The organism is Pseudomonas sp. (assembly GCF_036404235.1).
Classification (GTDB): Bacteria; Pseudomonadota; Gammaproteobacteria; order Pseudomonadales; family Pseudomonadaceae; genus Aquipseudomonas.
The window spans coordinates 1-57,475 of the sequence record NZ_DASWOT010000119.1 but is presented as its reverse complement, the minus strand read 5'-3'; the positions used below and the strand labels follow the sequence as shown (position 1 = coordinate 57,475).

Below are 57,475 nucleotides of genomic sequence, written 5' to 3'. Positions count from 1 at the left end.
GAATCTCCACCGCAACCGGCAGATGATCGGAAATGGGCTGAGCCAGCACCTGCACTTTTTCAAGCGTGAGGGTCGGGCTGAGAAGAATGTGGTCCAGGCAACGCTGCGGGCGCCAGCTGGGAAATGTCGCTTCGATCTGCGGGGCCAGCAGGCCAAGGTCGCGCAGCGGCGAAAGCTCAAGCAGGTCGGACGCATGAGTATTCATGTCGCCCATCAGCACTTGATGGCGATAACCGCCGATCAACTCTCGGATGTAGGCCAGTTGCCGTGTGCGCGTACGAGCGCCCAGCGCCAAGTGCATGACTACCACGATCAACGCGTCAGGGCCTTCGCCGAACCGAACCAGAATCGCGCCACGTCCGGCGGGACCGGGCAGTGGATGGTCTTCGATTTCCCAGGGACGCAAACGACTGAGTACACCGTTGCTGTGCTGGCCAAAACGGCCAAGGTTACGATTGAGTTGTTGATGCCAGTACGGAAAGGCCCCGAGCTGGGCAAGGTGCTCGACTTGATTGATATAGCCAGACCGAAGACTTCCACCGTCGACTTCCTGCAGGGCAACCAGGTCATAGTCGCGCAGCAGGTTGCCAATCTTTTGCAGATTGCCCGCGCGGCCCGTGGCGGGTAGCAAATGCTGCCAGCCACGGGTCAGGTAATGGCGATAACGCTCGGTGTTGATACCAACCTGAATATTGAAACTGAGTAAACGGAGCCGACCGTCAGCCGGCAATCCAGTCTCTTGCAGATGGCACTCATTGACCTTTGCGGTATGCCGGCCAACGGTGCGTTCTATGCTGCCCCAGCGCGCCATGGCGGCCCCGCCTTACTTGGCGGCCATCGCGGCACGCTCTTTGGCGATAAGCTGATCGGCGACCTGCAAGGTTTGCTCTGGACCACCCGCGCTACCCAGGTCAAAACGGTATTTGCCATTGACGATCATGGTCGGTACACCGGTGATGTCGTATTTCTTGGCCAGCTCTTTGTATTGAGCGATCTTGCCCTTCACTGCGAACGAGTTGAAGGTTTCAAGGAATTTGGTTTTGTCGACACCTTGTGTGGCGACAAATTCGGCCATGTCGTTTGGATCGGTCAGACGTTTGCCGCCCTTCTGAATGGCCTCGAATACCGCAGCGTGAACCTTGTGCTCTACACCCATGGTGTCGAGGGTGATAAACAGTTGACCGTGTGCGTCCCAAGGGCCGCCGAACATCGCAGGAATACGCACGAAGTGAACGTCGGCCGGCAGCTTTTCAACCCACGGGTTGATGGTCGGCTCAAAGGCGTAGCAGTGTGGGCAGCCGTACCAGAACATTTCGACGACTTCGATCTTGCCTGGCTCGGATACAGGGACGGCGCTGCTCAGCTCGACATATTGTTTACCGGCCTCGATTGGCTCTGCGGCTTGAGCGGACAAACCGAACAGACTGGTAACAACCAGAGCGGCGCTGAGAATCAGATTACGCATGCTTAACTCCTGGGCATGAAAGGTCGCCTGGACGCGACCGGATTTGGACCGGACGTGGAGGCGTGAGTTCGCCAGTGTAACGCCTGCGGGCACAAAAAAGGGCAGCCGTTCGCTACCCTTTTTGGCCCGCCGAAGCAGGATTCATGTGCGCATATGTCTATGAGCGTGTATCAAAACCCTATGCTCATCAGGTCTTAGTGCAGACCTTGAATGTAGGCCGACAACGCATCGATGTCCTTGTTGCTCAATTTACTGGCGATGCTGCGCATGACCATGGTGTCACCATCGTTGGTCCGTTCGCCTTCACGGAACGCCGTCAGTTGCTTTTTCACATAATCGGCGTGCTGACCGCCAAGGTGCGGAAAGCCTGCGGCAGCGTTGCCCGTACCATTAGGTGAATGGCAACCGGTGCAGGCCGGCAGGCCCACATCAAGCTTGCCGCCACGAAACAGCTCTTCACCATGGGCAACGAGTTTGGGGTCAGCCGCACCGACGCTGCCTTTTTGAGTGGCAAAATAGGCGGCGATATCGGCCAGATCCTGGTCGTTGAAATTGTTCAACAGACCGGTCATCTCCAGCACGACGCGCTTGCCATCCTTGATTTCGTGAAGCTGCTTGAGTAGATAGCGTTGCCCCTGCCCCGCAAGTTTGGGGAAAGTGGGTGCCACGCTATTGCCGTCCGGACCGTGGCAGGCACCACAAACCGCGGTTTTCGCCTGACCAGCAGCAGGGTCGCCCGTCAATGCATCGGCGGCTTGGGCGGCGCCAGAGATACCCAACGTCAACAGCAGACTCACGAATAGTGTGTTCATCGGCTAATCCAATACGGCTAAAAGAGAAAAGTTAATAGCGGGCCTACTCGCGCATCCAGAGGATGGTGGTTCGGTAGTCCTCGCTGCTGCAGTCCATGCACAACCCACGCGGTGGCATCGCTTTGAAACATGGCCTGACCGTTTGCGGTTGCGCCTCGCTGGTGTGCGTAAGTCTAGGCGCCCGGAGCGGGTTGTCACCCCGCCTCGGAGTGTATACTCGCCCCACCGACGCGCAAATGAATCAACTTGCCGCACACCAGCAGGCAACCTCCCCACCGGAAATCCCATGCAACTGAAGAATCCCATCCTCGGCCTGTGCCAACAGTCCAAGTTCATGCTCAGCGCCGCCAAAGTCGATCAATGCCCTGACGACGAAGGTTTTGAGGTCGCGTTCGCAGGCCGCTCCAACGCTGGCAAATCCAGCGCACTCAATACGCTGACGCACGCAAGCCTTGCACGTACGTCAAAAACACCGGGGCGCACACAGCTGCTGAACTTCTTCAGTCTGGACGACGATCGGCGTCTGGTCGACCTGCCGGGCTATGGATATGCAAAAGTTCCGATTCCACTCAAGCTCCACTGGCAACGTCACCTTGAAGCGTATCTGGGCAGTCGGGAGAGTCTGAAGGGGCTGATCCTGATGATGGACATCCGCCACCCCATGACCGACTTCGACGTATTGATGCTCGATTGGGCGATTGCCAGTCAGATGCCAATGCACATTCTGCTGACCAAAGCCGACAAGCTGACCTTCGGCGCGGCCAAAAACACCCTGCTTAAAGTACAGGCAGAGATTCGCAAGGGTTGGGGCGACGCAGTCTCCATCCAGCTGTTCTCAGCGCCCAAGCGCATGGGGCTGGAAGAGGCTTACACCGTGCTGGCGAACTGGATGGAGCTGGAAGACAAGGCACCTGCGGAGTAAATCCAGGCAAAAAAAACCCCGGACTTCTATGGGGAGGGGAAGTTCGGGGTCCAAGTCCGGACCACTAGGGAGAGGTCCAGATATCTGCCAACACTTAACACAACTAGGAGCATTGAACGGCTACGTCAGCCATTCGTTAGCTCTGACCCGGACTTGGCCGGGGAAGTTCAAAAGTGTATGAAATTTATGCAGCACCGATGCCCCTTTACAGGGACGAACGGTCAGAAAACCATCAATGCGCCTCGTCCCAGTTATTCCCCACGCCGACTTCAACCAGCAGCGGGACGTCCAGCTCAGCGGCGCCGCTCATGTGTACGCGAATCTCCTGGCTGATCTGCTCGACCAAATCCTCACGCACTTCAAGCACCAACTCATCGTGGACCTGGAGGATCACTCGGGCGTCCAGGCCTGACTCGTCCAGCCAGCCATTCACCGCCACCATCGCGCGCTTGATGATGTCAGCCGCCGTGCCTTGCATCGGCGCATTGATCGCCATGCGCTCGGCACCTTTGCGCAAGGCCTGGTTTTTGGCGTTGATGTCGGGCAGATACAGCCTGCGACCGAAGATAGTTTCGACAAAACCCTGTTCGGCGGCCTGTGCGCGAGTGCGCTCCATATAGGCCAGCACGCCGGGATAGCGAGCGAAATAACGATCCACGTAAGCCTGAGACTGCTTGCGGTCGACACCGATCTGCTTGGCCAGGCCGAACGCGCTCATGCCGTAGATCAAACCGAAGTTGATGGCCTTTGCGCTGCGACGCATGTCAAGGGTAACGCCCTCAAGCTCGACGCCAAAGACTTCTGCCGCCGTTGCCCGGTGTACATCCAGGTTATTGCGAAAAGCGTGCAGCAAGCCTTCGTCCTTGGCCAGATGCGCCATGATCCGCAATTCAATCTGCGAATAGTCCGCCGCCAGCAGTTTGTAGCCTTTTGGCGCGATGAACGCCTGACGAATCCTGCGTCCTTCAGCGGTACGAATCGGGATGTTCTGCAGATTCGGATCACTGGATGACAAACGTCCCGTCACCGCCACGGCCTGGTGGTAGGACGTGTGAATACGCCCGGTGCGCGGGTTGATCTGCTCCGGCAGGCGATCGGTATAGGTACTTTTTAGCTTGCTCATCGAGCGGTACTGCATCAATACCTTGGGCAGCGGGAAATCCTGATCGGCCAGTTCTTGCAGCACCGCCTCTGCGGTGGATGGCTGTCCGGTTGCCGTCTTGCTGATGATTGGCATACCGAGCTTTTCGTAGAGAATCACGCCCAGTTGCTTGGGCGAGCCGAGATTGAACTCCTCCCCGGCAATGGCGAACGCCTGGCGCTCCAGTTCAGTCATCTTGCCGCCCAGCTCGACGCTCTGGATACCCAACAGCTTCGCGTCAACCAATGCGCCCTGTCGTTCGATACGCGCCAGCACCGGCATCAGCGGCATCTCGATCTCATTGAGCACCGGCAGCAAGGTCGGAATCGCCGCCAGTTTCGCTTGCAAGGTCTCATGCAGGCGCAGCGTCAGATCCACTTCTTCTGCGGCATAGAAACCTGCCTGCTCCAGTGCGATTTGATCGAAGCTCAGTTGCTTGGCGCCCTTTCCCGCGATGTCCTGGAAATTCATCGGCGTGTGGTTCAGGTACTTGGCGACGAGGCTGTCCCGGTCATGACGGGTCGCAGTGGAGTCGAGTACATACGATTCAAGCATGGTGTCGAACTTCACGCCCTGCACATTGATACCCTGCGCCTGATCGCCGCCGATAGCGCAGTTGGCGAGCAAGTTGATGGCGAACTTGGCGTGCTGGCCGACTTTGATCTTTGTCGGGTCTTCGAGCATCGGCTTGATCGCACTCAGAACAGCGTCACGGTCCAGTTGCTGCGGCACGCCCATGTAAGAGTGAGTCAGCGGAATGTACGCGGCTTGGTGAGTCTGGATGGCGAACGACAAACCGACGATCTGCGCGCGTTGCGCATCGATGCCGTTGCTCTGCACCACGAAGGCGAAGAGCTTCGCGCCCTCAAGCCGCTTCAACCATGCATCCAGTTGCGTCTGTTCGAGGATCAACTCGTACTTCGCATCGATGACCGGCGCTTGCTCTTCAACAACGATTTCTTGCCCGGCCAGCTTCGCATCGCGCTGCAGCTCTTCGATCCAGCTTTTGAATTCAAGCTCGGTGTAAAGCGCCATCAGCGCATCGCGATCAGGCTCGCCGCAATGCAGGGCATCCAGCTCAATGTCCAGTGCAACGTCGATCTTGATCGTCGCAAGCTTATAAGACAGGAACGCCATGTCCTTGTGCTCTTCGAGCTTGGCGGGCAGCGTTTTCGCACCACGAATGGCGAGCGTCGGCACCTTGTCCAGGTTCTCGTAAAGCTCTTTCAGGCCGCCATTGATACCCACCAACAGACCGGCGGCTGTCTTCTCGCCAACGCCTGGAACGCCGGGGATGTTGTCGACTTTATCGCCCATCAGCGCGAGGTAATCGATGATGTGCTCAGGACCGACGCCAAACTTCTCTTTCACGCCAGCCACATCCAGCACGCTACCGGTCATCGTGTTGACCAGAGTAATGTGGCCGTCGACCAGCTGCGCCATGTCCTTGTCGCCCGTGGATATGATGACTGGCCGATCAGCGGCGGCGCTGCTGCGCGCCAGAGTACCGATCACATCGTCAGCCTCGACGCCTTCCACACACAGCAGCGGATAGCCCAGCCCTTTGACGCACGCATGCAGCAAGTCGACTTGCACGCGCATGTCATCGGGCATACTTGGCCGGTTGGCTTTGTATTCGGCGAACATTTCGTCGCGGAACGTCCCGCCCTTGGCGTCGAACACCACAGCGAACGGGCTTTGCGGGTACTGCCGGCGCAAGCTTTTGAGCATGTTCAACACGCCCTTGACCGCACCGGTGGGCAAGCCCTTGGACGTGGCCAGAGGTGGCAGCGCGTGAAAAGCGCGATACAGGTAAGAAGAACCGTCCACCAGGACGAGGGGGGCTTGGCTCATGAGCAGGATCAACCTTTTCGGCGGGGTCGGCGCTAGAATGCGAGGACCGTTGACGACAAAGGAGCAAGATTATCATGCGCGCAGTAAATCGCCTGTTGCTGGCAAGCCTGTTATCCGTATTCCCACTGATAACCGTAGCGGAAGATGCACCGTCACCGGAACCCGACGTCACCATTCGCCAGGATGGCGACAAGTTCATTCAGGAATACCGTGTGAACGGTTTCCTGTATGCGGTCAAAATCACGCCAAAGCACGGTAAACCGTATTTTTTGGTGCGCGCCGATGGCACCAGCGCGCAATTTATCCGTTCTGACCAACCGGACATGCTGATCCCACAGTGGGAAATTTTCCGCTGGTAACGCCTTACATTCACTCTATTTGGCAGTCTCATATGTCGGTTTTTACTCCCCTGGCTCGGCCCGAGCTGGAAGCTTTTCTCGCCCCGTACGGGCTTGGCCATCTGCGTGACTTTCAGGGCATCGCTGCCGGAAGTGAAAACACCAACTTCTTCATCAGCCTGGAGCAGGGTGAGTTCGTCCTCACCCTGGTCGAACGCGGCCCCGTTCAGGAAATGCCCTATTTCATCGAGCTGCTGGACGTGCTGCACGAGGCCAACCTGCCCGTCCCGTATGCGTTGCGCACAACCGACGGCCAGGCCCTGCGCGAGCTCAAGGGTAAACCGGCGCTGTTGCAACCGCGTCTACCGGGCAAGCATCCCACGCAACCTAACACCCAGCATTGCGTACAGATCGGCGAGCTAATGGGACACATGCACCTGGCGACTCGCGATCATGTACTGGAACGCAAAACCGATCGCGGGCTGGACTGGATGTTGGAAGAGGGCAGTAATTTCATCTCTCACCTGAGCGACACTCAAGGCGCGCTGCTGAAAACAGCGGTAGAGGAAATAAAGCACCACAAAGCCCCTATCATGGCCCTGCCCCGCGCCAACTTGCACGCCGACTTGTTCCGCGACAACACGCTGTTCGAAGGCACCCACCTGACCGGCGTCATCGACTTCTACAACGCCTGTTCAGGCCCAATGCTGTATGACGTGGCCATTGCGGTGAATGACTGGTGTTCGCACCAAGAGGGCACAATTGACGCGCCTCGCGCCCGAGCACTGCTCGGAGCTTACGCAGCGTTGCGGCCATTCACAGCGGCCGAAGCCCACTTGTGGCCGACGATGCTGCGCGTGGCCTGCGTGCGGTTCTGGCTGTCGCGCTTGATTGCCGCCGAGAGCTTCGCCGGACAGGACGTGCTGATCCACGACCCGATGGAATTCCAGAAGCGCCTGGAACAACGGCAAGAGACCCATATTCCGTTGCCGTTTGCGTTGTAGCTGCTGACCAAAATCCCTGTAGATAGTCTGCTCTTGGTCAAGCTCGGTTGATCATCTGTAGGAGGGCCAGAACGCGCTCTGCCGCTTCGACCCCAAATGCCCGTCGCTGCGATGCAATCTGTCTGACAGAACGCAATCGCAGCCGTCGGCAGCTCCGAAAAACGGGCGCGCAGGGCATTGGAACTACAAACTCTCCAGGCACCCCGCCAAATCATCCCCCAGCTTCTGTAGCAACAGCTCATAGCCTTGCGCTGTTGCGGGGGTGTAGCCGCCCAGACCATCCAGCTCAGCCAGCTTCACTGGCAAGCCCGCGCTCAGGGTTTCGGCCAGGCGAGGACGCAACGGCGGTTCACTGAACACGCAGGTTTTACCGAATGCCGCCAGGCGCTTGCGCATTTGCGCGACGTGCTGCGCTCCCGGCTGGACTTCGCTGCTGACGGTAAAGACGCCTGCATGCTCAAGCCCATAAGCCTCTTCGAAATAATCGAACGCTTCATGGAAGACGAAATACTTCTTGTCGGTAATGCCCGCTACACGCGCCTTGATCTTCGCGTCGGTGGCATCCAGACGCTCATCAAACGCTTTGACGTTGCTCTGATAGCGCGCCGCATTGGCAGGATCCGCCGTGCTGAGATCGACCGCCATCTTCGCCGCGATCACCCGTGCATTGACCGACGAAAGCCACAAATGGGCATCCAGGCTGCCGGGGCGATGATCATGATCGTCTTCGTCGCCGTCATCATGCGCAGCTCCCGCCGTAAAGTAGCGCAAGTGCATACCTGGCAGGGACTGCACCGGGATCGACGGCAACGTTCTGCCCGCCAAAACCCGCGGCAGGAAGGTTTCCATGTCCGGACCGATCCAGTACAGCAGGTCGACGTCCTTCACCCGCCGTACGTCGGAAGGTCGCAGCGCATAGTTATGTGGCGATGCCCCCGGCGGCAGCAACACCTCTGGGACCGCGATCCCCTCCTGCACAGCAGCTGCAATCAACTGCAGGGGCTTGATGCTGGTGAGAACGCGGACCTCGGCCTGAGCGGTAGAAATAAACAGAAATCCTATGACGGATGCGACAAAAAGCAAAAAAAGTCGGGACACGATGACCACTCATGGGGGCAGGAACGGGTAACATAATAACGTCTCTCACAAAAGCCGTCGCCGCCCATGTCTAAAACACCACTGGCCAGTCGCCCTCACGATCATTCTCGCTGCGTGCATTCCGCACTCGCTGAAGCCGACACGCTGTGCGCCGGAAAGGGCCTGCGCCTGACCGCCCTGCGCCGACGCGTACTGGAGCTGGTCTGGCAAAGCCATAAACCGCTGGGTGCTTACGACATCCTCGCCGTCCTCAGCGAAGAGGACGGTCGTCGCGCCGCGCCACCAACGGTCTACCGGGCGCTGGATTTTCTGTTAGAAAACGGCCTGGTTCACCGCATTGCATCGCTCAACGCTTTTGCCGGCTGCAACCATCCGACCCATGCGCACCAGGGCCAATTCCTGATTTGCCGCGAATGCCACGCCGCCATTGAGCTTCAGCACCCGGCAATCAGCACGGCAATTATCGATGCCGCGAAGGAAGTCGGTTTCTCGGTAGAAACCCAAACCGTCGAAGTGGTTGGCGTGTGTACCGGCTGCAAGGCCGCCTGATGAGCGACGCGCTGATCCGCCTGAATGACGTTGTAGTTACACGTGAAGGGCAAAGCGTGCTGGAAAACATTCAGCTGAGTGTAAGCCCCGGCGAGATCGTCACGCTGATCGGTCCTAACGGCGCAGGCAAGACAACACTGGTGCGTGCAGTACTGGGTTTGCTCAAGCCAGACTCAGGCAGCGTCTGGCGCAAGCCCAAATTGCGCATCGGCTATATGCCGCAAAAGCTGCACATTGATGCCACGTTACCGTTATCGGTGTTGCGCTTCCTAAGGCTGGTGCCGGGAGTGGATCGCACGACGGCGCTGGCGGCCCTCACCGAAGTGGGCGCGCAAAAGGTCATCGACAGTCCATTGCAGGGTATTTCCGGCGGCGAGATGCAGCGCGTGCTCCTGGCCCGTGCGCTATTGCGCAAGCCCGAACTGCTGGTCCTCGATGAGCCGGTGCAAGGCGTCGACGTCGCTGGACAGGCCGAGCTGTACGCCTTGATTACTCAATTGCGCGACCGTCACCGATGCGGCGTGCTGATGGTGTCCCACGATTTGCACCTGGTGATGAGCACGACCGATCAAGTGGTCTGCCTCAATCGCCACGTCTGCTGCTCCGGTCATCCTGAACAAGTGAGCAACGACCCGGCATTCGTCGAGCTGTTCGGCCAGAACGCGCCGAGCCTGGCGATCTATCACCACAAGCACGATCACGCCCACGATCTGCACGGCGAAGTCTGCGCACCGGCGCTGGCCGCGCATGATCACCCCCGTAGTCACGGAGATAGCTGCAAGCATGGCTGATTTTCTTCTGTATGCCTTGCTCGCAGGCCTTGCGTTGGCGTTGGTAGCCGGTCCTCTGGGCTCGTTTGTGGTGTGGCGTCGCATGGCCTATTTCGGCGACACGCTTTCGCACGCGGCATTATTGGGCGTGGCAATGGGCTTTTTGCTGGACGTCAGCCCGACCATCGCCGTGACCGTGGGCTGCCTATTGTTGGCGATTCTGTTGGTCACACTGCAACAGCGCCAGCCGCTCGCGTCCGACACCTTGCTCGGGATTCTGGCGCCCAGCACCTTGTCCCTCGGCCTGGTGGTGCTGAGTTTCATGCGTGATGTGCGCATCGATCTGATGGGCTATCTGTTCGGTGACCTGCTGGCCATCAGCCCGACAGATCTGGCGTGGATTCTCGGTGGCAGCGCCGCAGTGCTGATCCTGGTCGTAGCGCTGTGGCGTCCATTGTTGGCGATTACCGTGCATGAAGAACTGGCAACCGTAGAAGGGCTGCCGGTCGCAGCGCTACGGATGACACTGATGCTGTTGATCGCCGTGGTCATCGCCGTGGCGATGAAAATCGTCGGCGTGTTGCTGATTACCTCGTTGCTGATCATCCCTGCCGCCGCGGCACAACGTCACGCACGTTCGCCCGAACAAATGGCCTTGGGCGCGAGTATCATCGGCATCATTGCAGTCTGTGGTGGGCTGGCACTGTCATGGTTCAAAGACACGCCAGCAGGCCCGTCGATCGTGGTCTCTGCCGCCGCGCTGTTCTTGCTGAGCTTCCTTTTACCCAAGCGGTAGAACCTTGTGCCGGAAGTAGGGTCATACTCGGCAATAATAAATGGCGGCAATATGCAATGACGGTTGTCCCGCCGCGCAGTGATCAGTTATTTTCGGTGCAAGGCACTTATGTGTAGACTTGCTCGTTTTTTGCGCAAATAGAGAATCGCAGGAATGAAGCCGTACGCATCCCGTTATCTGCTGCTTGCTGCATTTACCATTCTGTTGGCAGCCTGCCAAAGCAAGCCCGTCGAAGCGCCCGTTCCGGTGGCGCCACCCGATGAATATCAACAGCTGGAAAAAAATATCGCCAGCAGCGAGCTAGCCACCGCCGAAGACCAATTGGCCGCTTTGCAGGCCAAGGCGCCTGACGATCCGCGCCTTGAGCAATATCAGCGTGAATTGGCCGAAGCCTATCTGAGCCGCAGCCAGATCGTGCTGCAAAAAGGCGACGTCAACGCCGCCGCGACTGCATTGAGCCGCGCCCGCGCGCTGATGCCCAAGGCTCCGGCGCTGACCAGCGGTGTGAACGGTGCCATCGCCAACGCGCGCAAAGCCGAGCTCGAAAAGGCGGAAGCCGAACTCAAAGCCGCGGAAGCCAAGCGTATTGCCAAGCTGATTGATCCGACTGCCGAAAGCACAACTATTGCGCTAAAAATCGGTGATATGAAGCAATTACGCCGCCAACTCAACGACATCGCTGCAGACGTCACAGCGTTCAATTGTGAAGTCGTGCTACAGGTACCGCGCATCGACGATTACCCTTGGTTGGCGACATTGCTCACCAAGCGTGTCGTGAAGATCAATCCGGATTTCGAGCTTCAGCTTCGTCGCCAGATTGAGAAAGGTGAGCCTGCTCAGGTGATTTTGAAGCCCGCACAGCTTTGATCTGACCTCAGATTTAAAAAATAGGCGCTGCCCTCATGGGCAGCGCCTTTTTGTTACCTGCACGCAATTCCCCGTAGAAAAATCGGGGCCTTAAGCCGGAATCGCCTTGGCTTTAGGCTCGCGCGCCCAAACACGGTGCTGCTTCATGGCGCCGAAGAAGGCATCGAACGACTTACTGTCAGACACCGCCAACAAACCAGCATCTGGGTCCAGGTGCAGCAGGTCGATCAGCTCCTTGGCCTCACCGCTGAAGGAGATCGCCTTCAAGTGTTTGTACGCCTCTAGTACGTAGTGCAGCGCCACGCCATTGCCGCTCAGCGCCTTGACCGAAGCCGCACCCCCTGGAATGAACACGGCGTCGAATGCGACCGACGGCAAACCTTCCTGAGAAGCGTCCACGGCCAGAGCCTTTCCGCCGACAGTCTTCACTGGCGCTGAAGTCGGGCCCAGGACCTTGGCATGCGCGCCGTGGGCTTCAACGGCAGCTTTCATCGCGGCAACGGCCTTATCGTCTACGCCATCAGCGACAAGGATTGCCACTTTGCGCGAGGCAATGTCCGCTGGCAGCAGGTTCGCCTGGCTCAGCAGAGGTGATTTATCCACCGTCGCTTTGGTTGGCTTCCTGGCGGGCACCGTCCCAGCGGTGGGCGCAGGCAAACCCAGGTTCGCAGCAACGCGTTTGGCCAGGGTCAGGTCGATATTGGCCAGAATCTCGTTCACCTGACGCACACGGATGAACTCACGCTCAACCTTGCCCAACTCGAAGCTGTACGCCGCGATGATGTGTTCCTTCTCATGCTCGCTCATGCTGTTGAAAAACAGTGTCGCCTGGGAGAAGTGATCGGCGAACGACGCACTGCGTTCACGCACTTTGTGCGCTTCTACCCGCTCTGGATAGGTCTCGAATCCGCCATCAATCGGCGCCGACGGCGTTTCTTTGGGCCAGCCGCCATCAATTGAGTTGGGCTCATAGGACGCACGGCCTTTGTCGATGGTTATGCGGTGTTGCGCATCGCGCTGGCCGCTGTGGTTCGGCGAAACCGGGCGGTTAATCGGGATTTCATGGAAGTTCGGCCCACCCAGACGGCTGATCTGCGTATCGGTATACGAAAACAAACGGCCTTGCAGCAGCGGGTCATTGGAGAAATCGATACCCGGCACGACGTGGCCTGGGCAAAATGCGACCTGCTCGGTTTCAGCAAAATAGTTGTCCGGATTGCGGTTGAGCACCATCTTGCCCAACGGTGTCACGGGGACCAGCTCTTCGGGAATGATCTTGGTCGGGTCGAGCAGGTCGAAGTCGAAGTTGTGCTCATCTTCTTCAGCCACCAACTGAACACCCAACTCCCATTCCGGGTAGTCGCCCATTTCGATGGACTCCCACAGATCGCGGCGATGGAAGTCGGCGTCTTTACCGGCCAGCTTCTGCGCCTCGTCCCACACCAGCGAGCAAGTGCCATATTTGGGTTTCCAATGGAATTTGGCGAACGTGGATTTACCCTCGCCATTCACCAGCCGGAAGGTATGAATGCCAAAACCTTGCATGCTGCGCAGGCTTTTCGGGATCGCTCGGTCGGACATTGTCCACAGCACCATGTGCGCCGATTCCGGCACCAGCGAGACAAAATCCCAGAACGTATCGTGGGCCGAGCCGCCTGTCGGGATTTCGTTATGCGGCTCAGGTTTTACCGCGTGGACGAAGTCCGGAAACTTGATGGCGTCCTGGATGAAGAACACCGGCATGTTGTTGCCGACCAAGTCGTAATTGCCTTCTTCTGTGTAGAACTTGACCGCAAAACCGCGCACGTCACGCACCGTATCGCCAGAACCACGCGGCCCCTGAACGGTGGAGAAGCGCACGAACACCGGGGTCTTCTTGCCTGGATCGCGCAGAAACTCAGCCTTGCTCAATGCGCTGTGGTTTTCGTAGGTCTGGAAATAACCGTGCGCGCCAACACCCCGAGCATGGACGATGCGCTCTGGAATGCGCTCGTGATCAAAGTGGGTGATCTTTTCACGCATGATGAAGTCTTCGAGCAGCGACGGACCGCGTGCGCCGACTTTGAGCGTGTTCTGGTTATCGGAGACTTTTACGCCTTGATTGGTACGCAGCGCCTGACCGGTTGCGTCAGAACGAAACGGCTCAAGGCTGTCGAGCTTGGTATTGGTATTGCCGCGGTCCAGTGTGTCGGTGCCGGCCAGCTCACTGGATTTACCATCAGGGGTCTTCACAGGTTTCTTGGTAGCCATCAGACATAATCTCCTTGGTTCGGACGGCCCACTTGGGTCAAAAACCCATGGGCTCTATAAGCAAATATCTCCAGGACACTGCACCAGGAGATCACAGCGCTTATGTACTGACTGAGGAGAGAAATGCCCGTTCCGTGTTTTTTTCTACCTTTGGTCTACCTTTCGAACAGCACTTAAATGCGATGGCTTTATTACCGTTTGGCAGATTGCTTGTGAAATAAATGCTAAGAGACTGGGCTCAATTCCGGTCGGACAGGCTAAAATGCCGCCCGGTTTATCCAGCCGAGGCGGCTATTTCCAAAAAATAGCAACCGCCCCAAACAGCCATCGCATGTCCAGCTCGTTGGCTGATTTTTTACCGCGCCCCCACAAGGTTCGCTACGTGATCGAGTTTCATAACGTCCATAAAACCTATCGGGTTGCCGGCAGGGATATCCCCGCTCTGCATCCGACCAGCCTGCGCGTCGAAAACGGCCAGGTGTTTGGCCTGATCGGCCATTCCGGCGCGGGCAAAAGTACGCTGCTGCGCCTGATCAACCGTCTCGAAGCGCCCAGTGGCGGCACGATCCTGGTCGACGATGAAGACGTCACCGCCCTCGACGCCGCAGGCCTGCGCGCCTTCCGTCGGCAGGTGGGGATGATCTTTCAGCACTTCAATCTGCTGTCCTCGCGGACCGTGGCTGACAACGTCGCCATGCCGCTGACGCTGGCCGGTGATATGTCCAGCCACCAGATCAATCAGCGAGTGGCCGAGTTGTTGGCGCGGGTGGGGCTGTCGGATCACGCGAAAAAATACCCGTCTCAGCTATCGGGCGGTCAGAAGCAACGCGTCGGTATCGCACGCGCGCTGGCGACCAAGCCAAAAATCCTGCTGTGTGACGAAGCCACCAGTGCGCTCGACCCGCAAACCACAGCCTCGGTCCTGCAATTGTTGGCCGAAATCAATCGCGAGCTGAATCTCACCATTGTGCTGATCACCCACGAGATGGACGTCATCCGCCGAGTCTGTGATCAAGTGGCGGTGATGGACGCCGGCAAGATTGTCGAGCAAGGCGCCGTGGCCGATGTGTTCTTGCACCCCAAGCACCCGACAACCAAACGTTTCGTGCAGGAGGACGAGCAAGTCGACGAGAACAAACGACACAACGACTTCGCAAATGTACAAGGTCGCATCGTGCGCCTGACGTTTCAGGGCGAAGCGACCTACGCGCCGCTGCTGGGTACTGTGGCGCGCGAAACCGGCGTGGACTACAGCATCCTCGCGGGCCGTATTGATCGCATCAAAGACACGCCCTACGGACAACTGACGCTGGCCATCACCGGCGGCGACGTGGATGCGGCGTTCGCGCGCTTCACCGCAGCCGACGTTCACATGGAGGTGCTGCGCTGATGGAGACCTTCATCAATCTGTTTTCCAACGTCGACTGGTATGAAATCTGGGTCGCCACAGGCGATACGCTGATCATGCTCGGCGTTTCCCTGGCATTCACCATCTTGCTTGGCCTGCCGCTGGGCGTGCTGATGTTCGTGACCTCGCCGCGCCAATTGCTGGAGAACAAGCCCCTGTATGCCACGGTTGGCTTGATCGTCAATATGCTCAGGGCGTTGCCGTTCATCATCCTGCTGATCGTGATGATGCCGCTGACCGAGGTCATCACCGGCACGTCGCTGGGCATCCTCGGCACGTTGCCGCCTCTGATCGCTGGCGCTACGCCGTTTTTCGCCCGGCTGGTAGAGACCGCACTGCGGGAAGTGGATCGCGGGATCATCGAAGCGATTCAAGCCATGGGCGCGACGACCCGGCAGATCATCGTCAAGGCACTGTTGCCCGAAGCACGTCCGGGCATTCTGGCAGCCATCACCGTCACCGCTATTGCGTTGGTGTCGTTCACTGCGATGGCCGGAGCAGTCGGCGCTGGCGGCCTGGGCGATCTGGCGATTCGTTATGGTTATCAACGCTTTCAGAACGATGTGATGTTTGTGACGGTCGTATTGCTGCTGGTACTGGTGCAAATACTGCAAACCATCGGCGACAGGCTGGTGGCTCATTTCTCACACCGTTAACCGAATTAGCCGATTGTTCATCGGCAAAATGCACGCTGTATTCCTGTAGCGCGCATTCAAGGACATGCCTTCAAGGAGTAGCCTCGTGAAAAAACTATTGGCCGCATTCGCCGCCGTTTTCGCCCTGTCGGCCCACGCCGATGAAACCCTGACCGTCGCCGCCAGCGCCGTACCGCACGCCGAGATACTTGAATTCGTCAAACCGATACTCGCCAAAGAAGGCGTGACGCTGGACGTCAAAGTGTTCAACGACTACATCCAGCCGAACGTACAGGTCAATCAGAAGCGCATGGATGCCAACTTCTTTCAGCACCAGCCGTACCTGGACGAATTCAACAAGGGCAAAGGAACAACATTGGTGAGCGTGGCGAAGGTTCACGTCGAACCGTTCGGTGCGTATTCCGACAAGCTCAAGAGCATTGCCGACCTGCCTAACGGCGCAACGGTCGCTATGCCGAACGATGCGACCAATGAAGGCCGTGCGTTTTTGCTGCTTGCCAAAGCCGGGCTGATCACGCTGAAGGACCCGAGCAACATTCTCTCGACCCCACGTGACGTGGACCAGAACCCGAAAAACCTGAAATTCCGTGAACTGGAAGCCGCGACCCTGCCCCGGGTGCTGACGCAGGTAGATCTGGCGCTGATCAACACCAACTACGCACTGGCCGCCAAGCTTGATCCGACTAAAGATGCCTTGGTGATCGAAGGCGCTGAATCGCCGTATGCCAACATCCTGGTAACCCGCGAAGACAACAAAGACTCGCCCGCCATCCAGAAACTTGTCGCTGTGCTGCACAGCCCGCAAACCCGGCAGTTCATCGTGGATAAATACAAAGGCGCGGTGGTTCCGGCGTTTTGATGTGGAAAGCGCAAAGCCCGCTTCTACATGAATTGCCCCCGTACAACCGCCCGGCAGATCGGGGACAGATTAATTTTTCAAAAAGCACGAAAAATAAATCAGTCCCCTATGGAGTTCCGAAAATGAGTTCGTGAGGGGACTGATTTATTTTCAGAGCATTATCGAAAATTAATCTGTCCCCGGCTTAAACACTTCCCCATCTCTGTGGCCGTAGACGGCAGATCGGGGACAGATTAATTTTTCAAAAGCACGAAAAATAAATCAGTCCCCTATGGAGTTCCGAAAATTAGTTCGTGAGGGGACTGATTTATTTTCAGAGCATTATCGAAAATTAATCTGTCCCCGGCTTAAACACTTCCCCCATCTCTGTGGCCGTAGGCATGGCAGATCGGGGACAGATTAATTTTTCAAAAAGCACGAAAAATAAATCAGTCCCCTATGGAGTTCCGAAAATGAGTTCGTGAGGGGACTGATTTATTTTCAGAGCGTTATCGAAAATTAATCTGTCCCCGGCTTAGACACTTCCCCCCCCATCTCTGTGGCCGTAGGCATTGCCAGATCGGGGACAGATTAATTTTTTAAAAAGCACGAAAAATAAATCAGTCCCCTATGGAGTTAACGACTACTTCCTCTCCACCAACCCCGGCAACTGCGCGACCAGCTTCTGGTTATTCAACGGTGCGCGGATAAAGCCTCGTTGAGTACCGTCAGGGCCGACGAGAGCGAGGTTGCCGCTGTGGTCGACCGTGTAATTCGGTTTGCTGGTGTCGGCCGGAATGTACGGGATGCTCACAGCATTGGCGATTTTCTGCAGATCATCGACTGACGAAGCCGTCAGCCCGATAAACGATTTGTCGAAGTACCCCAGATACGTCTTCAATTGCTGCGGGGTATCGCGATTCGGGTCGACGCTGACCAGCACGATACGCAACTTATCCACAGCCTCTTTTGGCAGCTCGCTCTTGATCTGGCGCAGTTGGGCGAGGGTGGTCGGGCAAATGTCCGGGCAGAAGGTGTAGCCGAAAAACAGCAGGGTCCATTTGTCTTTCAGCTCGTCCATCGCCACCGGCTGACCGTCCTGATTGGTCATCTTTAACCCCGGTAGGTCACGGCTCTGCGGCAGCAGAATAACGCCGGCGTCGATCAATGCGGTCTGGTCGCGCTGACCTTTGCCTGAGAGCACACGGTTGACTGTCAGGCCGAGAATCAACGCGACGATGGCGACCAGGATGAAAACGGTTTTCTGGGTTCGGGTCATAAATTCAACAATAAGTAGTGATCTACGAGCAGCGCGATGAACAGCAGGAACAAGTAATAAATAGAGTACTTGAACGTGTTGATCGCAGCGTGCGGTCGGGTACCACGGTATAACACGAAGGCCCACTGTAGAAACCTTGCGCCCAAGCCCAGCGCGCACAATAAATACAGTAGCCCGCTCATGTGAATCACGTACGGCATCAGGCTGACGGCCAGCAGCACAAAGGTATAGAGCACGATGTGCAGCTTGGTGTAATGCTCGCCATGGGTAACCGGCAACATCGGGATGTCGGCCTTGGCGTATTCCTCCTTGCGATGGATTGCCAGTGCCCAGAAATGCGGTGGGGTCCAGGCGAAGATGATCAGCATCAACAGCAACGGTTCGGCGCTGACATGCCCGGTTACCGCCACCCAGCCCAGCAATGGCGGCGCGGCACCCGCAAGGCCGCCAATGACGATGTTCTGCGGCGTCGCGCGCTTTAAAAATCCGGTATAGATCACCGCATAACCCAGCAGCGAGGCCAACGTCAGCCAGGCCGCCAGCGCATTGGTAAACGCCAGCAACAGCGCTTGCCCACTCAGCGCCAGCAGCACAGCGAACGCAATAGCAACAACGGGCGACACACGCCCTTGGGCAATCGGTCGTTTATGGGTGCGCGCCATCAACGCGTCGATCTTGTGATCCACCACATGATTGACCACCGCCGCGCCACCTGCACACAGCGCAATGCCCAGATTGCCGAACACCAGCACGTGCCACGCCACGCCCGCACGCGTGGCGAGAAACATCCCGACCAGCGAGGTGATCAGCATCAACACCAGCACTTTGGGCTTGGTCAGCTCCAGATAGTCTCGCCATAGAGCTTGATGGTGTCGCTCGCCAATTAGGACTGTCATCGAGTTACATCCTCTTTGGGCTGTCGCCTTTTGTAGATCCTCTGTTCCCGGTCAAGCTTTCGGCAGGTGTTTTTCGCTGAAAAGCCTGGCCGTATCAAAAGGGCCAGAACAGTCATTACCGATGCGGGCCAAGGTGCAACATCGCATGCGCGTAATGCCACAAGCTCGGCGCGCGTTTCGGTGCGACAGCGTGTACAGCACGGACCCGGTAGTTGATCAATGTCAGGGTCAGCATCAACGCTGCGGCGCCTGCGTTATGCGCCACCGCGATCCCGAGCGGCAGGTGAAAGATCACATTGCTCAGGCCCAACGCGATTTGTACCCCCAGCGCCAACACCAACAGAGCCGCCACGCCTTTGAGTCCTTCACGGTTCAGTTGCCAGGCCAGGCCCAGCAACGAAAAAGTTACCAGCAACGCGCCAATACGATGAGTCAGGTGAATGGCCGTTCGCGCATCACTGTCCAACTGCCCGCCCAGATAATTCGGGCCGATGTGTTGGGTGAGATGAAAGCCATTGGCGAAATCGGTGTTTGGCCACCACTGCCCATGGCAGGTCGGTAGATCAGTACACGCCATGGCCGCGTAGTTGGAGCTGACCCAACCACCCAGCGCAATCTGCACCACGACCAGCGCCAGCCCAATAGCGGCCAGCCGCCGCATTCGAGCCGGTAATTGCGGCAACGCCTCAAATCGGCCACTCAAGCGCAGCGTCAGCAAAAACAGCAAGTTCAATGTCAGGACGCCGCCCAATAAATGCGCCGTGACCACCTGCGGCCAAAGCTTAAGCGTAACCGTCCACATGCCAAACGCCGCTTGCGCGAAGACCACACCGAGCAATATCAACGGCAGGCGCACCGGCTGACCGGCGATCTGCCGACGATGCCAGGCATGTACGCCGAGCATCATGATCGCCAACGCCAGCCCCCCCGCGAAATAGCGATGGACCATTTCATTACGGCCCTTATGCTCTTCAACGGGCGAATCAGGAAAGCGCACCTGCGCGTACACCAACTGCACGTCGGTCTTGGGCACATTGATGAAGCCATAACAGCCCGGCCAATCCGGGCAGCCGAGCCCCGCGTGGGTAAGGCGTGTGTAGGCGCCGAGCAAAATCACCAGCAGCGCCAGCAATGTGGCAAACAGGGCGAGACGAAATCCGGGCTTGGTCATCGTGACCTCCTATCCGATGTTCGACAGCTTCAACAGCTGACGCATATCGTTGAGCACGTCCTTGCCATTCACTTGAGCGCCGTAGCGCAGCACAAGGTTGCCGTGGGGGTCGACGATCCACAGTTGTGGCAGCTCAATGCCAGGCGCGGCTCGCTGATAACGCTTCACGTCCAGCGCATAGCGCTGCAGTTGTGGGTATTCGCGGGTCAGCCTGGCGTCGTACTCGGCACTGAGCGGCTGAGCCGTGGTGATGGCGTGGCTGGCACGGGAAGCGTCGCGCCCCAGGCCGATCTGGATCTGCCGGGCCAGATAGACCAGCTGTTGGCAGTCGGCATCGCATTGGCTCGGCGCGGTGACCAACAACTGCCAACGCTTTTCGTCGGTCTGCACGCCCAACTCGGCGCGAGTCTCACCATTGCCGATCAGCTCACCATGAAAACTACGACTGTCCGGCACCCAGAATTTGAAGGTGTACATGCTGGTGGCGAGGATCATCGGCCCTATCGCTACCAGCAGCACCAGCATCAGCTGCCAGCGTCCCTTGCGACGACTTTTTAGGGCGCGGGTTTCAGACGTGCTGGTTGGACTCATGGCCGTTCCCATGCGTGTTCTCCTTGTTTTTATTGTTCTTGTCGCCCTTGGCGTGGCTCCAGCCCAGATACAGATAAAGCCCGAGCAGCGCCGTCGCCATGGCAAACCATTGCACGGCGTAGCCGAGGTGTTTTTCCGGGCCCATCGCAACCACTGGCCAGTCCACTCGATAGGCCGCAGGGCCGGGCTCCAGACGCAGCTCATGGACAAAGCCGTCGTGCCCTAAGATGGGCCAGACCTTGCTCAAGTCGACAGCCGTCACCAGTTTTGGCCAGGCATCGCCTTGTGCGTCGGGGTGCAGTTGAAAGGTCGCGCCGGGCGAGACGTAAACCCAGGCATCGAGATTCAGCGGTTGAGCCGGCGTGTCGAAAACGGGTGGAGTACGCCGATCCGGCCACGGCAGCCAGCCGCGATTGACCATCAGCCACAAACCACTGACCTGGTCGTGAAATGGCTGGATCAGCTCAACACCCACCCGGCCTTCGCGGGTGCTGTTGTCCAGCAACAGGCTGTGTTCTGGATCGAACGTGCCCCGCAATTGGACGCGCCGATAGGCCGGATCAGCCGTCGCTGGCAGCCGTTCAGCAGAGATGGCGGGTGCAGTACGGCGCTCGGCATAGTGGGCGAGCATGACGCGCTTTTCTTCACCACGGCTTAGCTGCCACAAGCCCAGCGAAACGAACAGCGGCAGCAGCGCCAACACCACCAGCGTCGGCGCTATGCCTGGCCGAAAGCGATTCATTACACACTCCGGTCTTGCGGATGAGCCACACCTATACTCATGTGCATAGCGTTTGCTCCTGGAGTTGCCCCCATGCTCAAAGCGGCGATTGTTTTTATGCTCGGTGCCACTGTGATCAGTCTGTTCAGCGGCCTGTTCTTTCTGGTCAAGGACGACAGCTCTTCAACCCGCCTGCTGAAAGCCCTGACCGTACGCGTGTGCTGCGCCGCCATGACCCTGGCGCTGATCGCCTACGGGTACTACAGCGGGCAATTGGTGTGGCATGTGCCGTGGTGACTGCCCGCATTCCCTGTAGGAGCGTGCCTTCAAAGCACGTAAACGAACACAAACAATCCCACCCACACCACGTCCACAAAATGCCAATACCAACTGGCCGCCTCAAAGCCGAACTGATGCTCGGCATCGAAATGCCCGCGCAGGATGCGCATCAGCATCACGAACAAAATGATCGTGCCGATGGTCACGTGGGCGCCGTGAAATCCGGTGAGCATGAAGAACGTCGCGCCGTAAATGCCCGAACCCAGCGTCAGGCCCAACTCGGTATAGGCGTGGTGGTACTCATCGACCTGCAACGCCAGAAACGAAATGCCCAGCACGATTGTCAGCGCCAGCCATAGTTTCAGGGCCTTGCGATGACCCTTCTTCAATGCATGGTGCGCGAGGGTCAAGGTGACGCTGGAGCTGACCAGCAAGAAGGTATTGATCAGCGGCAGGTGCCACGGATCAATGATGTCCTTGGGTGCCGGGAACAACTTCGGATCGGGCGTGTGCAGCAACGGCCAGCTGTACTGGAAATTCGGCCATAGCATGTGCGCGATGCCTTTGGAGCCCTCGCCGCCCAGCCAAGGCCCGGCCCATGTCCGTACGTAAAACAGCGCACCAAAGAAGGCCACGAAGAACATCACTTCCGAGAAAATGAACCAGCTCATGCCCCAACGAAACGAGCGATCCATCTGCGCGCTGTACAAACCCGCTCGGCCTTCTTTGATCACCGTGCTGAACCAGCCAAACATCATATAGGCCACCAGCAACCCGCCCACCATGAAGATCCATGGCCCATGAGAGTCAGGCCGCGCAGCCTTCATATCGTTGAACCAGGTTCCCAGCCCATACATCGTGACCAGCAGGCCGACCGTGGCAATGATCGGCCATTTGCTTTGCGCCGGGACGTAGTAATGCTCATGCGTGGGCGTTGCCATTTCTGGTTCTCCTTCGCGGGCCTAGCCACCATTTTTAGCGATGTGCGCTACCGGCGGCATGCGAGCGGTGATGTCGAACAGCGTGTAAGCGAGCGTCAGGTGTTTCACGTCTATGGGCAGGTCGCGATCAACGATGAAGCGCACCGGCATTTCGATGCGTTCGCCCGGTTGCAGCATTTGCTGGGTGAAGCAGAAGCATTCGGTCTTGTGGAAGTACACCGCCGCAGTACTCGGCGAGATGCTCGGCACGGCTTGGGCGGTCATTGGTTTGTCGGTTGGGTTTTGCGCCACAAACAGCATTTCGTTGACCGCGCCGGGATGCACATTCAATTCCTCGGCCTTGGGGTAAAAACCCCAAACCATGTCCGCCGAGTTGGTGGACAAAAATTGCACGCGCACCTGCCGGCTTTGATCGATGATCTGGGTTTGCCGGTATTGGTCGCCAGTCTTGCCGTTGATGCCCAGCGCCTTGCACATCACGTCGTACAGCGGCACCAGCGCGAAACCGAAGACGAACATCGCCACCACCAGAATCAATAGGCGGATGACCACAGGCCGGTTCGGGCTGTTCATTTCACCTCCGGTGGCGTGACGAAGGTGTGGTACGGCGCAGGCGAGGGCACGGTCCATTCCAGGCCGTCGGCGCCATCCCAGGGTTTGGCGGGCGCAGGCGGGCCACCACGAATGGTCTTGATCACGATGAACAGGAAGAAGATTTGCGTCGCCCCAAAGGTGAACGCACCAATCGAGGAGACCATGTTGAAGTCGGCGAACTGCAGGTTGTAATCCGGCACCCGACGCGGCATCCCTGCCAGCCCTACGAAGTGCATCGGAAAGAACGCCATGTTCATGCCGATGAAAGACAGCCAGAAATGCAACTTGCCCAGGGTTTCGTCGTACATGTGACCAGTCCATTTCGGCAACCAGTAATAGGCGGACGCGAAAATGCCAAAAATCGCACCCGGCACCAACACGTAGTGGAAATGCGCGACCACAAAATAGGTGTCCTGATACTGGAAGTCCGCTGGTGCTATGGCCAGCATCAGCCCGGAAAAGCCACCAATGGTGAACAGAATCACGAACGCCACGGCGAACAGCATCGGCGTCTCGAACGTCAGCTCACCCTGCCACATGGTGCTGACCCAGTTGAATACCTTCACCCCCGTGGGCACGGCGATCAGCATCGTCGCGTACATGAAGAACAATTCGCCCACCAACGGGATGCCGACCACAAACATGTGATGCACCCAGACGATAAACGACAGAAACGCGATGCTCGCCGTGGCGTAGACCATCGACGTGTAGCCAAACAGCGGTTTACGCGAGAACGCCGGGATGATCGAACTGACCGCGCCGAATGCCGGCAAGATCATGATGTACACCTCCGGGTGCCCGAAGAACCAGAACACATGCTGGAACAGCACCGGATCACCGCCACCCGCAGCATTGAAAAAGCTGGTGCCGAAATGGATGTCCATCAGCATCATGGTCACGCAACCGGCCAACACCGGCATGACCGCGATCAGCAAGAAGGCGGTGATCAACCAGGTCCAGACGAACAACGGCATTTTCATCAAGGTCATGCCGGGAGCGCGAAGGTTGAGGATGGTTGCGATGACGTTGATCGCCCCCATGATCGAGCTGATCCCCATCAAGTGAATGGCGAAAATGAAGAAGGTCACGCTTTGCGGCGCATAGGTGGTGGACAGCGGGGCGTAGAAGGTCCAGCCGAAGTTGGGACCGCCACCGGGGGAGAACAGTGTCGACACCAGCAACAGAAACGCCGCTGGCAGGAGCCAGAAACTGAAATTGTTCATGCGCGGCAGGGCCATGTCCGGCGCGCCGATCATCAGCGGGATCATCCAGTTCGCCAGGCCGACGAAAGCCGGCATCACCGCACCGAACACCATCACCAGCCCGTGCATGGTGGTCATCTGATTAAAGAACGCAGGCTCGACGATTTGCAGCCCCGGCTGGAACAACTCGGCGCGGATCACCATGGCGAATGAACCGCCCAACAGGAACATGCAGAAGCTGAACCACAGGTACAGCGTGCCGATGTCTTTATGGTTGGTGGTCAATACCCAGCGCATCAGGCCTTTGGCCGGACCATGCGCATGCTCAACGCCCGCGTGGCCATGGTCATCGATCACTGCACTCATGTCCTGTCTCCTGCGAAACCGTGACGGATGTTCATCTCTTCTGAGTCGGCATGCGATCTTGGAGCTGCCGAAGGCTGCGATGTCTGGGTATCAATAGAATTGCATCGCAGCCTCCGGCAGCGCCTACAGCGATTGCGAGCGTGGTTGGACCCATTCATTTCGCATCCGCCTGCTTGAGCGCCAGCACGTCTTTTGGCGTGACCATGTCGCCCTTGTTGTTGCCCCAGGCATTGCGCTCGTAAGTCACGACGGCGGCGATATCAACTTCCGACAGCTGTTTGCCAAACGCGGCCATCGCAGTGCCCGCACGTCCGTGGAACACAACATTGAGGTGATCTTCTTTGGTGCCGGTCGTAACTTTTGAGCCTTTGAGCGCGGGGAACATCGGCGGCAAGCCCTGCCCTTCGGCCTGGTGACAGGCCACGCACGTGGTGTGATACACCTTGTCACCACGCGCCACTAACTCATCGAGTGTCCACTCCTTGCTGGTCAGCTCCTTGAGCTTGGCGGCCTCTTCTTTGCGACCGGCAAGCCAAGTGTCGTAGTCGGCCTGGGATTTGGCCTCGACCACGATTGGCATGAAACCGTGGTCTTTGCCGCACAGCTCGGTGCATTGGCCGCGATAGATGCCAGGCTTTTCGATGCGGGTCCAGGCTTCGTTGACGAACCCAGGAATGGCGTCGCGCTTGACCGCAAAGGCTGGCACCCACCACGAGTGGATGACGTCAGCAGCGGTCACTAGAAATCGAATTTTCACCCCAACCGGGACCACCAACGGCTGATCGACTTCCAGCAAATAGTGTTCGCCTTTGGCCTCTTTGTTGTGGATCTGCTCGGCGGGCGTTGCAAGGTTGCTGAAAAATTCGACGTCCTGGCCCAGGTACTTGTAATGCCATTTCCACTGATAGCCGGTGATCTGGATGTCCAGACCGGACTCAGTGTTGTCGTACATTCTGATGAGGGTTTTGGTGGCGGGAATCGCCATGACGATGAGAATCAGCAGCGGCACGACCGTCCATAGGATCTCGACTGTGGTGCTTTCGTGAAACTTGGCAGCGACCTGCCCGGTAGAACGGCGATGAACGATCATCGACCAAAACATCGCACCGAACACGATGATCCCAATCACCACACAGATCCAGAAAATGGTCATGTGCAGATCGAACACCTCGTGGCTCACCTCGGTCGCCCCAGGGGCCATATTCGTCGTCCAGGCGGCATGCGCCTGATCGAATATCGACCACAACAGGAGGCCCATCCAGACTTGTGGATGTCGCATCATTGCGGGTTCCCCTCTTATTCTTCTTATTTGCCGGCAGTCACTTGCGGGCCAGGGAGCGGTGGTCAAGACACGTTACTTGAGGACCGGGGCCATGCCTGCAGTTGCAGTCCGATACATCAGGCTACTTCACACAGAACCGAGTATAGACACCACCCCAAGGTGCGCAACGGCGTGAAGAAACCCGCCAAGCGCGCTATACGCACGCGAAAATACTGAGGAAAACCAGACGTAAGGGGCAAGAACGGCTTTTTAATAGCCGATCCACATAACCATGAACTTGTTATGACAATTGCGTCTTAAGAGAATTGATAAGCAGGCTAACGTATGACTTCCGCCTATAATTACGACCCGATTTATTGCCTTCAGGAGCATTCATGAACACCGCCGCTTTGCGCGAGCAGATCAAACGAGCACAGGAACACGAGGCCGCTACTGGCCAGTTATTGCGCCAACTCGAGTTACAACTTCCCCATTTGCACCCGGCTATTCATCTTCCTGAGGTCGACCCACGAGGTGTTTTGACCCGCTTCGTGACTGCCTACATCGACCAGGTGCCCGACTTACTCGACGCAGCGCACCAAGTAGCGCAAGAGGCAGGCATCGTAGAACAGATCAAGCCTGTCCTGAAAATTGCCGAACACTTCTTCACCGCACCGCCCGCCATCCTGGACGGCCATGAAGGGCTCGACAGCCTGCTGGACGAGGCCTATCTGGCCCACCGGCTGGTCGAGGAAGTGAATGACCTGTACATCATGCATTTTGGTCAACCGCTGATCCCGGCCAACACCACCGTTGCCAGTGTGATCGCCCATCAACTGATCGGTGAGGCATTTGCCAACCAGCTGGATGAGGCTGTGCATCATGCCGTTGATGAGTTGCTCAACGAAGACAGCTTCTCGCTGGAAGCGGTCGAAGCATATCGCGAGCGCCTGAGCAGCCCAGACACAGAAGCGGCATGGAAGCGCTGGCCGAGCCTGTCGCGAGAGCTGGGCGTGGGGCTTGAGATCGAGCGCACACCAGAGTAACTAAATACCTGGCAAATAATCACGGGTTAATGCTGTCCGGCGTAAGAAGTCCCGGGGGTGCTTAAAGATTAAAGCGCGTCGCGGACGCGCTTTATCGCTTGACGCAACAACTTGTCATTATAGTAAGCACCTTAACGTCTTGGATTCTACAGAAGGGATGGTAAGCAACTTTAAAGACTACTCAAAAAAAATACACTTCCTACACGCATCCGACTAACGACCCGATGACAGCATGCGATAGAGTCTCTATGGTGTTCGCAGTAAGGATGTGCGCACGTCATGTGCAAAACAAATGACACTACGCAAAGGATAGAAATATGTTTGAAGCCTGCATGGACACCCCACTGGAATACAAAATAGGCCAAATGTTCATCGTTGGTTTCTCGGGCGGCGCAATGAGTGACGAACTGCGCAGTTACTTGGTTGATTACAATGTTGGCGGTGTGATCCTTTTTAACAAGGCGTTCGGTGAAAAAGAGTCAAACATACATAACCCGCAGCAGGTAAATACACTTATCAGCGATATAAAGTCAGTCAGCCCAATGCTGCCTTTTATCAGCGTCGATCAAGAAGGCGGCAACGTCGCAAGGCTCAACCCCGACAACGGTTTCCCCGCTACCCCGTCCCATCAAGCGCTGGCACAGCTCAGTGCATCCTGCCAGTATCGGGAGGCAAAAACGATATCCACAATGCTTGTGGACTCGGGTTTCAATTTTAACTTCGCGCCGGTTGTGGACGTCAATGTTAACCCGCTAAACCCTATTATTGCGGGCAAGGAGCGTTCATTCTCTGCCGATCCGGCAGTGGTCGCCGACTGCGCCAATATCTATATGACAGCCGCACGTGACTCCGGCATTATTTCCTCGATCAAACATTTCCCTGGGCACGGAAGCTCGATCGGCGACAGTCATCTTGGGTTTGTGGATATAACAGATACGTATAAAGAACATGAGCTGTCTCCGTTCAGGACATTAATCGCCAACGGCTATAGCGATACGGTTATGATCGCCCATGTGTTTAATCGTAATGTTGATCCAATTTACCCAGCGTCCATGTCAAAGTCCTTTATTTCCGACTTATTAAAAGACGAGCTTGGATTCAAAGGTGTGGCCATAAGCGACGACCTGGGTATGAAGGCGCTGGCCAATCATTGGAGTACAGAACAGATTCTCGTCAATGCCGTTAACGCTGGTACTGACCTGTTGATTTACTCGAATAATCTGGGGGCAACTTATGACCGAGACTACGTCAAAAGCGCCATCGACATCGTAAAGCGCAATGTCGAGAACGGCACCATCGCCCAAAGCCGCATTGATGACGCCTATGACAGAATCATGGACCTCAAAGACAAATTGATCCGCTAAGAGCTTTGCCTGCAGCCATTATCAATAAAAGTCCTGCAGGCAAGTAACACAGGTTATCTACCCGCGCCAATACCCACTGTCGTACGCATTCGGCCTTCCACCCGCCGCTTCAACAGCCGCTGCTCTACGATCAAACGTGAACCTAGCGTTGCATTGGCGCGACCCCACTCTTCCAGTAACTCCAGGCAGGAATGGTCGATGTAACTCAGGTTGCTCAGCGGCACGTGCAACGTGGTACCTGGCGGCACAGCGCTCAGCGCTTGAGTCAGCGCCGGTACTTTGAGAAACGTCGCCGAACCGTTCAGACGCAGCTCCATTTCGCCTTCGGTTGGCAGATCCACCAGATTGATTTTCAACCGGGAAGCATTGAGCGCCAGCTTCACCAGCGTCAGCGCAAAGCCCACCAGCACCCCGGTCAGCAGATCAGTGAAAATGATCGCGCTGGCCGTCGCCGCATATATGAACATTGGCATGCGGCCATAGCGGCCCAAGCCACGAAACGCTTTGAGATCCACCAGTTTCAAACCGGTGTACACCAACACGCCCGCCAAACTCGCCACTGGGATGCTCTGCAATACGCTCGACAGCAACAGCACAAAGGCCAGCAACCAAATGCCATGGAAGATGGCTGACAACCGCGTCTTGGCACCCGCTTGAACGTTGGCCGAGCTGCGCACGATCACGCCGGTCATTGGCAGTGCCCCGAGCAGCCCGCAGAGCATGTTGCCGACGCCTTGTGCGCTCAACTCCTTGTCAAAGTCCGAACGCTGCCCGTCATGCATGCGATCCACAGCAGCGGCCGACAACAACGTTTCGGCACTGGCGATGAACGCCACTGCAATGGCAGCGATCAGAATCGCCGGATCCGCAAGATTCATCAGATCAGCCGGACGCAGCCAGTCGATGGCTTCAGCCAAATTGGCCGGAACCTCGACGCGCTTGACCTGCAGGCTCATTAGCAGACTCACCAGCGTCGCAACGCCAACACCCAAGAGGGCACCCGGCACGAAACGGAGCGCGTGTGGACGATACTTTTCCCACAGCCACATCACAGCAATCGTTCCCAACCCAAGCAACCCAGCCTGCATACCGGTGCCTGGGCCGATGGCATTGAACAGCGTTTCAGGGAAGCCCAGCAGGTTACCCAGCCCGGACGGTTTGGGGCCGCTGTCGAACATCACATGCACCTGCGACAGCACAATCAACACGCCAATCCCGGCCAGCATGCCGTAGACCACGGCAGGCGCTGTGACCCGGAACCAACAGCCGAGCTTGAAGCGCCCAGCCAACACTTGCAGCAGCCCGGCCAGCAACAAAATGGGCCCCAACATGGCCATGCCATGCTCACGCACCACTTCGAACACCAACACGGCAAGGCCAGCTGCGGGGCCACTGACCTGAAGTGGCGAGCCCGCCAGCCAACCCACGACCAAGCCCCCGATGATCCCTGTGATCAACCCCTTGGCCGGCGGCATGCCCGAAGCAATGGCGATGCCCATGCACAGCGGCAGGGCGACAAGAAACACCACCACCGATGCCATCAGCTCCCGTGGTAGGTCCCGTGGCAAGAGGGATTTCAGATGTGTAATCGCCATGACGACTCTCCAGCAAATTCTTCAGACGTGACAACGCTCGGCGGCACGCTAAAGACGCGGCCGCTTGGAGCCTGAATGAGGATCAAACCGTCAGCGGTGAATCAGGTTCACACGCCAGGTCCCTGGTTTTATCGCTAAAACCGAGACCTCGGGGTGGCCATCGGGGTCGTGTCGCCGTCGAGCGGGAGGAAACAGTCTTTCTCGGCGTCGTAGGCTCTTATTTCGCTGGTCTCGATGTCGTAGACCCAACCATGAATAAACAGCTGTCCGCTGGCCATCTTCGATGCAACTGAGGGGTGTGTACGCAAATGCTGTAACTGAGCGATGACGTTTTCTTCGGTCAGCACGTGCATCGTTTCTTTTTCGCCGTTGCAGTTGCAGTTGTCTTCAACCACCGTGCGGGCGACCTCGGCGTGACGCAGCCAGGCTTTGACCGTTGGCATTTTTTCCAGGGTCTGCGGATTGAGTACCGCACGCATGGCGCCGCAATCGGAGTGACCGCAGATGATGATGTGATGCACGCCTAACGCCAACACTGCGTACTCGATTGCCGTGGAAACACCACCGTTCATGGGGCCATATGGTGGCACCACGTTGCCAACGTTACGTGTGACGAACAGGTCGCCGGGTGAGCTCTGTGTGATGAGTTCCGGCACGATCCGAGAGTCGGCACAGGCGATGAACATGGCTCGGGGTCGCTGAGCCGTGGCGAGCTTTTTGAACAGTTCTTCCTGCTGTGGGAAGACGTCATGGCGGAAATGCTTGAAGCCATCAACGATGTGCCGAAGTGCCACCTCGGCAGACTCTGCCGCTGGCAAGGCGTCCGCCGACACAACCGAAGGCTGCTTATCCATGTCTCTCATGTCTCGTCCTCTCTGACGGATTAAAGTGAAATTTCCGTATTAACTGAAGGATGACCGACGTGTCTGGCATGGCGAACCTATCCATTTGTACGCAACCGGGCGGTTATTCCTGGTTGCACCTTAACGATCCAAACTTAATTGAAACTGAATGCAACGTTCTAGCTCAAGGGTCTTGGTGACTAAACCCTATATCAACGTCAGAGAGCCTCTTAGCGGACAAGTTCGCGCGTTCTACAGTTGATCAGCGTGATCCGTAGATCAATTCCCGCCCATCGCAAAGTTCGGTAGGCTTTGTACCGGCTGGGCGAACTGGTAGGGGATGGATTCTAACGCCAACCCGACGTTGCGCTGCACCACGAAGTGCAGATGCGGCCCTGTGCTGTTGCCGGTATTACCGGAGCGGCCCAACGCGCTGCCAACAGCTATATGCTGACCTTCCCTGACCACCACCGAGCCCTGCATCAAATGCAGATACACGCCCATGGTGCCGTCATCGTGCAAAACCCGCACAAAATTGCCTGAGGGGTTTGCACCCTTCCCGGTTTGATTGTTCTCGGTCTTGATCACGGTGCCGCCGCGCGCAGCAATGATCGGCGTGCCTTCGGGCATGGCGATGTCCATGGCGTAGCGGCTCTTGGCGCCGGAGTGGCTGTATCCACCGTTCGGACCCTGGCTCAGGCGAAACGGACCGCCCACCCACGGCAACGGATAGCGATAGGCCAACGAACTGCGCTGCGGGTCGCCAACGATGGAGCGCAGGCTAGGTTTGTAGCTCATGGCCTTGCCAACGAGCTTCGGACTCAGGGCGATCAGGCGTTCATTACTGCGCGCCGGCACGGTCCGGCGAATGACTTGATCGGCGACGCCAAGGACGTTTTTCACGCCGGACAATTTCAGTTCGATTTCAACCGGCGCATACAAATCGTTACGCACGTAGAGACTGTCGTGGCCCTTCTCTTTTTTGATATTCAGATGCACTTGCTGGTCGAGGTGTTCAACCATGGGCTCGCGCAACTTAAGAACGGCAGCGCCCGGCACCGCATGATCGGTGAAAGACACAACGCCGTTGGCGTCGGTGTATTTGTAGATGGTAATGGCCCCGGCCGATTGAGCGGTCAGCAGCAATGCACACACGATCAGCAAGCGCTCGAACATCGGAATACGTCTAGGTAATGGGCCAATGGAGGCCAGCCTAACAGTGATGTCGATCGATGAGGACTAATCCGTATCAATCGGCAATACAGCAAGCGTCAAGGAAATCGCGTCAGCGGCTGATACCGCGGAGATTGCAAATTCTATGCAGCGTGGGCATGCGTTTCGTCAGGTAACTCAGAGGCTGTAGATACTCTGTTCCCGGTCAAGCTTTCAGCAAATGTGGCGGGTGATCAGTTGCAGGAGCGCGGCTTGTCCCGCGACCTGGCGCGCAGCGGCAGCAAACCCGGCGCGTGCGGCCTGCCAGTCACACCGCGTACACAGGTTTTACGACGGGTCCCGTCGGTCGCGGGACAAGCCCGACTCCTACCCTGTCGCAACCTCCGGCACACCGTGCGCGACAGCGCGGCTGTCTGGACGACCTCACTCCAGACGCTTACGCCCCTGGAGTGAAATGCTTCTGCGCCGTACCGCGTGCGATCAGGCGAGACAGGTAATCCATCTTCTGCGCATCGTGATCGATGAACCGAAAGGTCAGTTGCAGCCAGTCGCTGTCAGGTTTGTGCTCGAACGCGACGATGGCATGCAAATAGCCGTTCAAACGCGCAATCTCGGCGCTCTCGCCTTGCTCTAGGTCGAGCACTGCGGTTTCGAGGATCTGCGGCAGAACTTCGCCGCGCCGCACAACCAACAATGCTTCCTTAAGGCTCAACGCCTTGATCACGCAAGACTGGTTGCCGCTCGACAAACGCAACTGCCCTTGTCCTCGGCCCTTGGACTTGGCTGTCGTCGGCGCAGTGGCTGCCGATTTGGTCGAAGGTTGAGCAGGTGAAGGCGCTGCCGTCGTTGGGGCTGCAATAACTTGCGGACGATTGCCGGTAAGCGCTCCCAGCGAATCATTGGCAAACGCAGAGTTCATGCGGGCCGGGCCGCTGCTCATCAACGCATCCAGTTTGCCAACCTTGTGCAGCGCTTTTTTGACCTTGGTCAGCAGCTGTTCATTGGTAAAGGGCTTGCCAATAAAGTCCGAGACGCCCGCCTGGATCGCCTGGATCACGTTTTCCTTGTCACCACGGCTGGTGACCATGATGAACGGCATGGTTTTCAGGCCATCCTGCTCACGACACCAGGTCAGCAACTCAAGGCCGGACATTTCTGGCATTTCCCAGTCGCAGAGCACCAGGTCGAACGCTTCGCGGGCCAGCAATACCTGAGCTTTACGCCCGTTGACAGCATCCTCCAAATGGATGCCGGGAAATGCATTACGCAGACCTTTTTTTACGAGATCACGAATGAACGGTGCGTCATCCACCACCAATACACTGACTTTACTCATCGACGCTCCTGATGGCGTGCTCACCGCAAATGACGAGCATATCGCTGGCCGCTGGCCAACTGCCGAACTGTTTGACGACACCGGGACATTTATTCGCGGGCGACTTGACGATTGAAAACCGGAAAACGAAAACGCCCGGCATGAGCCGGGCGTTTTTTCGCAGGCAATCCTATTTATCGTCAGTAGCGTCTGGAACATTAGGTATTTCGGGAATACGACCCTTAACTTCTTCCTGCATACGCTTGAGGCCAAGATGACGAACGTCAGTACCGCGCACCAGATAAATGACCAACTCGGAAATATTGCGCGCGTGATCACCAATACGCTCCAGCGAACGCAGGACCCAGATCACATTGAGTACGCGGGAGATCGAACGCGGGTCCTCCATCATGTAAGTGACCAGCTCACGCAGTGCGGTCTTGTATTCACGGTCAATGGTCTTGTCATATTGCGCCACCGACAGCGCCAGATCGGCGTCGAAGCGGGCAAATGAGTCGAGCGCGTCACGCACCATGTTGCGCACCTGATCGCCGATGTGCCGCACCTCGACATAACCGCGCGGCGATTCGCCTTCTTCACACAGCTGAATCGCACGACGGGCGATCTTGGTCGATTCATCGCCAATACGCTCCAGGTCGATCACCGATTTGGAAATACTGATGATCAAGCGCAGGTCAGAGGCCGCAGGTTGACGACGAGCCAGGATACGCAGGCATTCTTCGTCAATGTTGCGCTCCATCTGGTTGATGCGGTCATCGACTTCACGTACGCGCTGCGCCAAACCCGAATCAGCGTCGATCAGTGCGGTCACTGCGTCGTTGACCTGCTTTTCCACCAGGCCGCCCATTTCCAGCAAGTGGCTGCGAACTTCTTCAAGCTCGGCATTGAACTGCTGGGAGATGTGATGTGTATGGCTGTCTTTGATCATGCTCAATGTCCGTCCGATAAGTTGCGAGACCGCTGCGGTGGTTCAGGGCTGACGAAGCACGTGCTAGCCGTAACGACCGGTTATGTAGTCTTCAGTTTGTTTCTTGGTCGGATTGGTGAACAACGTATCGGTGTCACCGAACTCGACCAGCTTGCCCATGTACATAAAAGCGGTGTAATCCGAGACACGCGCCGCCTGCTGCATGTTGTGGGTAACGATCACAATGGTGTATTTGGATTTCAGTTCGTAGATCAGTTCTTCGACTTTCAAGGTCGAAATCGGATCAAGTGCCGAACATGGCTCATCCAGCAGCAGCACTTCGGGCTCGACGGCGATAGTGCGGGCGATCACCAGACGTTGCTGCTGACCACCGGAAAGGCCCAACGCAGATTCATGAAGGCGATCTTTGACCTCATCCCACAATGCCGCGCCGCGTAACGCCCACTCGACCGCTTCGTCGAGCACGCGCTTTTTATGGATGCCCTGAATCCGCAAGCCGTAGACCACGTTCTCGTAAATAGTCTTGGGGAACGGATTGGGTTTCTGGAACACCATGCCAACGCGACGCCGCAATTCAGCGACGTCTTCGCCCTTGGTATAGATATCGTGCCCATACAGGTTGACAGCGCCCTGCACACGGCAACCATCCACCAGGTCGTTCATGCGATTGAACGTACGCAGCAATGTGGATTTGCCACAGCCCGACGGACCAATGAACGACGTCACGCGCTGCTTGGGGATGTTCATGCTGATGTCGAACAAAGCCTGTTTGTCGTTGTAGAACAAGTTCAGGTCCGGGACTTCCAGAGCAACAGGCTCGCTTGCCAGATCCAGGCTTTGTCGTTTACGACCCAGCGCCGACATATTGATGCCGTGTGTAGGGGGCTCTTGTTGCATGGTCTCACTCCGTTCGTAGCTGCAAGCGTAAAGCTTGCTGCTAATCAGATATCCAGTGCTTTGTACTTTTCACGCAAGTGATTGCGCAGCGTGACCGCCGACAGGTTGAGCAAAGCGATCACCAGCACCAGCAACAGTGCTGTGGCGTACACCAGCGGTCGCGCTGCCTCGACGTTCGGGCTCTGGAAGCCGACGTCGTAGATGTGAAAGCCCAGGTGCATGATTTTCTGATCCAGGTGCAGGTAAGGGTAGTTGCCATCAACCGGCAGCGACGGCGCGAGCTTCACCACACCCACCAGCATCAACGGCGCGACCTCTCCGGCCGCACGGGCTACGGCGAGGATCAGCCCAGTCATCATTGCCGGGCTGGCCATCGGCAGAACGATTTTCCACAGCGTCTCGGCCTTGGTTGCGCCCAGCGCCAGCGAGCCTTCACGCAGGCTCAACGGGATGCGCGCCAGACCTTCTTCGGTGGCCACGATCACCACCGGCACCGCCAGCAGTGCGAGCGTCAAAGAGGCCCAGAGCAAGCCCGGCGTGCCGAAGGTTGGTGCCGGCAGCGCTTCAGGGAAGAACAACCGATCAAGCGAGCCACCCAGAACATAAACGAAGAACCCCAAGCCGAACACGCCATACACGATGGCCGGAACGCCCGCGAGGTTATTCACGGCGATACGAATCAGGCGAGTAATCGGTCCTTGCCGCGCATATTCACGCAAATAAACCGCTGCCAGCACGCCAAACGGAGTGACGATCACAGCCATGATCAAGGTCATCATCACCGTGCCAAAGATCGCCGGAAAGATCCCGCCTTCGGTGTTGGCTTCACGCGGGTCCTGGCTGAGGAATTCCCACAATTTCTGAAAGTAGAAACCGAGCTTGGTGAACGTGCCCATCGCGTTTGGCTGATAGGCGTGAACGACCTTGCCCAAGCTGATTTCAACTTCTTTGCCATTGGCATCGCGGGCGGTCAGGCTGTCGCGGTTGAAGGCCTCGCGCAGCGCGCCGAGCCGAGACTCGATGTCCTTGTAACGCGCGTCGTACTCGGCACGCTCACTGGCCATATCGGCCTGTGCAGCAGCATCGAGGGTGCCATTGAGTTCAAGCCTGCGAGCCTGCAAGCGCAGACGCTCGATGCCATGGTTGATGGCACCGATGTCGCTCTTCTCAAGACTGTCCAGCTCGTCGGCTATTTTTTCGACACGCTGGATACGCGCCTGCAGCGTCGGCCAGGCGGCTTGACCTTCAGCAATGATCTTGCCGCTCTCTTTGACGTTAACCAGATAACCGTAAAAGTTGCCCCACTCGCGACGCTCAAGGGTCATCAGCTCGGCAGGCCGACTTTGATCGGTCAGCCATTCGCCCACCACCCACGTGAAATCGCTGGGCCCTATGTCGCGGTTACCGACTTTGAACAGCTCGCGAGTCATGAACTCCGCGCCCTGCTCAGGCACAGGCACAGGCAGGCCGGCACCTTTCAAGCGCGCACGGGGCACCAACTCGGACTGCACCAACTCGCCGACCAGCACGTGGTTTTCCTGATTGGGCACATCGTATTGCGCAGCGATCAGGTCAGACGGCCAGAAGTGCCCCAGCCCTCTGATCGCAATCACCAGCAACAGGCCGACAGTCATGATCACAGCGATGGAAACGGCACCCGCACTCATCCAGACGCCTGGGGCGCCGCTTTTGAACCAGCTCTTGAGGGAGTTCTGTTTCACGAACTTCTACCTTCCTTAGAGAGACGAGTATTTCTTGCGCAGGCGCTGACGAATCAGCTCTGCCAAGGTGTTCATGGCGAAAGTGAACATCAACAGCACCAACGCCGCGAGGAACAACACTCGATAATGACTGCCTCCCACTTCGGATTCCGGCATCTCCACCGCGACGTTCGCCGCCAGAGTGCGCATGCCTTCAAACAGATTCATGTTCATGACGGGAGTATTGCCGGTTGCCATCAACACGATCATGGTTTCACCGACCGCGCGCCCCATGCCGATCATCAGCGCCGAGAAAATCCCGGGGCTGGCGGTGAGGATCACCACCCGAGTCAAGGTCTGCCACGGCGTCGCGCCCAAGGCCAGTGAGCCCAGAGTCAACCCGCGCGGCACGCTGAACACGGCGTCTTCGGCAATGGAATAGATGTTGGGGATTACCGCAAACCCCATCGCCAGACCAACCACCAATGCATTGCGCTGGTCGTAGGTAATCTTCAGGTCGTTGGTAATCCAGGAGCGCATATCACCGTCGAAGAACCAGTTCTCCATGTGCGAACTCATGCCCAGCGAGGCCCAGCCTACCAGCAGAATGACGGGAATCAGGATCGCGCTCTCCCAGCCGTCGGGCACACGCAGGCGAATCGAGTCAGGCAGTCGGGTCCACAGGTAACCCGCCAGCAGAATGCCAATCGGCGTGAAAATCAGCAGGCTGAAAATACCCGGCAAGTGAGCTTCCAGGTAAGGCGCAAGGAACAAACCCGCGAAGAACCCAAGAATCACTGTCGGCATCGCTTCCATCAGCTCGATCACCGGCTTGACCTTGCGGCGCATGCCGGGCGCCATGAAGTACGCGGTATAAATGGCCGCCGCTACCGCCAGCGGCGCAGCCAGCAACATGGCGTAGAACGCTGCTTTCAGCGTGCCATAGGTCAGCGGCGCAAGGCTGAGCTTGGGCTCAAAGTCGCTGTTGGACGCCGTGGATTGCCAGACGTATTGAGGTGAGTCGTAGTTCTCATACCAGACCTTGCTCCACAACGCACTCCACGAGACTTCCGGGTGCGGATTCTTCAGGATCAGTGGCAGCAATTTCCCGCCCTGCTCAACCACCACCCGGTCGGCCCGCGGCGACATACCAATCACGCCCGGCCCTTCAGTGACTTGCTCAACCAACAACGTGCGATGCGCAGTGCTGTGAAACACCCCAAGCTTGCCCGAGGCGTCCATGGCGATAAAACCCTTGCGGCGCTGCTCGGCGGTAATCTGGGTGATAGCAGCGCTGCCCATCTTGAAGTCGCGAATATGCTGCAAACGCTGCTCGCCATCGGTATCACGGGCCATGAACCACTGCGCGATACCGCCTCGGGAGTTACCAATGACCAGCGAAATCCCGCCCACCAACTGCGTGCTGGCGGTGGTTTCAGCGCTGGCGTCTTCGAGCAGCTTGTAGCGCCCGTTCAGCGTGCGATCACGCAGGTCGAACACGTCGGCCTGAGCACGGCCGTTGATCACGTACAACCATTGTTGGCGAGGATCGATGTAGATCGCCTTCACGGCAGCGGACAACTGCGGCAGATCGATGCGACTCTGCTCGTTGGTGGTCTCGCCGGTCATCATGTTTTCTGTCTGCGTCAGCGACAACACCTGCAATTGCGTGCCCGTCGAGCCCGCCAGGATCAGCGTGGAATCAGTGGCGTTGAGATTGACGTGCTCAATGGCGCGGCCTTCCTCGTCAAGCGTCAGCGGCGTCTCGCCATACGGGTAGCTGATGGCCGGGGTAATGGTTTTTTTATTACCGGGATAGGTGATGGCATAAGTGTGCTTGAACACCAACACTTCGCCATTGGACAGGCCCACCGCCAGCAATGGCTTACCGGGTTGATCCTGTCCGACCGATGTCACGCTGACCCCTGCTGGCACTGGCAACGCCACCCGTTTGAGTTCGGTGCCATCCTGGGTGCTGAAAAACAGCACTTCGCCTTTGTCCGAGACGCGCATGCCGATCTGATTCTGCTCCTCGATAGTGAGCACCATCGGCTTGCCGGCACCTTGCATCCAGGCTGGCGTCTGCGCGGTTTTGGCGGTCAAGTCGGCACCCTGAAACAACGGCGCGACGACATAGGCAAGATAAAAAAAGATAAGCGTAATCGCGGCCAACACAGCAAGACCGCCAACCAGTACATACCAGCGGGTCAGTCGGTCATTGAACGCACGCATACGGCGCTTGCGTTGCAGCTCGGGCGTATTGAAATCAATGCGCGCGGGGGGAGATTTTTCGGTCATCGATGAATTGGCCAGATCACTCATGCGCACACCCTAGCGGTCCTGTATGACAAATACATTACAGCGTGGTGACGCAAAAAAGCCCGCCGCCCTGGAGTCGTGGCAGCGGACTGATGCTTGTGTTGCGAGCCTTGATCCATCAGGCCTGCTTGTTCTTCATAAGCAGGGCGATCATCTCGCCCCGCGTCGGGGTTATTTCGCTGCGGCGCCCGCAACACCTTCTTGTAATCCCAAATCAACCAACGCTTTGGTAACCACCTTGGCTGGAAGAGGAATGTAACCGTCTTTCATGACAACTTCCTGACCTTGTTTGGACAAAACAAGGCGGATGAACTCGGCTTCCAGCGGCGCCAGTGGTTTGTTGGGTGCTTTGTTGACATAGACATAAAGGAAGCGCGCCAGCGGGTATGTTCCATTCAGGGCGTTGGTTTCGTTGTCTTCGACGTATTCGCCGCCCTCTTTACGTGCCAGCGGCACGGTGCGCACATTGGACGTTTTATAACCAATCCCCGAATAACCGATGCTGTTCAGCGAACTGCTGATGGAGCTGACCACAGAAGCTGAGCCCGGTTGTTCGTTGACGTTGGCTTTGAAGTCACCTTTGCACAGCGCTTCTTCCTTGAAGTAACCGTAAGTGCCAGACACCGAGTTACGACCGAACAGCTGGATCGACTTACCCGCCAGATCGCCGGTCACACCAACATCGCCCCAGGTTTTCACATCGGCCTTGGCGCCGCAAAGGCGAGTCGCCGAGAAGATCGCGTCCACCTGCTGCAGGGTCAAGCCCTTGATCGGGTTGTCCTTGTGAACGAATACGGCCAACGCATCAACAGCAACCGGAATCGCCGTCGGTTTGTAGCCGTATCGTTGCTCGAATGCCGACAGTTCGCCGTCTTTCATCTTGCGGCTCATCGGGCCGAGCGTTGCGGTGCCTTCAGTCAGTGCGGGCGGGGCAGTCGAAGAGCCTGCGGCCTGAATCTGGATATTCACCGAGGGGTATTCTTTTTTGTACGCCTCGGCCCACAAGGTCATCAGGTTGGCCAACGTGTCAGAACCAACACTGGACAAGTTGCCCGAAACACCGCTGGTTTTGACGTAAGGCTTGATCGCCGGATCAACCGCAGCCACTGCATTGGCAGTGCCTACACCGGCAGCGACGAAAGTCATTGCTGTTATCAAACGCTTGAGAGTCATGCCTTGCTCCTGGTTGCGACGAAAAAATTGGCGAGCATTGAATCCTCACTATGGGCAACGGTATGACCAAATTATGACAGACAGATGACGGGGAGACCTTAAATCGTATCCAGCCTTGCTACCGGCAGCACGCCGTAAAAAATCATTGCATTAAGTAATAAGTTCGGATTAAACATGAACTGTAGTATTTCGAATTGATATAGGACCCAAAAGAATATTTGTAATAATCAATATTTACGACTGCATAAATCAACTGATCAACATACGTACACAGGAGCTGTGCCATGAACGAACAATGGAATTTTAAAAACATGCGATCCGCGCAAGAGTTTCGTGACAAGCTGGCTATTTATGGGCCATCTTCCGCAGGAAGAGCATCACCACTTCCCGTCCTTGAGTACGACACTAATTTTGGAACCGAGGGAAAGGCCGTATTTGATGTTCCTGGGCATACCTTAACCTGGGCTTCGTACATCACACTCGATGACAAGAAATCAAAATTTTTGGTGAGTGTGTATGAGACGCTCCGAGCGCCCCATGACGAACCCAAATATTCCGCGATTGTGCGAATTACTGCCCAAGGCGAGATTGATACATCATTCGGCCCAAACAATGATGGTTATCTCCAAGTAAAGTTTGAAGAATTAAACTATACAATGCCCGACTTCATCCATGAAATGTCAGATGGCCGTTTAGTCATTTCTGGGAATATTGTGAGAGTCGAGGACAGCGTCTATTACACCACACCAATGATTACGAGACTCAAGCCTGACGGCACACCAGACCCCGACTTTGCGAACAATGGCATCCTTGATGTGGCACAATTGCTCGGCATGAATATCTATAAATCTGTGACAACGGTGCTACCCAACGGAAAAATACTACTCCTGGTCTTGAATACATCAGACACTGTCCCACACTCCTATCTTGTGAGGCTTTCCGAAACAGGAACGCTGGATACCTCTTTTCAAGGGAAAGGTTATGTAGAAATAGTGACGTCCACTAATGATCCCACTTACATGACAAAGTCAAACCTGATCAACAACGCTGGCGATATAGTTCTTAGCGGCGCAAGTCAGCTTGACTCTTTTATGACACGCCGCAACGCAGACGGAAACACAGAATATCGATTCGGTAATGCAGGGGTTGTAAGTTTGCCCGTGTCGAGCTTCGGCTCATATGACTGCAGTACCGACTTAAACACTTCTCATTTACTCGTCTGTGGCTCGTCGGACAAAAGGGCGATGCTTGCGCACTATAAAGTCACCGGAGAAGTCGAGGTTAAATTCAACGATGGCAAGCCGACTTTGACAGATTTCGAGAAAGGGTTTGGTGAAAGCCTCTGGGAGAAAGCAAACATCCAACCCGACTCTGCGGGAAAAATATTAACTGTCGGGACAGGCTTTATAGGCGCAACCACCTCATGGTCAGTGATGGGACGATATCTCCGTACAGGAGAACTTGATCATAGCTTCGCGAACGGAGCAGGCCTCGGGTCCCCCATTGACGCAGCGTTCTTCGGAGGCGCAACAGCATTCATAACAACGAACGACAATCGTGTTCTGTGTCCTGGCTTATATCAAGGCTCAGCCGCTATATTGGCTTTCAAGGTATAACCCAAAATTTCGTGGACTCAGTCATTGAGTCCACGATCCAATTAGGTGTTAGGTCTCCCTAATTAACGATTAAGCACTTTTGGCCGTTTTAAGCAGATAAACACCAATGGCCATTCCCAGCGCACACAGGATCGCCACATACCAGGCCGGGCCCATCGGATTGGCCTTGAGCATGAGCGTCACCACCATCGGGGTCAGGCCGCCAAAAATCGCGTAGGCCAGGTTGTACGAAAACGATAAACCAGAGAACCGCACCACTGGCGGAAAGGCTTTAACCATGACGAACGGCACGGCGCCGATAGTGCCGACAAACAAACCGGTGATTGCGTACAACGGGTACAACAAATCCGGATGAGCGCCAATCAGGTGGTAAAACGTCCAGGAGGTGATCAGCAGGCACAGCGAGCCAATCAGAAAAACAACGCCTGCACCGAAGCGATCGGCCAGTGCGCCTGCCGCGATACAACCGAGGCTGAGCATGACAATCGCCAAACTATTGGCCTTAAGTGTCACGGCGGGGGTGAAGCCGTAGACGGTTTGCAGAATGGTCGGGGTCATCAAAATGACTACCACTACGCCCGCCGACAGTAGCCAGGTCAACGCCATCGACAGCACCACGGCGCCACGATGGTCGCGCAATACCGCCTTGAGCGGGACTTCGTCGGCCAGTGCCTTGCGCAACTGCAATTCCGCAAAAACGGGGGTTTCGTGCAGCCAGCGACGCAGGTAAACCGACATCAGACCGAACACGCCACCGAGCAAGAATGGGATTCGCCACGCGTAGTCCGAAACCTCAGCCGGTGTGTAAAGGCTGTTGATCCAGGTAGCGACCAGTGAGCCCAACAAAATCCCGGCAGTCAGACCGGAGGTCAGCGTGCCACAAGCGTAACCGACGTTACGTGCGGGAACGTGTTCGGAAACGAATACCCACGCTCCAGGCACTTCGCCTCCAATCGCGGCACCTTGAATCACGCGCATCAGCAACAGCAACAGCGGTGCCCAAATGCCGATTTGCGCATACGTTGGCAGCAATCCCATGACCAAGGTCGGCACCGCCATCAGGAAAATGCTCAGGGTGAACATTTTTTTGCGGCCCAGCAGATCGCCAAAATGCGCCATGACGATTCCGCCCAAAGGACGGGCCAAATAACCGGCGGCAAAAATGCCAAACGTCTGCATCAAACGCAGCCATTCAGGCATGTCTACTGGGAAGAACAGCTTTCCGACCACCGCCGCGAAGAACACGAAAATGATGAAATCGTAAAATTCCAGCGCACCACCCAATGCGGACAGCGACAGGGTTTTGTAATCGTTACGGGTCAGTGGACGCGATGACTGCGCAGCACTTGAAGGCACAGAGGACATGAAAATGGCTTCTCTTTTGAGGCTCTCTTGGGACAAATGATCAATAGCGTTGGAGGCCGGGGATAACGGCTGCGCACGGGATTTATCGACTCGACGGTGCAATCGGGCATCAAAATTGCGTGCCAGAGATGGCGTGATGCGCCAAATCGGTCCGGCACGATAGCAAATTGTTTCCAAATGCACATGGATGGAAACAACAGCCGGTCAAAATGAGCACCGAGCGGTCGTACCGCAACGCGTCTCCCGATATACTGCCGGGCCGCGACTCAGCCCCAGTCAGCGTAGGGAAGTTGTGCGAAAGCATTTAACCAAGTCGGTTTCGCAGAGTTTCCCTTTTTTAACGTACTAACGACTTTGAGAGTCATGGGTCAGAGGCACCCCAGGCATGATTGAGCTCGAACAAGAAGATCCAATTCCGCAGGGCGATCTCGCCTTGCAAATCACCGCTCTGCCCCGAGAAACCAATGGTTTCGGCGATATTTTCGGTGGCTGGCTGGTGGCGCAGATGGACTTGGCTGGTACAGCGATGGCCAGCAAGGTGGCCGCCGGGCGCGTGGCGACAGTCGCCATTGATCGCATGGCGTTCCTGGTTCCAGTCGCGGTGGGCGCACAACTGTCCTTTTATACACAGACATTGGAAATAGGTCGCAGCTCGATCCAGATGATGGTCGAGGTGTGGAGCGATGATCCGTTGTCCAGCGAATGGCGCAAAGTGACCGAGGCGGTGTTTGTTTTCGTTGCCATTGACGGCAGCGGTCGCACTCGCTCGGTACCCGCTCGCCGCTGACCTACCTCGACGTCTGGCGTCATTGCGCTTGGCATTGCGCAGTAAACTGATCAAGCTTTGCAGAGTCTGATTCAGTCACTGTCCTTCGAGTGAGAACTTATGCCAACGCTGCAAACGCCCAAGACTCAAGTCGAATCCATCAAGCTCGATGAGCTGAACTGCTGGCGGATTCGCCATGGCCATGCTGAGTTGGTCATTGCCCAGCAAGGCGCGCACATCATCAGCTATCAGCTTGACGGGCAGCAGCCGCTGATCTGGGCCAATCCCAATGCCGTGTTTAAACGGGGGAAGCCGATTCGTGGCGGCATGCCGATTTGCTGGCCCTGGTTCGGTAATTTTCAGCGCAACCCAAACAGCGTGCAGGCCATGCGTCAGAGCGACGAGCCAGCCAAGGCTCACGGTGAAGTCCGCGCCATCGATTGGGAATTGATGGGGATGGGCGAAGACGGTGACGCGCTGATCATTGAGTTCATCCAGCCACAGGCTGAAGGTCAATTGCCGGGCTGGCCGCATAAGGTTGGTTTGAAGCTGCACATCCGCCTGGATGATGCGCTGAATGTCAGCCTGGTGAGCTTCAACGCCGGTACAGAGCCCGTAACACTGAGTCAGGCGCTCCACAGCTATTTTGCGGTCAGTGATGTACATCAGATCAGCATTGAAGGACTCGATGGCGTTAAGTATCTGAACACACTGATAAGCTGGGACGATGAACAGGTGCAATCCGGCGATCTGACGTTCACTGCAGAGACTGACCGCATCTATCAGCGCACCCCTGACTTACTGTCTATCATCGATCCCCAGTGGAAACGCAAGATTCACCTCCAGACCCTGGGCTCCAACTCCTCGGTGCTGTGGAACCCCTGGATCGAAAAAACCAAAACGTTCTCGGACATGGAGCCCGATGGCTGGCAGGGAATGGTCTGTATCGAAACGGCGAATGTCATGAGCGACGTGGTGACGATTGCGCCGGATGAGATGCATGTGATGAGCGTGAGTATCTGGGCAGAAGCGTTGCAAGGGGACTGATTTATTTTTCGCGCTTTTTTGAAAAATGAATCTGTCCCCGACCCCGCCAATCTCGAAACCGGGGACAGATTCATTTACGGTGAAGCGATGTAAATAAATCAGTCCCCTTCGCGTAAGTCCCCTTCGCGTAAATAAATCTGTCGCCTTCGCGACGCATCTCTAGCGTCTGAAGACAGGCCTCGCGAATAAATTCGCGCCTACAGGTGTTTTCATGCACTTCAAAGATCTGCTTCTGTCACCACTCGCACTTTCGACGCATCCAGCGCATAGGCCGCGTCGGCCAGGTCGTTGTTGACCATCTCGATCTTCAATGCGCCGATCACCCACAGCGGCGTGTAGATGTCCTCGATGTTCAAACCCTTCGGATAACGCACCAGCACCAGTTGATTCGGTGGCGGTGGCGGCACGTGAATGCAAGCGCCCGGATAAGGCACGAGGAAGAACAACGTGCTGCGACCCTTGGCGTCGGTTTCCAACGGTACTGGGTAGCCACCCAAGCGGATGTTCTTGCCATTCATGGCGGGCACGGTTTTGGTGGAATACATTACGGCGGGCAAGCCCTTGCTTTGCTTCAACCCACCCTTGCTGTCGAACGTTCCCTGAGCTTCCGGAGAGTTGTGGTCGATTTCGGGCATGGCTTCGAGGGCTTTCTGATCCGACTTGGGCATTAGTTCGAGCCAATCGGTTTCAGGCAAATCAGCAGAATGTGCGAGTCCGCAGACCAGCAACAGAAAAACGAGGGGGAGACGACGCATGGGATGCTCGACGCAAATAGAGTTGCCGGGCATTCTAGCCCTCCGCGCACTATTCGCGCAGAGGGCCGGTCAGACATTCATTTTTTTCTGATCAGGCCGTAGATCACCAGCAGGATGATTGCGCCAACCAGTGCGCCGAGAAATCCCGCACCCTCGCCGGCCTGATAGATGCCCAACGCCTGGCCACCGTAAGTCGCTGCCAGCGAACCTGCGATGCCGAGCACAATGGTCATGATCCAGCCCATATTGTCGTCGCCTGGCTTCAGAAAACGTGCCAGCAGACCAACGATCAAGCCGATCAAGATGGTTCCAATGATTCCCATGCCATTTCCCTCTGTATTGAATGAATACGCCAAAGCCTAGACGGGTATTGACGTCACGCTATGAGAGCGGCGTGGTATGGGAATGGTTCAATGGCGATCTATTCTGTTGGATCGCCGCTCGCGCCAACAAATCTGATCAGCCCTTGATCAACACCTCAACCAACTTCACCTGACGATCCAGCGTTGCACGGTCGTTGCTGCGCACGGTGGCATGACCCACTTTGCGACCGACTTTGAATGCCTTGCCATAGTGATGCAGATGGCAGTCTTCAATGGCGATGACTTTTTCCACGGCAGGCACTTCACCGATGAAATTGAGCATGGCGCTCTCGCCGACCTTGGCGGTCGAGCCCAGTGGCAGGCCAGCAACCGCACGCAGGTGGTTTTCGAACTGGCTGCACTCGGCGCCTTCGGTGGTCCAGTGCCCGGAGTTGTGTACTCGCGGAGCGATTTCGTTGGCTTTCAGGCCACCATCGACTTCGAAGAACTCGAACGCCAGTACACCGACGTAATCCAGTTGCTTGAGCACGCGGCCAGCGTAATCTTCAGCCAGCGCCTGCAACGGGTGATCGGTACTGGCGATGGACAGGCGCAGGATGCCATTGTCGTGGGTGTTGTGTACCAGCGGGTAAAAGCGGGTTTCGCCATCGCGGGCACGTACCGCGATCAACGAGACTTCGCCGCTGAACGGCACGAAGCCTTCCAGCAGGCACGGCACGCTGCCCAGCTCATCAAAGGTATCGAGTACGTCTTGCGCAGTGCGCAACACTTTCTGGCCCTTGCCGTCGTAACCCAGGGTGCGGGTTTTCAGCACAGCTGGCAGCCCTATGCGAGCAACTGCCGCGTCGAGATCCGCCTGGGATTGGATGTCGGCGAACTCAGGCGTCGGAATGCCCAGATCCTTGAACATGCTCTTCTCGAACCAGCGATCGCGGGCGATGCGCAGGGCCTCGGCGCTCGGGTAGACCGGCACGAACTGTGACAGGAATGCCACGGTTTCAGCAGGTACGCTTTCGAACTCGAAGGTCACCAGATCCACTTCATCAGCCAACTGACGCAAGTGGTCCTGATCGCCATAATCAGCACGCAAATGCTCACCCAACGCCGCCGCACAGGCGTCCGGCGCAGGGTCGAGGAAAGCGAAGTTCATTCCCAGCGGCGTACCCGCCAGAGCCAACATGCGACCCAACTGGCCGCCACCGATTACACCGATCTTCATGAAAACCTCAGGCCTGCCGTGGGTCTGGATTGTCCAGAACGCTGTCTGTTTGTTCAGCGCGGAATTGCTTGAGCACTGTATGGAATTGCGGGTGTTTGGCGCCCAGTATACTGGCCGACAGCAGCGCTGCGTTGATTGCGCCCGCCTTGCCAATGGCCAACGTCGCCACCGGAATACCAGCAGGCATTTGCACGATAGAGAGCAAGGAGTCAACGCCCGACAGCATCGAAGACTGCACCGGGACGCCCAGCACCGGAAGGTGAGTCTTGGCCGCACACATACCCGGCAAGTGAGCAGCGCCACCTGCGCCCGCGATGATCACCTCGATGCCACGCCCTTCAGCCTCTTCGGCGTACTGGAACAGCAAGTCCGGCGTGCGGTGAGCCGACACCACTTTGACTTCGTACGGGATGCCTAGCTTTTCAAGCATATCGGCGGTGTGGCTAAGGGTGGACCAATCGGACTTGGAGCCCATGATCACGCCAACCAGTGCGCTCATCGTCGTGCCTCTTCATCGGGCGCCCGCAGGCGCGTCTAAAAACAACAAGCCACGCGGGGAGAACCGGCGTGGCTTGTCGTGCGAATTAATGGTCGGTGCAACCGGCCAAAGGCCGCGCAGTATACCGTAAAGTGCCGGGAAAACAGCCCTTTTGGCGACCACCTGTTAGGTAGAGTTCACCGCGTGTTCTGATCGTGCCGCAACGCTGGGTTCATCTGCAAGAACCTGTCCGGCTCAGGGCTCGGTACTTAGAAAGTCGGCCATCCGCTGGCGATTTTTCACGCTGTACGAATAACAGTTTCCTCGACCGGTATCACGGTTCGGATACACGAACGTTTCACATACACCGCCAAATGCGTTGTGTTGCAACTCTGAATCTTCATGCACCGCGCCAAGACTGTGTCCGATCTCATGGGCGATAGCCTGATAAGTAACCAAAGAGGCCACCAGGCTATTTTTCCCTTGGTATGCAACACCGACGGTGTTTTCGTTCAATTGATCGTTGGTCACGAGCAGGTACTTGTCGGTTTTTTCCAATGAGAGACGGTGTTGCTCCACATAACGGCGCACCTGTTTATCCCAATCGGCAATGACCTGTGCTTCATACCCCTTATAATTCATGTCCGTCATGCCTGGAATAGAGCGCATATAATGGATAGAAAATTCGCGACCCGTAACTTTCTGCAGCTCTTGAATACAGTCCTTGAGGTAATTCTTGGGGACAATACGCCGTGTAGCGGCATCGACATCATCGTGATAAAACAAATATAAATTAACAGGCTTTTTGGAGAGTGACATTCTAAATCCTTTTAGAAGTAAGCGCCCATCTTCATGATTGGCGGTTTAGGAGGAATCCAATCCTCAATTCAGAACTTATAGCTTGCCCTACTCAAAAGCACCCCCGCCCACACAGCGCAACGCGTAGGCTCTAGCAGTTACACACTGTAGGAAAATCAATTTAAATGATAAGCAGCGCTTGGTTTTCAATGCTTTCTGCCCGTTACAACAGCGCAGTTTCAACGACATCTTATTAACAAAGGTCTGCAATATTGGACTACACGGACATCGAGCTCCGACCACAAAACGAGCGCGAAAGGGTCACCCAGTGGCGCTCATTGGTTGCCCGATAGAGTGAAGATAATAATCTTCCCTCTCGAACCAAAAGCCATCAATACGTCAGACTGTCGCTCGTATCCACCGCACGGCGATCGCTTTGATAAGTGCTACTTGGCAGTCGGATGCTCCAACTTACGCCACAACAACCGCACGTTGGCTTTGCGCACCAGTGCGCAGCGATACAAGCGAATTTCCAGCGGCACATGCCATTGTGCGCCGCCACAGATCACCAGTTCACCACGCTCAAGTTCAGCCACCACACTCAATCGTGGAACCCAGGCAATGCCCAGTCCTTGAAGCGCCATGCCTTTGAGGCTATCGGCCATTGCCGTTTCGTAAACAGTGGTAAAGCGCAGACTGCGCTGGCGCAGCAGCAGGTTCACCGAGCGCCCGAGAAACGCGCCAGCACTGTAGGCCAGTAACGGCACGCTGTGTTCGCCTTCCAGGTCAAACAGCGGTTTGCCATCCGCGTCTGCCGAGCAGACCGGCAGCATTTCGGTCATGCCCAAGTGCAGCGACGGGAAAATCTCGGCGTCCATTTGCAGCGCTGCATCCGGGTCGTAAAACGCCAACATCAAGTCACAACCACCCTCACGCAAAGCGTGTACGGCATCGCCAACATTGGTGGCGACCAAGCGCGTGGCGATATTCAATCCCTCATTGCGCAGTTGGGCGATCCAGCGAGGGAAGAAGCTCAACGCCAATGAATGCGCCGCCGCGATCTGCATGACCTCGCCCTGCCCGCCTTCAAGGTGGTGTAGATGGCGCAAAACTTCGCCCAGTTGCTCAACCACCGTTCGGGCTGTCACCAAAAATAATTGCCCCGCAGCCGTCAGTTCGATGGGCGTGCGCGAGCGATTGACCAACGTCAGGCCCAACGCGGCTTCCAGACTGCGGATGCGACGACTGAATGCCGGTTGCGTAACGAACCGACGCTCCGCTGCCTGGGAGAAACTGCGCGTGGCGGCCAGAGCGCTGAAGTCCTCCAGCCATTTACTTTCAAGATTCATCGTGTCCTCCCACGGACGTGGATGCCGCTTGTTAATCGTAGAAGCGTGTTGTCCCGCGATCTGGCGCGCAGCGGCAGCAAACATCCGAAATAAGGGTTTACCTGCCGCACCGCGTTCCCGAATTCACGACTGCTGTGCAGCCGATCGTGGGACATTTGTGCATTCATGCCATTCATACGCTCGTCACAATCGGAACGTCACATCAATATTATGCCGTTTGTGCATAGGCCAGCGCTTTACAGCATTGGTCCAAAATACCCCGCAAGCCTAGTATTAAAGGCGTTCCGGCTTAGTCCGTGCCCTCCTTGAGACTTTCTCTATCATGTCCTGCGCTGCATCATTTCGCACCGAAAAAGACTTGCTTGGCGTTCTCGACGTACCCGCTGAAGCGTATTACGGCATCCAGACATTGCGAGCGGTGAACAACTTTCACCTTTCCGGCGTCCCGATTTCCCACTACCCAAAGCTGGTTGTGGCACTGGCCATGGTCAAGCAGGCCGCCGCCGACGCCAACCATCAACTCGGGCACCTGAACGACGCCAAGCACGCGGCCATCAGCGAAGCCTGCGCGCGTCTGGTTCGCGGCGATTTTCACGACCAGTTCGTAGTGGACATGATTCAGGGCGGTGCTGGCACCTCGACCAACATGAACGCCAACGAAGTCATCGCCAACATTGCCCTTGAAGCGATGGGCCATGAGAAAGGCCAATACACATACCTGCACCCCAACAACGACGTGAACATGGCGCAGTCGACCAACGACGCCTACCCCACCGCGATCCGCTTGGGTCTGCTGTTGGGCCATGACGCCCTGCTCGCCAGCCTCGATAGCCTGATTCAGGCCTTCGCCGCCAAAGGACAGGAATTCAATCACGTTCTGAAAATGGGCCGTACCCAGCTTCAAGACGCGGTGCCAATGACCCTTGGCCAGGAATTCCGCGCTTTCGCCAACACGCTGACCGAAGACCTCAACCGCCTGCGCACCCTGGCGCCTGAACTGCTGACCGAAGTGAACCTGGGCGGTACCGCCATCGGCACTGGCATCAACGCCGATCCGGGTTACCAGCATTTAGCCGTACAGCGTTTGGCAACCATCAGCGGTCAACCGCTGGTACCGGCCGCCGACCTGATCGAAGCCACCTCCGACATGGGCGCGTTCGTGTTGTTCTCCGGCATGCTCAAGCGCACGGCGGTGAAGCTGTCGAAGATCTGCAACGACCTGCGCCTGCTATCCAGCGGCCCGCGCACCGGCATCAACGAAATTAACCTGCCGGCGCGTCAGCCGGGCAGCTCGATCATGCCGGGCAAGGTCAACCCGGTGATTCCGGAGGCAGTGAACATGTGCGCCTTCGAGATCATGGGCAACGATCTGGCGCTGACTATTGCCGCAGAAGGCGGTCAGTTGCAGTTGAACGTCATGGAGCCACTGATCGCGTACAAGATCTTTGATTCGATCCGCCTGCTGCAACGCGCCATGGACATGCTGCGTGAGCACTGCATCGTCGGCATCACCGCCAACGAAGCCCGCTGCCGTGAACTGGTCGAGCACTCGATTGGTCTAGTCACCGCGCTGAACCCGTACATCGGTTACGAAAACGCGACCCGCATCGCCAGAATCGCCCTCGAAACCGGGCGCGGCGTGCTGGAACTGGTGCGCGAAGAAGGTTTGCTCGATGACGTGATGCTCGCCGACATCCTGCGCCCGGAAAACATGATCGCCCCGCGACTGGTGCCTTTGAAGGCCTGATCGCAACCTTGCTGCAAACGATCACCAGGCTGAGGGTCTAGACACCCCTCATCCTTTTGAGGGCCACAAGCCACGTGCTTTTGGCCCTTTTTTTTGGCCGGCAATGCTCTTCAAGATCGGTTTGCGTATCCTGTGGCAGGCCGATCATCGACACACGTTGATCCATCAGGGGACAGTCATGAGTCGCGAAAACCACGCTTCAGCCAAGCACATCATGGTGCTCTATACCGGCGGCACCATCGGCATGCAGGCCAGTGCGAACGGTCTGGTGCCCGCCTCCGGTTTTGAAGCGCGGATGGCTGAGCAACTGGCCGCACAGCCAGAGCGGGTCGTGCCGCAATGGTCGTTCCGCGAAATGTCTCCTCTGATCGACAGCGCCAACATGACACCTGCGTATTGGCAGCGTTTACGCCAAGCGGTGGTCGAGGCAGTCGATGTCGACGATTGCGATGCGGTGTTGATCCTGCATGGCACCGACACCCTGGCCTACAGCGCGGCGGCCATGAGTTTTCAGCTTCTGGGCCTGAAGGCACCCGTGGTTTTTACTGGATCGATGCTGCCAGCAGGCGTGCCCAACAGCGATGCCTGGGAAAACCTCAACGGCGCGTTGTTGGCATTAAGTGAAGGGTTGGCGTCGGGCGTACATCTGTTTTTCCACGGCGAGCTATTGGCCCCGACGCGTTGCGCGAAGATTCGCAGCGTTGGACGCCATCCCTTCGCGGCATTGAATCGCTTACGCGGTGGTGATGCTGCTTTGCAATTGCCTTCGGCGCTGGATTATCGGCAACCGAAAAAACTCGCCAGCGTGGCGGTGTTGCCATTGTTCCCCGGCATCGGCGCAACGCAACTGGACGCGATGATCGACAGCGGCATCCAGGGGCTGGTACTGGAATGCTTCGGCAGCGGCACCGGCCCCAGTGATAACCCGGCTTTTCTTGCCAGCCTCGAACGCGCCTGTCAGCAAGACATCTACGTCGTCGCCATCACCCAGTGCCACGAAGGCGGCGTCGAACTGGACATCTACGAAGCTGGCAGCCGTTTGCGCGGGGTTGGTGTGTTGTCGGGTGGCGGCATGACCCGCGAAGCAGCATTCGGCAAACTGCACGCCTTGATCGGCGCAGGGCTTGCACCGGATGAAGTGCGGCGCTTGGTGGAGCTGGATGTGTGTGGGGAGTTGCTGTAAACAACGTTGCTCTTTTGTCGGCGCCGTCAAAGGCCGCAAAAGCGATGTTTCAGATAGAGACTTTTCGGCTGGACCGATGCATCGCAGCCTTCGGCGGCTCCTGCCGTTGAACGGTGTGCGCTGGTTGGGTATGGCCAGGCACAACACTTGCTCACCCTTTCGATTAAAAACAATCGGAACGCCCGCCATGCTCCACTCCCACCTCACCACGCTCAACGCCGTTTCGCTGGTTCTAAGCGCATTCGCCGCCGAAGGTTTAAGCAGCGAGCCCTTGCTGGCCGGGAGCGGGATCGTTGAAGCAGACTTGAGTCGGCCTGACATTCGCATCACCACCCACCAGGAGATGCAGGTGTGCGCCAACGCGGTGGCACTGCGCCAGGAGATCGGCCTGCAACTCGGGCGGCGGATGCATGTGTCGTCTTACGGGATTCTCGGTTACGCGCTGCTCACCGCCGCCACTTTCGGTGACGCCCTGCGGCTGGCACTGCAGTATCCAGCGTTGCTCGGCACGCTGTTCGAGCTGAGCTTAGTCGAGGACGGCGAGCACATCTGGTTCAGCGCCAGCGACTACCGCGACGACGAAGGTCTGCGAGTGTTCAATGCCGAGTTATGCATCGGTTCGTTGAAGGTCATTTGTGATGACCTGCTAGGCAAGCCGCTGCCGCTACTGGCGGCTCGTTTCGCGCATTCGGCCCCGGACTATCAATCCTGCTACGTCGACAGCTTCACTTGCACGCTGCAGTTCAGCGCCCGGGATAATGCCTTTGCCTTCGACAAGGTATGGCTGGAGCAACCGCTGCCGCTGGCCGACCCCGTTACTCATCGCGACATGCGCGAACGCTGTCGGCGGCAGAACATTGAGTTCACCGGTCGCCAGGCGTGGCTTGGACGTATCCGCCAGCTACTGGCCGATCAGCTCGATCAAACCCCGAGTTTTGGGGTGATTGCGCAAAAAATGAACTGCTCCGAGCGCACCCTTCGCCGCCACCTGCACACGACCGGCAGTAGCTATCAACAACTGCTCGACGAGCTACGCTTTGAACGTGCCAAGCAGTTGCTCTATGAGGACCGCCTGCCCATCCACCGTATCGCCGAGGTGCTGGGGTTCAGCGAAACCGCCAGTTTGCGCCACGCATTTATCCGTTGGAGCGGTGTGGCCCCCAGCCAGTTTCGCCGGTAGACCCTCCCTGCACACCGTCCCGCCTCCAAACAGGGCATAGCGCCTCATTAAAGGGCGATTTTCGGCCATATTTTTTGGCCGGAATAATCCCCTTTTGACCGCTTGCGCCGTTCACGGATGCGTTCATACCGCCAAGAATGAACGCCAACCCAACGCGGAGAACAAGAAAATGCTGACGATCTATTCGGACGATCACCACCTGCACCATGGTCGATGCGAACTCATCGACGGACAACTGATGCCGTGCTTTGAGATGCCATCGCGTGCCGACCACGTATTGCAACGCGTGAAGGATCGTCAGTTGGGGGCAGTCCAGGCGCCGAAAGACTTTGGAGTGGCACCCATTGCGCGCGTTCACACCGACGCCTATCTGGACTTCTTCAAAGGCGCATGGGCTCGCTGGGCTTTAACGGCCCCGGAGGGCGATCTGCTGCCCTACATCTGGCCCGCGCGCACCTTGCGCCATGTGCTGCCAAAAAGTTTGCATGGTCAGTTGGGCTATTACAGCTTCGACGGCGGCGCGCCCATCACTGCGGGCACCTGGCAAGCCGCCTATAGCGCTGCCCAGGTCGCCTTGACCGCACAAGCAGCGATTCAAAACGGCGCATACAGTGCGTTTGCGCTATGTCGCCCGCCCGGCCATCACGCGGCGAGCGATTTGATGGGCGGTTATTGCTACCTGAACAACGCTGCCATCGCCGCTCAGGCGTTCATTGATCAGGGCCACAAGAAGGTCGCGATCCTCGATGTCGACTACCACCACGGCAATGGCACGCAGTCGATTTTCTATGCGCGCAGCGACGTACTGTTCACCTCGATCCACGGCGATCCCGCCGCTGAATTCCCGTTCTTCCTCGGTTACGTCGATGAGCTGGGAGAAGGTGCCGGCGAAGGTTTCAACTTCAACTATCCATTGGCCGCTGGTAGCGGCTGGCAGCAATGGAGTGCTGCGCTGGAAAAGGCTTGCGCCGAGATCGAGCGCTACGGCGCCGATGTGATCGTGGTGTCGTTGGGCGTCGACACATTCAAGGACGACCCCATCTCGCAGTTCAAGCTCGACAGCCCGGATTACCTGCGCATGGGCCAACGTATCGCGCGTTTGGGCAAACCGACGCTGTTTGTGATGGAAGGCGGCTATGCCGTTGAGGAAATCGGAATCAACGCCGTGAACGTGCTGGAAGGTTTCGAAAACGCCTGACCCCACCGTCTCAGAAGAAGAGAGAACACGATGAACAGACTCAAGCATCTTATTGTTCCAGCCCTCTGCGCGACATTGCTGGGTGGCGCGGCCCAGGCAGACGAGGCCAAAACACTGCGCGTCTACAACTGGTTCGACTACATCACGCCCAAGACCCTGGAAGATTTCAAGACCGACACCAAGGTCAACCTGATCTACGACATCTTTGACACCAACGAAGCGCTGGAGGCCAAGCTGCTGACCGGCAACTCTGGCTACGACCTGGTGGTGCCGTCCAATGTGTTCCTGGCCAAGCAGATCGAGGCGAATGTGTTTCAGCCGCTGGACAAAAGCAAGCTGCCCAACTATTCGCATCTCGATCCCAAGCTAATGAAGCTGCTAGAGGCCAACGATCCCGGCAACAAATACGCCGTGCCTTACATGTACGGCACGATCCTGATCGGCTTCAACCCGGCCAAGGTCAAGGCCGCGCTGGGCGATAACGCACCAGTCGACAGCTGGGACCTGATTTTCAAGGAAGAGAACATCAGCAAGCTCAAGCAGTGCGGAGTAACGCTGCTGGATTCGCCGTCTGAGATTCTGCCGCTGGCCCTGCAACATTTAGGGCTGGACCCCAACAGCAAAAACCCGGCGGACTACACCAAGGCCGAAGCGTTGCTGATGAAGATTCGTCCCTACATCACCTACTTCCACTCATCCAAGTACATGGCCGACATCGCGAACGGAGACATCTGCGTGGCTGTGGGCTACTCGGGCAGTTTCTCGCAAGCCGCCAACCGCGCCAAGGAAGCCAAGAACGGCGTAGTGGTGGATATGCGGTTACCCAAGGAAGGCGCACCCATCTGGTTCGACATGCTGGCGATTCCTAAGAGTGCCAAGGACCCTGAAGACGCTCTCACCTTCATCAATTACTTGCTACAACCCAAGGTGATCGCGCCGATCAGCGACTTCGTCGGCTACCCGAATCCGAACAAGGACGCGACTGAACTGGTCGACCCGACAATCCGCAACAACCCGAACTTGTATCCCACCGAAGAGGCGATGAAGACCCTCTACACCCTGACGCCGTTGCCACGTGACGCAGAGCGGGCACGGACAAGAGTGTGGACCAAGATCAAATCGGGAACCTAGAAAGAGGCAAGCCTCAAGCGCTTCTGCCGAAGGCTGCGATAAGGTCCAAGGGACCTTTCAGGGGCCACCCGAAACACTGAGCACGCCGCGACGGATGAGCAGCAGCGGGCAATTGTGGTGATCAAACTCTTGATCGCTGCACGTATTGTAGGAGTGAACTTGTTCGCGAGGCGGTGTTTCAGACACACCTCATGGGTCGCCTCGCCAACAAGTTGGCTCCTACAAGTCGTCATCGCAAATGCTGTATGGACGGGTCTGAAGTTCACGGCGTAGGAGTCCGGCTTGCCGACGACCTGTCGCGCAGCGGCAGCGACATGATGTACGCGGTTTTCCTGTCAGGACAGGGGGGATTTATGGCTGCTGCTCATTCAGCACAATTTTTATGCCTGGGCAGGCTTTCGAATGAATTCACTCCTACAGAGCCGTGACCGCCACGGCTAACTCTTCTGGCGGGCGTGGCGTAGGGCATTTCTGAAAGTGCTGTAATTATTACGGTTTATACGCTTCGTCTAATGACATTCCCCAAGTCCAGAATCTATCGTCTCGTCCGTTTTTTTATTCGACGGCTAAGGACGCTGAACACATGGTCTTTGATGCATCCCTCACATCGGCAATAGCTCATTTCTTGAGCGCAACCCGCTAGTGCGCAAAGATTACTCTTGAGGAGTGCAGACATGTCCAGGCCGTATGCGTCTGTTTTCAAAGATCGAAACGCGGTTGCAGAATGTTGGACGTCTGGGGTCAGGGCTTGAGAATCGAGGCAAGGTGAAAAAGATCCTGGGTATTTCAAGCAAGAGCTATCTGCATTCGGGTGAACTCAGAGGCTACGCCCAGACCGTCAGGAAAATTTCCACCACTGCCAAAGTGCTCAGTAACGG

52 protein-coding genes (1 of these 52 cut by a window edge) are annotated in these 57,475 nt (G+C 57.0%); 21 read left to right on the top strand and 31 right to left on the bottom strand.

The window, feature by feature from the left end; translation table 11 throughout:
• From VGC62_RS15070 to VGC62_RS15060, 3 genes are all read right to left on the bottom strand, one after another.
• Positions 1 to 811: the 5' portion of an endonuclease/exonuclease/phosphatase family protein gene (locus VGC62_RS15070; protein ID WP_331187881.1), read on the bottom strand. The gene continues 71 nt to the left of window position 1, outside the view; only the first 811 of its 882 coding nucleotides appear in the window; its start codon is at positions 809 to 811; its stop codon lies beyond the left edge, outside the window.
• 12 nt (positions 812 to 823) lie between these two features.
• Entirely contained in the window at positions 824 to 1,465 is a 642-nt protein-coding gene (locus VGC62_RS15065; protein WP_331187880.1) for a thiol:disulfide interchange protein DsbA/DsbL, read from the bottom strand.
• Positions 1,466 to 1,659: 194 nt separating this feature from the next.
• Entirely contained in the window at positions 1,660 to 2,277 is a 618-nt protein-coding gene (locus tag VGC62_RS15060; protein ID WP_331187879.1) for a c-type cytochrome, read from the bottom strand.
• Between the two features lie 286 nt (positions 2,278 to 2,563).
• Here VGC62_RS15060 and yihA point away from each other — a divergent pair, with 286 nt between their 5' ends.
• The gene (gene yihA, locus VGC62_RS15050; RefSeq protein WP_331187878.1) at positions 2,564 to 3,199 is read left to right on the top strand and encodes a ribosome biogenesis GTP-binding protein YihA/YsxC; all 636 of its coding nucleotides are present in this window, start codon (positions 2,564 to 2,566) and stop codon (positions 3,197 to 3,199) included.
• A gap of 232 nt (positions 3,200 to 3,431) precedes the next feature.
• Here yihA and polA read toward each other — a convergent pair whose 3' ends face one another.
• Complete coding sequence (gene polA, locus VGC62_RS15045) at positions 3,432 to 6,194, bottom strand: DNA polymerase I (protein WP_331187877.1); 2,763 nt, start codon at positions 6,192 to 6,194, stop codon at positions 3,432 to 3,434.
• A gap of 74 nt (positions 6,195 to 6,268) precedes the next feature.
• On the opposite strand from polA, the gene VGC62_RS15040 reads away from it, so the two are divergent.
• A complete protein-coding gene (locus tag VGC62_RS15040; RefSeq protein ID WP_331187876.1) occupies positions 6,269 to 6,553 on the top strand; it encodes a DUF2782 domain-containing protein in 285 nt (94 codons plus the stop codon).
• Between the two features lie 32 nt (positions 6,554 to 6,585).
• Positions 6,586 to 7,536, top strand: a complete 951-nt coding sequence (locus VGC62_RS15035) for a homoserine kinase (RefSeq protein WP_331187875.1) — start codon at positions 6,586 to 6,588, stop codon at positions 7,534 to 7,536.
• 183 nt (positions 7,537 to 7,719) lie between these two features.
• Here VGC62_RS15035 and VGC62_RS15030 read toward each other — a convergent pair whose 3' ends face one another.
• Positions 7,720 to 8,634 (bottom strand): zinc ABC transporter substrate-binding protein, encoded by a 915-nt coding sequence (locus VGC62_RS15030; protein WP_331187874.1) that lies wholly within the window; start codon positions 8,632 to 8,634, stop codon positions 7,720 to 7,722.
• Between the two features lie 66 nt (positions 8,635 to 8,700).
• On the opposite strand from VGC62_RS15030, the gene VGC62_RS15025 reads away from it, so the two are divergent.
• The 4 genes from VGC62_RS15025 to VGC62_RS15010 all read left to right on the top strand — a co-directional run bounded on the left by VGC62_RS15025 (position 8,701) and on the right by VGC62_RS15010 (position 11,616).
• The gene (locus tag VGC62_RS15025) at positions 8,701 to 9,183 is read left to right on the top strand and encodes a Fur family transcriptional regulator (RefSeq protein WP_331187873.1); all 483 of its coding nucleotides are present in this window, start codon (positions 8,701 to 8,703) and stop codon (positions 9,181 to 9,183) included.
• Positions 9,183 to 9,974, top strand: coding sequence for a zinc ABC transporter ATP-binding protein ZnuC (gene znuC, locus VGC62_RS15020; RefSeq protein ID WP_331187872.1), 792 nt, complete (start codon positions 9,183 to 9,185; stop codon positions 9,972 to 9,974). The genes VGC62_RS15025 and znuC overlap by 1 nt, the downstream gene beginning before the upstream one ends.
• Positions 9,967 to 10,749: a zinc ABC transporter permease subunit ZnuB gene (gene znuB, locus VGC62_RS15015; protein WP_331187871.1), complete on the top strand. Its 783-nt coding sequence runs from the start codon at positions 9,967 to 9,969 to the stop codon at positions 10,747 to 10,749. The genes znuC and znuB overlap by 8 nt, the downstream gene beginning before the upstream one ends.
• Before the next feature lie 153 nt (positions 10,750 to 10,902).
• On the top strand, positions 10,903 to 11,616 hold the full coding sequence (locus VGC62_RS15010; protein ID WP_331187870.1) for a PA5502 family lipoprotein: 714 nt from the start codon (positions 10,903 to 10,905) through the stop codon (positions 11,614 to 11,616).
• A 90-nt stretch (positions 11,617 to 11,706) separates the two neighbouring features.
• Here VGC62_RS15010 and katE read toward each other — a convergent pair whose 3' ends face one another.
• Complete coding sequence (katE, locus tag VGC62_RS15005; RefSeq protein ID WP_331187869.1) at positions 11,707 to 13,866, bottom strand: catalase HPII; 2,160 nt, start codon at positions 13,864 to 13,866, stop codon at positions 11,707 to 11,709.
• A 382-nt stretch (positions 13,867 to 14,248) separates the two neighbouring features.
• On the opposite strand from katE, the gene VGC62_RS15000 reads away from it, so the two are divergent.
• The 3 genes from VGC62_RS15000 to VGC62_RS14990 all read left to right on the top strand — a co-directional run bounded on the left by VGC62_RS15000 (position 14,249) and on the right by VGC62_RS14990 (position 16,789).
• A complete protein-coding gene (locus VGC62_RS15000) occupies positions 14,249 to 15,256 on the top strand; it encodes a methionine ABC transporter ATP-binding protein (protein WP_331187961.1) in 1,008 nt (335 codons plus the stop codon).
• Positions 15,256 to 15,930, top strand: coding sequence for a methionine ABC transporter permease (locus tag VGC62_RS14995; RefSeq protein ID WP_331187868.1), 675 nt, complete (start codon positions 15,256 to 15,258; stop codon positions 15,928 to 15,930). Before VGC62_RS15000 ends, VGC62_RS14995 begins: the two co-directional genes overlap by 1 nt.
• A gap of 85 nt (positions 15,931 to 16,015) precedes the next feature.
• Positions 16,016 to 16,789: a MetQ/NlpA family ABC transporter substrate-binding protein gene (locus VGC62_RS14990; RefSeq protein WP_331187867.1), complete on the top strand. Its 774-nt coding sequence runs from the start codon at positions 16,016 to 16,018 to the stop codon at positions 16,787 to 16,789.
• Between the two features lie 622 nt (positions 16,790 to 17,411).
• Here the strand turns inward: VGC62_RS14990 and VGC62_RS14985 are convergent.
• The 5 genes from VGC62_RS14985 to VGC62_RS14965 form a co-directional block, all read right to left on the bottom strand.
• Positions 17,412 to 18,047, bottom strand: a complete 636-nt coding sequence (locus VGC62_RS14985) for an SCO family protein (protein ID WP_331187866.1) — start codon at positions 18,045 to 18,047, stop codon at positions 17,412 to 17,414.
• The gene (cyoE, locus tag VGC62_RS14980; RefSeq protein WP_331187865.1) at positions 18,044 to 18,943 is read right to left on the bottom strand and encodes a heme o synthase; all 900 of its coding nucleotides are present in this window, start codon (positions 18,941 to 18,943) and stop codon (positions 18,044 to 18,046) included. The genes VGC62_RS14985 and cyoE overlap by 4 nt, the downstream gene beginning before the upstream one ends.
• Positions 18,944 to 19,058: 115 nt before the next feature.
• Positions 19,059 to 20,114 (bottom strand): COX15/CtaA family protein, encoded by a 1,056-nt coding sequence (locus VGC62_RS14975; protein ID WP_414705805.1) that lies wholly within the window; start codon positions 20,112 to 20,114, stop codon positions 19,059 to 19,061.
• A gap of 9 nt (positions 20,115 to 20,123) precedes the next feature.
• A complete protein-coding gene (locus tag VGC62_RS14970; protein WP_331187864.1) occupies positions 20,124 to 20,717 on the bottom strand; it encodes a hypothetical protein in 594 nt (197 codons plus the stop codon).
• Complete coding sequence (locus VGC62_RS14965; RefSeq protein ID WP_331187863.1) at positions 20,683 to 21,447, bottom strand: SURF1 family protein; 765 nt, start codon at positions 21,445 to 21,447, stop codon at positions 20,683 to 20,685. Before VGC62_RS14965 ends, VGC62_RS14970 begins: the two co-directional genes overlap by 35 nt.
• A gap of 72 nt (positions 21,448 to 21,519) precedes the next feature.
• On the opposite strand from VGC62_RS14965, the gene VGC62_RS14960 reads away from it, so the two are divergent.
• Positions 21,520 to 21,723: a twin transmembrane helix small protein gene (locus VGC62_RS14960; RefSeq protein WP_331187862.1), complete on the top strand. Its 204-nt coding sequence runs from the start codon at positions 21,520 to 21,522 to the stop codon at positions 21,721 to 21,723.
• Positions 21,724 to 21,752: 29 nt separating this feature from the next.
• On the opposite strand, the gene VGC62_RS14955 is transcribed toward VGC62_RS14960, so the two are convergent.
• The 4 genes from VGC62_RS14955 to coxB form a co-directional block, all read right to left on the bottom strand.
• On the bottom strand, positions 21,753 to 22,646 hold the full coding sequence (locus tag VGC62_RS14955) for a cytochrome c oxidase subunit 3 (RefSeq protein WP_331187861.1): 894 nt from the start codon (positions 22,644 to 22,646) through the stop codon (positions 21,753 to 21,755).
• A 21-nt stretch (positions 22,647 to 22,667) separates the two neighbouring features.
• On the bottom strand, positions 22,668 to 23,219 hold the full coding sequence (locus VGC62_RS14950; RefSeq protein WP_331187860.1) for a cytochrome c oxidase assembly protein: 552 nt from the start codon (positions 23,217 to 23,219) through the stop codon (positions 22,668 to 22,670).
• Entirely contained in the window at positions 23,216 to 24,808 is a 1,593-nt protein-coding gene (gene ctaD / locus VGC62_RS14945) for a cytochrome c oxidase subunit I (RefSeq protein WP_331187859.1), read from the bottom strand. Before ctaD ends, VGC62_RS14950 begins: the two co-directional genes overlap by 4 nt.
• Before the next feature lie 154 nt (positions 24,809 to 24,962).
• Entirely contained in the window at positions 24,963 to 26,090 is a 1,128-nt protein-coding gene (gene coxB / locus VGC62_RS14940) for a cytochrome c oxidase subunit II (protein ID WP_331187858.1), read from the bottom strand.
• Between the two features lie 374 nt (positions 26,091 to 26,464).
• Here coxB and VGC62_RS14935 point away from each other — a divergent pair, with 374 nt between their 5' ends.
• Both VGC62_RS14935 and VGC62_RS14930 read left to right on the top strand, forming a co-directional pair.
• On the top strand, positions 26,465 to 27,115 hold the full coding sequence (locus tag VGC62_RS14935; RefSeq protein WP_331187857.1) for a hypothetical protein: 651 nt from the start codon (positions 26,465 to 26,467) through the stop codon (positions 27,113 to 27,115).
• A 317-nt stretch (positions 27,116 to 27,432) separates the two neighbouring features.
• On the top strand, positions 27,433 to 28,479 hold the full coding sequence (locus tag VGC62_RS14930; RefSeq protein WP_331187856.1) for a glycoside hydrolase family 3 N-terminal domain-containing protein: 1,047 nt from the start codon (positions 27,433 to 27,435) through the stop codon (positions 28,477 to 28,479).
• 53 nt (positions 28,480 to 28,532) lie between these two features.
• On the opposite strand, the gene VGC62_RS14925 is transcribed toward VGC62_RS14930, so the two are convergent.
• The 9 genes from VGC62_RS14925 to VGC62_RS14885 form a co-directional block, all read right to left on the bottom strand.
• Positions 28,533 to 30,074, bottom strand: coding sequence for a SulP family inorganic anion transporter (locus tag VGC62_RS14925; protein WP_331187855.1), 1,542 nt, complete (start codon positions 30,072 to 30,074; stop codon positions 28,533 to 28,535).
• A 134-nt stretch (positions 30,075 to 30,208) separates the two neighbouring features.
• Positions 30,209 to 30,937, bottom strand: a complete 729-nt coding sequence (locus tag VGC62_RS14920) for a carbonic anhydrase (RefSeq protein WP_331187854.1) — start codon at positions 30,935 to 30,937, stop codon at positions 30,209 to 30,211.
• A 258-nt stretch (positions 30,938 to 31,195) separates the two neighbouring features.
• Positions 31,196 to 32,092 (bottom strand): M23 family metallopeptidase, encoded by an 897-nt coding sequence (locus VGC62_RS14915; RefSeq protein ID WP_331187853.1) that lies wholly within the window; start codon positions 32,090 to 32,092, stop codon positions 31,196 to 31,198.
• A 433-nt stretch (positions 32,093 to 32,525) separates the two neighbouring features.
• The gene (locus VGC62_RS14910) at positions 32,526 to 33,425 is read right to left on the bottom strand and encodes a response regulator (RefSeq protein WP_331187852.1); all 900 of its coding nucleotides are present in this window, start codon (positions 33,423 to 33,425) and stop codon (positions 32,526 to 32,528) included.
• A 169-nt stretch (positions 33,426 to 33,594) separates the two neighbouring features.
• Positions 33,595 to 34,353: a phosphate signaling complex protein PhoU gene (phoU, locus tag VGC62_RS14905; protein WP_331187851.1), complete on the bottom strand. Its 759-nt coding sequence runs from the start codon at positions 34,351 to 34,353 to the stop codon at positions 33,595 to 33,597.
• 63 nt (positions 34,354 to 34,416) lie between these two features.
• Positions 34,417 to 35,250 carry a phosphate ABC transporter ATP-binding protein PstB gene (gene pstB, locus VGC62_RS14900; RefSeq protein WP_331187850.1) on the bottom strand — a complete coding sequence of 278 codons (834 nt, stop codon included), beginning with the start codon at positions 35,248 to 35,250 and terminating at the stop codon, positions 34,417 to 34,419.
• Positions 35,251 to 35,294: 44 nt separating this feature from the next.
• Positions 35,295 to 36,917 (bottom strand): phosphate ABC transporter permease PstA, encoded by a 1,623-nt coding sequence (gene pstA, locus VGC62_RS14895; RefSeq protein WP_331187960.1) that lies wholly within the window; start codon positions 36,915 to 36,917, stop codon positions 35,295 to 35,297.
• Positions 36,918 to 36,986: 69 nt separating this feature from the next.
• Positions 36,987 to 39,272 carry a phosphate ABC transporter permease gene (locus VGC62_RS14890; protein ID WP_331187849.1) on the bottom strand — a complete coding sequence of 762 codons (2,286 nt, stop codon included), beginning with the start codon at positions 39,270 to 39,272 and terminating at the stop codon, positions 36,987 to 36,989.
• A 168-nt stretch (positions 39,273 to 39,440) separates the two neighbouring features.
• Positions 39,441 to 40,442: a phosphate ABC transporter substrate-binding protein PstS family protein gene (locus VGC62_RS14885; protein WP_331187848.1), complete on the bottom strand. Its 1,002-nt coding sequence runs from the start codon at positions 40,440 to 40,442 to the stop codon at positions 39,441 to 39,443.
• 284 nt (positions 40,443 to 40,726) lie between these two features.
• Here VGC62_RS14885 and VGC62_RS14880 point away from each other — a divergent pair, with 284 nt between their 5' ends.
• A complete protein-coding gene (locus VGC62_RS14880; RefSeq protein WP_331187847.1) occupies positions 40,727 to 42,058 on the top strand; it encodes a hypothetical protein in 1,332 nt (443 codons plus the stop codon).
• Between the two features lie 69 nt (positions 42,059 to 42,127).
• Here the strand turns inward: VGC62_RS14880 and VGC62_RS14875 are convergent, their stop codons facing one another.
• Positions 42,128 to 43,423: an MFS transporter gene (locus VGC62_RS14875; RefSeq protein ID WP_331187846.1), complete on the bottom strand. Its 1,296-nt coding sequence runs from the start codon at positions 43,421 to 43,423 to the stop codon at positions 42,128 to 42,130.
• Between the two features lie 385 nt (positions 43,424 to 43,808).
• Between VGC62_RS14875 and VGC62_RS14870 the strand changes: the two genes are divergently transcribed.
• Complete coding sequence (locus VGC62_RS14870) at positions 43,809 to 44,210, top strand: acyl-CoA thioesterase (protein ID WP_331187845.1); 402 nt, start codon at positions 43,809 to 43,811, stop codon at positions 44,208 to 44,210.
• A 99-nt stretch (positions 44,211 to 44,309) separates the two neighbouring features.
• Entirely contained in the window at positions 44,310 to 45,236 is a 927-nt protein-coding gene (locus tag VGC62_RS14865) for a D-hexose-6-phosphate mutarotase (RefSeq protein ID WP_331187844.1), read from the top strand.
• 218 nt (positions 45,237 to 45,454) lie between these two features.
• Here VGC62_RS14865 and VGC62_RS14860 read toward each other — a convergent pair whose 3' ends face one another.
• The 6 genes from VGC62_RS14860 to VGC62_RS14835 form a co-directional block, all read right to left on the bottom strand.
• Positions 45,455 to 45,991, bottom strand: coding sequence for a DUF3299 domain-containing protein (locus VGC62_RS14860; RefSeq protein ID WP_331187843.1), 537 nt, complete (start codon positions 45,989 to 45,991; stop codon positions 45,455 to 45,457).
• A 77-nt stretch (positions 45,992 to 46,068) separates the two neighbouring features.
• A complete protein-coding gene (locus VGC62_RS14855) occupies positions 46,069 to 46,314 on the bottom strand; it encodes a GlsB/YeaQ/YmgE family stress response membrane protein (protein WP_331187842.1) in 246 nt (81 codons plus the stop codon).
• A gap of 136 nt (positions 46,315 to 46,450) precedes the next feature.
• Positions 46,451 to 47,533 (bottom strand): 5-(carboxyamino)imidazole ribonucleotide synthase, encoded by a 1,083-nt coding sequence (locus VGC62_RS14850; RefSeq protein WP_331187841.1) that lies wholly within the window; start codon positions 47,531 to 47,533, stop codon positions 46,451 to 46,453.
• Between the two features lie 7 nt (positions 47,534 to 47,540).
• A complete protein-coding gene (purE, locus tag VGC62_RS14845; RefSeq protein WP_009402441.1) occupies positions 47,541 to 48,032 on the bottom strand; it encodes a 5-(carboxyamino)imidazole ribonucleotide mutase in 492 nt (163 codons plus the stop codon).
• Positions 48,033 to 48,266: 234 nt separating this feature from the next.
• On the bottom strand, positions 48,267 to 48,830 hold the full coding sequence (locus tag VGC62_RS14840; protein WP_331187840.1) for a reprolysin-like metallopeptidase: 564 nt from the start codon (positions 48,828 to 48,830) through the stop codon (positions 48,267 to 48,269).
• Positions 48,831 to 49,255: 425 nt separating this feature from the next.
• The gene (locus VGC62_RS14835; RefSeq protein WP_331187839.1) at positions 49,256 to 50,158 is read right to left on the bottom strand and encodes a LysR substrate-binding domain-containing protein; all 903 of its coding nucleotides are present in this window, start codon (positions 50,156 to 50,158) and stop codon (positions 49,256 to 49,258) included.
• Positions 50,159 to 50,480: 322 nt separating this feature from the next.
• On the opposite strand from VGC62_RS14835, the gene VGC62_RS14830 reads away from it, so the two are divergent.
• From VGC62_RS14830 to VGC62_RS14810, 5 genes are all read left to right on the top strand, one after another.
• A complete protein-coding gene (locus VGC62_RS14830) occupies positions 50,481 to 51,905 on the top strand; it encodes an aspartate ammonia-lyase (protein WP_331187838.1) in 1,425 nt (474 codons plus the stop codon).
• A 178-nt stretch (positions 51,906 to 52,083) separates the two neighbouring features.
• Positions 52,084 to 53,088, top strand: a complete 1,005-nt coding sequence (locus tag VGC62_RS14825; protein WP_331187837.1) for an asparaginase — start codon at positions 52,084 to 52,086, stop codon at positions 53,086 to 53,088.
• Between the two features lie 187 nt (positions 53,089 to 53,275).
• Complete coding sequence (locus VGC62_RS14820; protein WP_331187836.1) at positions 53,276 to 54,268, top strand: AraC family transcriptional regulator; 993 nt, start codon at positions 53,276 to 53,278, stop codon at positions 54,266 to 54,268.
• Between the two features lie 169 nt (positions 54,269 to 54,437).
• A complete protein-coding gene (locus VGC62_RS14815) occupies positions 54,438 to 55,466 on the top strand; it encodes a histone deacetylase family protein (RefSeq protein ID WP_331187835.1) in 1,029 nt (342 codons plus the stop codon).
• A 30-nt stretch (positions 55,467 to 55,496) separates the two neighbouring features.
• Positions 55,497 to 56,597, top strand: coding sequence for a polyamine ABC transporter substrate-binding protein (locus VGC62_RS14810; RefSeq protein ID WP_331187834.1), 1,101 nt, complete (start codon positions 55,497 to 55,499; stop codon positions 56,595 to 56,597).
• Positions 56,598 to 57,475 lie beyond the last annotated feature (878 nt).

Excerpts from the sequence above, each read along its gene's own strand:
- VGC62_RS15065 (WP_331187880.1), bottom strand. The coding sequence starts at position 1,465 with ATGCGTAATCTGATTCTCAGCGCCGCTCTGGTTGTTACCAGTCTGTTC.
- VGC62_RS15060 (WP_331187879.1), bottom strand. The coding sequence starts at position 2,277 with ATGAACACACTATTCGTGAGTCTGCTGTTGACGTTGGGTATCTCTGGC.
- yihA (WP_331187878.1), top strand. The coding sequence starts at position 2,564 with ATGCAACTGAAGAATCCCATCCTCGGCCTGTGCCAACAGTCCAAGTTC.
- polA (WP_331187877.1), bottom strand. The coding sequence starts at position 6,194 with ATGAGCCAAGCCCCCCTCGTCCTGGTGGACGGTTCTTCTTACCTGTAT.
- VGC62_RS15040 (WP_331187876.1), top strand. The coding sequence starts at position 6,269 with ATGCGCGCAGTAAATCGCCTGTTGCTGGCAAGCCTGTTATCCGTATTC.
- VGC62_RS15035 (WP_331187875.1), top strand. The coding sequence starts at position 6,586 with ATGTCGGTTTTTACTCCCCTGGCTCGGCCCGAGCTGGAAGCTTTTCTC.
- VGC62_RS15025 (WP_331187873.1), top strand. The coding sequence starts at position 8,701 with ATGTCTAAAACACCACTGGCCAGTCGCCCTCACGATCATTCTCGCTGC.
- znuC (WP_331187872.1), top strand. The coding sequence starts at position 9,183 with ATGAGCGACGCGCTGATCCGCCTGAATGACGTTGTAGTTACACGTGAA.
- znuB (WP_331187871.1), top strand. The coding sequence starts at position 9,967 with ATGGCTGATTTTCTTCTGTATGCCTTGCTCGCAGGCCTTGCGTTGGCG.
- VGC62_RS15010 (WP_331187870.1), top strand. The coding sequence starts at position 10,903 with ATGAAGCCGTACGCATCCCGTTATCTGCTGCTTGCTGCATTTACCATT.
- katE (WP_331187869.1), bottom strand. The coding sequence starts at position 13,866 with ATGGCTACCAAGAAACCTGTGAAGACCCCTGATGGTAAATCCAGTGAG.
- VGC62_RS14995 (WP_331187868.1), top strand. The coding sequence starts at position 15,256 with ATGGAGACCTTCATCAATCTGTTTTCCAACGTCGACTGGTATGAAATC.
- VGC62_RS14985 (WP_331187866.1), bottom strand. The coding sequence starts at position 18,047 with ATGACCCGAACCCAGAAAACCGTTTTCATCCTGGTCGCCATCGTCGCG.
- cyoE (WP_331187865.1), bottom strand. The coding sequence starts at position 18,943 with ATGACAGTCCTAATTGGCGAGCGACACCATCAAGCTCTATGGCGAGAC.
- VGC62_RS14975 (WP_414705805.1), bottom strand. The coding sequence starts at position 20,114 with ATGACCAAGCCCGGATTTCGTCTCGCCCTGTTTGCCACATTGCTGGCG.
- VGC62_RS14970 (WP_331187864.1), bottom strand. The coding sequence starts at position 20,717 with ATGGGAACGGCCATGAGTCCAACCAGCACGTCTGAAACCCGCGCCCTA.
- VGC62_RS14965 (WP_331187863.1), bottom strand. The coding sequence starts at position 21,447 with ATGAATCGCTTTCGGCCAGGCATAGCGCCGACGCTGGTGGTGTTGGCG.
- VGC62_RS14960 (WP_331187862.1), top strand. The coding sequence starts at position 21,520 with ATGCTCAAAGCGGCGATTGTTTTTATGCTCGGTGCCACTGTGATCAGT.
- VGC62_RS14955 (WP_331187861.1), bottom strand. The coding sequence starts at position 22,646 with ATGGCAACGCCCACGCATGAGCATTACTACGTCCCGGCGCAAAGCAAA.
- VGC62_RS14950 (WP_331187860.1), bottom strand. The coding sequence starts at position 23,219 with ATGAACAGCCCGAACCGGCCTGTGGTCATCCGCCTATTGATTCTGGTG.
- ctaD (WP_331187859.1), bottom strand. The coding sequence starts at position 24,808 with ATGAGTGCAGTGATCGATGACCATGGCCACGCGGGCGTTGAGCATGCG.
- coxB (WP_331187858.1), bottom strand. The coding sequence starts at position 26,090 with ATGATGCGACATCCACAAGTCTGGATGGGCCTCCTGTTGTGGTCGATA.
- VGC62_RS14935 (WP_331187857.1), top strand. The coding sequence starts at position 26,465 with ATGAACACCGCCGCTTTGCGCGAGCAGATCAAACGAGCACAGGAACAC.
- VGC62_RS14930 (WP_331187856.1), top strand. The coding sequence starts at position 27,433 with ATGTTTGAAGCCTGCATGGACACCCCACTGGAATACAAAATAGGCCAA.
- VGC62_RS14925 (WP_331187855.1), bottom strand. The coding sequence starts at position 30,074 with ATGGCGATTACACATCTGAAATCCCTCTTGCCACGGGACCTACCACGG.
- VGC62_RS14920 (WP_331187854.1), bottom strand. The coding sequence starts at position 30,937 with ATGAGAGACATGGATAAGCAGCCTTCGGTTGTGTCGGCGGACGCCTTG.
- VGC62_RS14915 (WP_331187853.1), bottom strand. The coding sequence starts at position 32,092 with ATGTTCGAGCGCTTGCTGATCGTGTGTGCATTGCTGCTGACCGCTCAA.
- VGC62_RS14910 (WP_331187852.1), bottom strand. The coding sequence starts at position 33,425 with ATGAGTAAAGTCAGTGTATTGGTGGTGGATGACGCACCGTTCATTCGT.
- phoU (WP_331187851.1), bottom strand. The coding sequence starts at position 34,353 with ATGATCAAAGACAGCCATACACATCACATCTCCCAGCAGTTCAATGCC.
- pstB (WP_331187850.1), bottom strand. The coding sequence starts at position 35,250 with ATGCAACAAGAGCCCCCTACACACGGCATCAATATGTCGGCGCTGGGT.
- pstA (WP_331187960.1), bottom strand. The coding sequence starts at position 36,917 with ATGAGTGCGGGTGCCGTTTCCATCGCTGTGATCATGACTGTCGGCCTG.
- VGC62_RS14890 (WP_331187849.1), bottom strand. The coding sequence starts at position 39,272 with ATGAGTGATCTGGCCAATTCATCGATGACCGAAAAATCTCCCCCCGCG.
- VGC62_RS14885 (WP_331187848.1), bottom strand. The coding sequence starts at position 40,442 with ATGACTCTCAAGCGTTTGATAACAGCAATGACTTTCGTCGCTGCCGGT.
- VGC62_RS14880 (WP_331187847.1), top strand. The coding sequence starts at position 40,727 with ATGAACGAACAATGGAATTTTAAAAACATGCGATCCGCGCAAGAGTTT.
- VGC62_RS14875 (WP_331187846.1), bottom strand. The coding sequence starts at position 43,423 with ATGTCCTCTGTGCCTTCAAGTGCTGCGCAGTCATCGCGTCCACTGACC.
- VGC62_RS14870 (WP_331187845.1), top strand. The coding sequence starts at position 43,809 with ATGATTGAGCTCGAACAAGAAGATCCAATTCCGCAGGGCGATCTCGCC.
- VGC62_RS14865 (WP_331187844.1), top strand. The coding sequence starts at position 44,310 with ATGCCAACGCTGCAAACGCCCAAGACTCAAGTCGAATCCATCAAGCTC.
- VGC62_RS14860 (WP_331187843.1), bottom strand. The coding sequence starts at position 45,991 with ATGCGTCGTCTCCCCCTCGTTTTTCTGTTGCTGGTCTGCGGACTCGCA.
- VGC62_RS14855 (WP_331187842.1), bottom strand. The coding sequence starts at position 46,314 with ATGGGAATCATTGGAACCATCTTGATCGGCTTGATCGTTGGTCTGCTG.
- VGC62_RS14850 (WP_331187841.1), bottom strand. The coding sequence starts at position 47,533 with ATGAAGATCGGTGTAATCGGTGGCGGCCAGTTGGGTCGCATGTTGGCT.
- purE (WP_009402441.1), bottom strand. The coding sequence starts at position 48,032 with ATGAGCGCACTGGTTGGCGTGATCATGGGCTCCAAGTCCGATTGGTCC.
- VGC62_RS14840 (WP_331187840.1), bottom strand. The coding sequence starts at position 48,830 with ATGTCACTCTCCAAAAAGCCTGTTAATTTATATTTGTTTTATCACGAT.
- VGC62_RS14835 (WP_331187839.1), bottom strand. The coding sequence starts at position 50,158 with ATGAATCTTGAAAGTAAATGGCTGGAGGACTTCAGCGCTCTGGCCGCC.
- VGC62_RS14830 (WP_331187838.1), top strand. The coding sequence starts at position 50,481 with ATGTCCTGCGCTGCATCATTTCGCACCGAAAAAGACTTGCTTGGCGTT.
- VGC62_RS14825 (WP_331187837.1), top strand. The coding sequence starts at position 52,084 with ATGAGTCGCGAAAACCACGCTTCAGCCAAGCACATCATGGTGCTCTAT.
- VGC62_RS14820 (WP_331187836.1), top strand. The coding sequence starts at position 53,276 with ATGCTCCACTCCCACCTCACCACGCTCAACGCCGTTTCGCTGGTTCTA.
- VGC62_RS14815 (WP_331187835.1), top strand. The coding sequence starts at position 54,438 with ATGCTGACGATCTATTCGGACGATCACCACCTGCACCATGGTCGATGC.
- VGC62_RS14810 (WP_331187834.1), top strand. The coding sequence starts at position 55,497 with ATGAACAGACTCAAGCATCTTATTGTTCCAGCCCTCTGCGCGACATTG.